This window comes from Streptomyces sp. NPDC008086 (assembly GCF_042957325.1).
Taxonomy (GTDB): domain Bacteria; phylum Actinomycetota; class Actinomycetes; order Streptomycetales; family Streptomycetaceae; genus Streptomyces.
In genome coordinates this window covers 55659-112198 of record NZ_JBIBIA010000002.1, presented here as the reverse complement: position 1 = coordinate 112198, position 56540 = coordinate 55659, and the positions used below count along the sequence as shown (strand labels likewise).

Annotated in this window: 53 protein-coding genes and 1 pseudogene (2 of these 54 cut by a window edge); 28 read left to right on the top strand and 26 right to left on the bottom strand. The window is 71.4% G+C overall.

The window, feature by feature from the left end:
• Positions 1-628, bottom strand: the 5' portion of a protein-coding gene (locus tag ACFZBP_RS06465) for a cupin domain-containing protein (RefSeq protein WP_391410550.1). The gene continues 347 nt to the left of window position 1, outside the view; only the first 628 of its 975 coding nucleotides appear in the window; its start codon is at positions 626-628; its stop codon lies beyond the left edge, outside the window.
• Positions 629-710: 82 nt separating this feature from the next.
• On the opposite strand from ACFZBP_RS06465, the gene ACFZBP_RS06460 reads away from it, so the two are divergent.
• Together ACFZBP_RS06460 and ACFZBP_RS06455 are read left to right on the top strand one after the other, a co-directional pair.
• Positions 711-1547 (top strand): NAD(P)H-binding protein, encoded by an 837-nt coding sequence (locus ACFZBP_RS06460; RefSeq protein ID WP_391410548.1) that lies wholly within the window; start codon positions 711-713, stop codon positions 1545-1547.
• Between the two features lie 615 nt (positions 1548-2162).
• Positions 2163-2471: pseudogene (locus ACFZBP_RS06455) on the top strand (MFS transporter); the annotation flags it as partial.
• Between the two features lie 87 nt (positions 2472-2558).
• Here the strand turns inward: ACFZBP_RS06455 and ACFZBP_RS06450 are convergent.
• Positions 2559-3182 (bottom strand): TetR family transcriptional regulator, encoded by a 624-nt coding sequence (locus tag ACFZBP_RS06450; RefSeq protein ID WP_391410546.1) that lies wholly within the window; start codon positions 3180-3182, stop codon positions 2559-2561.
• A 510-nt stretch (positions 3183-3692) separates the two neighbouring features.
• On the opposite strand from ACFZBP_RS06450, the gene ACFZBP_RS06445 reads away from it, so the two are divergent.
• Entirely contained in the window at positions 3693-5138 is a 1446-nt protein-coding gene (locus ACFZBP_RS06445; protein WP_391411583.1) for a Tat pathway signal sequence domain protein, read from the top strand.
• Between the two features lie 22 nt (positions 5139-5160).
• On the opposite strand, the gene ACFZBP_RS06440 is transcribed toward ACFZBP_RS06445, so the two are convergent.
• The 5 genes from ACFZBP_RS06440 to ACFZBP_RS06420 are packed head-to-tail and all read right to left on the bottom strand — an operon-like array spanning position 5161 to position 11678.
• Positions 5161-5988: a carbohydrate ABC transporter permease gene (locus ACFZBP_RS06440; protein ID WP_383449484.1), complete on the bottom strand. Its 828-nt coding sequence runs from the start codon at positions 5986-5988 to the stop codon at positions 5161-5163.
• A complete protein-coding gene (locus ACFZBP_RS06435) occupies positions 5985-6965 on the bottom strand; it encodes a carbohydrate ABC transporter permease (protein ID WP_383449485.1) in 981 nt (326 codons plus the stop codon). The genes ACFZBP_RS06440 and ACFZBP_RS06435 overlap by 4 nt, the downstream gene beginning before the upstream one ends.
• Complete coding sequence (locus ACFZBP_RS06430) at positions 6962-8203, bottom strand: extracellular solute-binding protein (RefSeq protein ID WP_391410543.1); 1242 nt, start codon at positions 8201-8203, stop codon at positions 6962-6964. Before ACFZBP_RS06430 ends, ACFZBP_RS06435 begins: the two co-directional genes overlap by 4 nt.
• Positions 8204-8253: 50 nt before the next feature.
• Positions 8254-9333, bottom strand: a complete 1080-nt coding sequence (locus ACFZBP_RS06425) for a substrate-binding domain-containing protein (protein ID WP_391410541.1) — start codon at positions 9331-9333, stop codon at positions 8254-8256.
• Between the two features lie 2 nt (positions 9334-9335).
• On the bottom strand, positions 9336-11678 hold the full coding sequence (locus tag ACFZBP_RS06420) for a SpoIIE family protein phosphatase (RefSeq protein WP_391410539.1): 2343 nt from the start codon (positions 11676-11678) through the stop codon (positions 9336-9338).
• Positions 11679-11747: 69 nt separating this feature from the next.
• Between ACFZBP_RS06420 and ACFZBP_RS06415 the strand changes: the two genes are divergently transcribed.
• The 3 genes from ACFZBP_RS06415 to ACFZBP_RS06405 all read left to right on the top strand — a co-directional run bounded on the left by ACFZBP_RS06415 (position 11748) and on the right by ACFZBP_RS06405 (position 17004).
• Positions 11748-12188, top strand: a complete 441-nt coding sequence (locus ACFZBP_RS06415; protein WP_383449489.1) for a DUF3052 domain-containing protein — start codon at positions 11748-11750, stop codon at positions 12186-12188.
• A gap of 72 nt (positions 12189-12260) precedes the next feature.
• The gene (locus ACFZBP_RS06410; RefSeq protein WP_383449490.1) at positions 12261-13157 is read left to right on the top strand and encodes a glycosyltransferase family 2 protein; all 897 of its coding nucleotides are present in this window, start codon (positions 12261-12263) and stop codon (positions 13155-13157) included.
• A 367-nt stretch (positions 13158-13524) separates the two neighbouring features.
• On the top strand, positions 13525-17004 hold the full coding sequence (locus ACFZBP_RS06405; protein ID WP_391410536.1) for a BTAD domain-containing putative transcriptional regulator: 3480 nt from the start codon (positions 13525-13527) through the stop codon (positions 17002-17004).
• Here the strand turns inward: ACFZBP_RS06405 and ACFZBP_RS06400 are convergent, their stop codons facing one another.
• The 3 genes from ACFZBP_RS06400 to ACFZBP_RS06390 are packed head-to-tail and all read right to left on the bottom strand — an operon-like array spanning position 17005 to position 20050.
• Entirely contained in the window at positions 17005-18708 is a 1704-nt protein-coding gene (locus ACFZBP_RS06400) for a bifunctional 3'-5' exonuclease/DNA polymerase (protein ID WP_391410534.1), read from the bottom strand.
• Between the two features lie 34 nt (positions 18709-18742).
• Entirely contained in the window at positions 18743-19522 is a 780-nt protein-coding gene (locus ACFZBP_RS06395) for a Clp protease N-terminal domain-containing protein (protein WP_383449493.1), read from the bottom strand.
• 54 nt (positions 19523-19576) lie between these two features.
• The gene (locus tag ACFZBP_RS06390; RefSeq protein WP_391410531.1) at positions 19577-20050 is read right to left on the bottom strand and encodes a GNAT family N-acetyltransferase; all 474 of its coding nucleotides are present in this window, start codon (positions 20048-20050) and stop codon (positions 19577-19579) included.
• A gap of 107 nt (positions 20051-20157) precedes the next feature.
• Between ACFZBP_RS06390 and ACFZBP_RS06385 the strand changes: the two genes are divergently transcribed.
• Positions 20158-21303, top strand: a complete 1146-nt coding sequence (locus tag ACFZBP_RS06385) for a DUF2786 domain-containing protein (protein WP_391410529.1) — start codon at positions 20158-20160, stop codon at positions 21301-21303.
• A gap of 12 nt (positions 21304-21315) precedes the next feature.
• On the opposite strand, the gene ACFZBP_RS06380 is transcribed toward ACFZBP_RS06385, so the two are convergent.
• The 4 genes from ACFZBP_RS06380 to rpmB form a co-directional block, all read right to left on the bottom strand.
• Positions 21316-21792 (bottom strand): DUF4232 domain-containing protein, encoded by a 477-nt coding sequence (locus ACFZBP_RS06380; RefSeq protein WP_391411581.1) that lies wholly within the window; start codon positions 21790-21792, stop codon positions 21316-21318.
• Positions 21793-21915: 123 nt separating this feature from the next.
• A complete protein-coding gene (locus ACFZBP_RS06375) occupies positions 21916-22446 on the bottom strand; it encodes a hypothetical protein (RefSeq protein ID WP_391410527.1) in 531 nt (176 codons plus the stop codon).
• Positions 22447-22571: 125 nt separating this feature from the next.
• Positions 22572-22877 (bottom strand): 30S ribosomal protein S14, encoded by a 306-nt coding sequence (rpsN, locus tag ACFZBP_RS06370; RefSeq protein WP_391410524.1) that lies wholly within the window; start codon positions 22875-22877, stop codon positions 22572-22574.
• Positions 22877-23113: a 50S ribosomal protein L28 gene (gene rpmB / locus ACFZBP_RS06365; protein ID WP_391410522.1), complete on the bottom strand. Its 237-nt coding sequence runs from the start codon at positions 23111-23113 to the stop codon at positions 22877-22879. The genes rpsN and rpmB overlap by 1 nt, the downstream gene beginning before the upstream one ends.
• A 62-nt stretch (positions 23114-23175) precedes the next feature.
• Here rpmB and rpmG point away from each other — a divergent pair, with 62 nt between their 5' ends.
• The 5 genes from rpmG (at position 23176) to ACFZBP_RS06340 (ending at position 25924) form a co-directional block, all read left to right on the top strand.
• A complete protein-coding gene (gene rpmG, locus ACFZBP_RS06360) occupies positions 23176-23340 on the top strand; it encodes a 50S ribosomal protein L33 (RefSeq protein ID WP_015658813.1) in 165 nt (54 codons plus the stop codon).
• Positions 23341-23342: 2 nt separating this feature from the next.
• Positions 23343-23600: a type B 50S ribosomal protein L31 gene (locus ACFZBP_RS06355; protein WP_391410520.1), complete on the top strand. Its 258-nt coding sequence runs from the start codon at positions 23343-23345 to the stop codon at positions 23598-23600.
• Positions 23600-24763: a CobW family GTP-binding protein gene (locus ACFZBP_RS06350; RefSeq protein WP_383449500.1), complete on the top strand. Its 1164-nt coding sequence runs from the start codon at positions 23600-23602 to the stop codon at positions 24761-24763. Before ACFZBP_RS06355 ends, ACFZBP_RS06350 begins: the two co-directional genes overlap by 1 nt.
• Position 24764: 1 nt before the next feature.
• The gene (gene rpsR / locus ACFZBP_RS06345; protein WP_383449501.1) at positions 24765-24998 is read left to right on the top strand and encodes a 30S ribosomal protein S18; all 234 of its coding nucleotides are present in this window, start codon (positions 24765-24767) and stop codon (positions 24996-24998) included.
• Between the two features lie 707 nt (positions 24999-25705).
• Positions 25706-25924: a DUF397 domain-containing protein gene (locus ACFZBP_RS06340; RefSeq protein ID WP_383449549.1), complete on the top strand. Its 219-nt coding sequence runs from the start codon at positions 25706-25708 to the stop codon at positions 25922-25924.
• Positions 25925-26014: 90 nt separating this feature from the next.
• Here ACFZBP_RS06340 and ACFZBP_RS06335 read toward each other — a convergent pair whose 3' ends face one another.
• Complete coding sequence (locus tag ACFZBP_RS06335) at positions 26015-26539, bottom strand: ATP-binding protein (protein WP_391410516.1); 525 nt, start codon at positions 26537-26539, stop codon at positions 26015-26017.
• A 323-nt stretch (positions 26540-26862) separates the two neighbouring features.
• Here ACFZBP_RS06335 and ACFZBP_RS06330 point away from each other — a divergent pair, with 323 nt between their 5' ends.
• From ACFZBP_RS06330 to ACFZBP_RS06310, 5 genes are all read left to right on the top strand, one after another.
• Complete coding sequence (locus ACFZBP_RS06330; protein WP_391411578.1) at positions 26863-27690, top strand: Scr1 family TA system antitoxin-like transcriptional regulator; 828 nt, start codon at positions 26863-26865, stop codon at positions 27688-27690.
• Between the two features lie 93 nt (positions 27691-27783).
• Positions 27784-29244 (top strand): aldehyde dehydrogenase family protein, encoded by a 1461-nt coding sequence (locus ACFZBP_RS06325; RefSeq protein WP_391410514.1) that lies wholly within the window; start codon positions 27784-27786, stop codon positions 29242-29244.
• A 48-nt stretch (positions 29245-29292) separates the two neighbouring features.
• On the top strand, positions 29293-29934 hold the full coding sequence (locus ACFZBP_RS06320) for a helix-turn-helix transcriptional regulator (protein ID WP_391410512.1): 642 nt from the start codon (positions 29293-29295) through the stop codon (positions 29932-29934).
• A gap of 72 nt (positions 29935-30006) precedes the next feature.
• Positions 30007-30972 (top strand): ATP-binding cassette domain-containing protein, encoded by a 966-nt coding sequence (locus ACFZBP_RS06315; RefSeq protein WP_383449505.1) that lies wholly within the window; start codon positions 30007-30009, stop codon positions 30970-30972.
• Between the two features lie 2 nt (positions 30973-30974).
• Positions 30975-31730, top strand: coding sequence for an ABC transporter permease (locus tag ACFZBP_RS06310; RefSeq protein WP_391411576.1), 756 nt, complete (start codon positions 30975-30977; stop codon positions 31728-31730).
• 15 nt (positions 31731-31745) lie between these two features.
• Here ACFZBP_RS06310 and ACFZBP_RS06305 read toward each other — a convergent pair whose 3' ends face one another.
• The gene (locus ACFZBP_RS06305) at positions 31746-33167 is read right to left on the bottom strand and encodes a glutamate decarboxylase (protein ID WP_391410509.1); all 1422 of its coding nucleotides are present in this window, start codon (positions 33165-33167) and stop codon (positions 31746-31748) included.
• A gap of 89 nt (positions 33168-33256) precedes the next feature.
• Here ACFZBP_RS06305 and ACFZBP_RS06300 point away from each other — a divergent pair, with 89 nt between their 5' ends.
• On the top strand, positions 33257-34018 hold the full coding sequence (locus tag ACFZBP_RS06300; RefSeq protein ID WP_391410507.1) for a TipAS antibiotic-recognition domain-containing protein: 762 nt from the start codon (positions 33257-33259) through the stop codon (positions 34016-34018).
• A 25-nt stretch (positions 34019-34043) separates the two neighbouring features.
• Here the strand turns inward: ACFZBP_RS06300 and ACFZBP_RS06295 are convergent, their stop codons facing one another.
• Positions 34044-34409 (bottom strand): heavy metal-binding domain-containing protein, encoded by a 366-nt coding sequence (locus tag ACFZBP_RS06295; RefSeq protein WP_391410506.1) that lies wholly within the window; start codon positions 34407-34409, stop codon positions 34044-34046.
• Positions 34410-34543: 134 nt separating this feature from the next.
• Between ACFZBP_RS06295 and ACFZBP_RS06290 the strand changes: the two genes are divergently transcribed.
• Complete coding sequence (locus ACFZBP_RS06290; protein ID WP_391410504.1) at positions 34544-35455, top strand: VTT domain-containing protein; 912 nt, start codon at positions 34544-34546, stop codon at positions 35453-35455.
• Between the two features lie 95 nt (positions 35456-35550).
• Here the strand turns inward: ACFZBP_RS06290 and ACFZBP_RS06285 are convergent, their stop codons facing one another.
• Together ACFZBP_RS06285 and ACFZBP_RS06280 are read right to left on the bottom strand one after the other, a co-directional pair.
• Positions 35551-37182 (bottom strand): threonine/serine exporter family protein, encoded by a 1632-nt coding sequence (locus ACFZBP_RS06285; protein WP_391410502.1) that lies wholly within the window; start codon positions 37180-37182, stop codon positions 35551-35553.
• Positions 37183-37311: 129 nt separating this feature from the next.
• Entirely contained in the window at positions 37312-37803 is a 492-nt protein-coding gene (locus tag ACFZBP_RS06280; protein ID WP_217207198.1) for an inorganic diphosphatase, read from the bottom strand.
• Between the two features lie 79 nt (positions 37804-37882).
• On the opposite strand from ACFZBP_RS06280, the gene dacB reads away from it, so the two are divergent.
• The 7 genes from dacB to ACFZBP_RS06245 all read left to right on the top strand — a co-directional run bounded on the left by dacB (position 37883) and on the right by ACFZBP_RS06245 (position 47309).
• On the top strand, positions 37883-39508 hold the full coding sequence (gene dacB, locus ACFZBP_RS06275) for a D-alanyl-D-alanine carboxypeptidase/D-alanyl-D-alanine-endopeptidase (protein ID WP_391410500.1): 1626 nt from the start codon (positions 37883-37885) through the stop codon (positions 39506-39508).
• A gap of 581 nt (positions 39509-40089) precedes the next feature.
• Entirely contained in the window at positions 40090-41214 is a 1125-nt protein-coding gene (locus tag ACFZBP_RS06270; RefSeq protein ID WP_062723365.1) for a zinc-dependent metalloprotease, read from the top strand.
• Between the two features lie 211 nt (positions 41215-41425).
• Entirely contained in the window at positions 41426-42616 is a 1191-nt protein-coding gene (gene tilS, locus ACFZBP_RS06265) for a tRNA lysidine(34) synthetase TilS (RefSeq protein ID WP_391410497.1), read from the top strand.
• 75 nt (positions 42617-42691) lie between these two features.
• Entirely contained in the window at positions 42692-43252 is a 561-nt protein-coding gene (gene hpt, locus ACFZBP_RS06260; protein WP_062723367.1) for a hypoxanthine phosphoribosyltransferase, read from the top strand.
• A gap of 206 nt (positions 43253-43458) precedes the next feature.
• Positions 43459-45498, top strand: coding sequence for an ATP-dependent zinc metalloprotease FtsH (ftsH, locus tag ACFZBP_RS06255; RefSeq protein WP_383449512.1), 2040 nt, complete (start codon positions 43459-43461; stop codon positions 45496-45498).
• 141 nt (positions 45499-45639) lie between these two features.
• Positions 45640-46245 carry a GTP cyclohydrolase I FolE gene (folE, locus tag ACFZBP_RS06250; RefSeq protein ID WP_391410495.1) on the top strand — a complete coding sequence of 202 codons (606 nt, stop codon included), beginning with the start codon at positions 45640-45642 and terminating at the stop codon, positions 46243-46245.
• A 71-nt stretch (positions 46246-46316) separates the two neighbouring features.
• Complete coding sequence (locus ACFZBP_RS06245) at positions 46317-47309, top strand: hypothetical protein (RefSeq protein ID WP_391410493.1); 993 nt, start codon at positions 46317-46319, stop codon at positions 47307-47309.
• Positions 47310-47320: 11 nt separating this feature from the next.
• Here the strand turns inward: ACFZBP_RS06245 and ACFZBP_RS06240 are convergent, their stop codons facing one another.
• The 6 genes from ACFZBP_RS06240 to ACFZBP_RS06215 form a co-directional block, all read right to left on the bottom strand.
• Positions 47321-47809: a DUF3180 domain-containing protein gene (locus ACFZBP_RS06240; RefSeq protein WP_383449514.1), complete on the bottom strand. Its 489-nt coding sequence runs from the start codon at positions 47807-47809 to the stop codon at positions 47321-47323.
• A 59-nt stretch (positions 47810-47868) separates the two neighbouring features.
• Entirely contained in the window at positions 47869-48480 is a 612-nt protein-coding gene (gene folK / locus ACFZBP_RS06235; protein WP_391410491.1) for a 2-amino-4-hydroxy-6-hydroxymethyldihydropteridine diphosphokinase, read from the bottom strand.
• Positions 48477-48836: a dihydroneopterin aldolase gene (folB, locus tag ACFZBP_RS06230; RefSeq protein WP_383449516.1), complete on the bottom strand. Its 360-nt coding sequence runs from the start codon at positions 48834-48836 to the stop codon at positions 48477-48479. The genes folK and folB overlap by 4 nt, the downstream gene beginning before the upstream one ends.
• 306 nt (positions 48837-49142) lie before the next feature.
• Complete coding sequence (locus tag ACFZBP_RS06225; RefSeq protein ID WP_383449517.1) at positions 49143-49646, bottom strand: nuclear transport factor 2 family protein; 504 nt, start codon at positions 49644-49646, stop codon at positions 49143-49145.
• Positions 49643-50548: a dihydropteroate synthase gene (gene folP, locus ACFZBP_RS06220; protein ID WP_391410488.1), complete on the bottom strand. Its 906-nt coding sequence runs from the start codon at positions 50546-50548 to the stop codon at positions 49643-49645. Before folP ends, ACFZBP_RS06225 begins: the two co-directional genes overlap by 4 nt.
• A 166-nt stretch (positions 50549-50714) precedes the next feature.
• Positions 50715-52595, bottom strand: coding sequence for a phosphatidylglycerol lysyltransferase domain-containing protein (locus tag ACFZBP_RS06215; RefSeq protein ID WP_383449519.1), 1881 nt, complete (start codon positions 52593-52595; stop codon positions 50715-50717).
• Positions 52596-52843: 248 nt separating this feature from the next.
• Between ACFZBP_RS06215 and ACFZBP_RS06210 the strand changes: the two genes are divergently transcribed.
• Together ACFZBP_RS06210 and ACFZBP_RS06205 are read left to right on the top strand one after the other, a co-directional pair.
• Complete coding sequence (locus ACFZBP_RS06210; RefSeq protein WP_383449520.1) at positions 52844-53962, top strand: alpha/beta hydrolase; 1119 nt, start codon at positions 52844-52846, stop codon at positions 53960-53962.
• 144 nt (positions 53963-54106) lie between these two features.
• A complete protein-coding gene (locus tag ACFZBP_RS06205; RefSeq protein ID WP_391410485.1) occupies positions 54107-55513 on the top strand; it encodes a hypothetical protein in 1407 nt (468 codons plus the stop codon).
• Positions 55514-55540: 27 nt separating this feature from the next.
• Here the strand turns inward: ACFZBP_RS06205 and ACFZBP_RS06200 are convergent, their stop codons facing one another.
• On the bottom strand, positions 55541-56540 hold the 3' portion of the coding sequence (locus tag ACFZBP_RS06200; RefSeq protein WP_383449522.1) for a PH domain-containing protein. It continues 335 nt past the right edge of the window; the window shows 1000 of its 1335 coding nt (coding positions 336-1335); its start codon lies off the right edge, out of view; the stop codon is at positions 55541-55543.

Here is a 56540-nt window from a genome sequence, read left to right as displayed (position 1 = left end):
AGGTGGGGGCCTGAGCGCCGGGGCGGGTGAACCAGGCGCGCAGGGCGGTGATGAGCATCAGGTCCAGCGTCCGGTCCAGGAGGATCTGCTGCCCGGGCTCCTCGCGGGTGATCTCCTCGAAGGTCGTCGGGCTGACGGGGCAGGCGCCCACGTTCGCCTCGATGACGGCCAGGGGCGGCAGGGCGGCGAGCAGCCGGCCCGGAGTGCCGCAGTCCACGGTGTACAGGCCGCTCAGCAGGAGCGTGCTGTCCGCCCCTGCCGTGTCCCAGGTGCCGGCATCCGGAACTTGCGCGTCGACCAGTTCCTCGCCCTGCGCGGGCGTGCAGCGGCCGTCAGGACGGATCATCATGTCGGGTTCGGTGGCCGGGGCATTCGCGATCACATACGGTGCGCCCCCGCACAGCACGGCGACATCACCGGGACCGAGCCGGACCGGGGCGCCGCCCTGTGGGGTGATCCAGGCGGAACCGTGCAGGAGGACCGCGAGGGCCAGCGGTGAGCCGTCCTCGAAGCGCATCGCCCAGGAGCCGCTCAGGGAGGACTGGTTGAAGATCGCGCCACTGGTCCGTACCCCGTTCAGGAGATCCGTCAGCGGATCCGTGCTGGTCAGTCCCAGGGGGCCATCCATGCCGGTCAGCGTAGACGAACGAGTATGGACCTGAGCCTGCACGGCATGGCCGGGGCCAACGGTGACTGGTTCAGTTGAATCCATGAACGACGAGACGATCCTGGTGACCGGCGCTACGGGCAAGACCGGCCGCCGAGTTGTGCGGCTGCTTCAGGAGCGTGGCGTGGCAGTCCGCGCGGCCTCTCGCACCGGTACGCCGCCCCTCGACTGGACGGACCGGAGCACGTGGGAGCCGGTCATGCGGGGTGTGACCGCGATGTACCTGGTCGTCTCCGACCTCGGCAGCCCGCAGGCCGCGGAGACTCTTGGCACGTTCGCCCGGCGGGCCGCGGCGGCCGGGGTCCAGCGCGCGGTGCTGCTGTCCATGCCCGAGGGCGGGGGCCCGGACCGCGAGTCCGTACGTGCCGCAGAGCGGGCGCTGGAACACGCGGGCCTGGAGTGGACTGTGCTGCGGCCGCGGTGGTTCTTCCAGAACTTCAGCGAAGATTTCCTGCGCCACCCCGTGTTGGGTGGTGAGGTACGGCTGCCGGCCGGGGACGGCAAGGAGGCGTTCGTCGATGCCGAGGACATCGCCGAGGTGGCGGTCGCCGCGCTCACCGAGGCCGGGCACGCCGGGTGGTACTACGAGCTCAGCGGCCCTCGGTTGATGTCCTTCCGGGATGCGGTCGAGGAAATCGCTCGGGCCACCGGCCGCGACCTTCGCTACGTGTCGCTGACCCCGGAGGCGTACGCGGACGAGCAGCGCGCTCAGGGAGTGCCCGAGGAGTGGGTGCACCTGTCGGTCGGTCTGTACGAGTACGTCCGTTCCGGCGGCCTCGCCACACTCAGCGATGGTGTGCAGCGTTCGTTGGGCCGGTCTCCGCGGGACTTTTCCGACTACGTCAGGGCCGCCGCCCAGCAGGGCGTCTGGAACCCCTGACCTTCCCGAGCTCGCCACGCAGGTACTGCCGTGCCCGGCCCGTCAGGTGGTCGGCGGTGGCCACAGCCGCAGGCGCCCGATGCCGGCAACTGGTGTCGTTCGAGGGGCGACTGGCCACTTGGCGACGCGAACCCCATCCGTGCTCGGGCGCTGTAGGACCCTTGCCGCCGGGCCAGGCTGTAGCTGAGCGGCATGGTGAGTTCGGGGTCGGCTGCCTGTCCAGCATCAGTCCGCCGTTTTGCCCAACCAGGCGCCACGCCGAACCGCAGTCGACCGGTCCCGGCTGCGGCGGTTGCCGTGGTGGAAGTGAGCTGCGTCGGCACCCTCTCGTGCGGGGGCTGTCTGGACGGCGTACGAAAGCCTGCCACCGAACTGCCGATCCGCCGTGCGTGGATCTCTTCGACAGCGGACATCAAGGGGCGGTGTTTCCGCCCGGCAGCCACTCAGCCCGGCCCTCCACTCCCTCGAACACGGTGCGGTGTGGGTACTTACAACGACACGGCCACCGTCACCGACGTCAAGGCCCGGCCTCGCCGTGACGGTCGGCCTTCCAGGTTTCTTCGTTGTTCGGGTGAAGTCTGTTTTCCGCGCCCCCTTCGCCATCTGGAGTTCCCCTTGTCTGCCGACAGCACGTCCACCGTCCCCGCGCAGCCGGGTACCGATACGTCCGGGGCTTCGCCCCGCGGTCGGCACCTCGGCCTGGCGCTCTTCGTGATCGCCGCGGCCCAGCTCATGGTCGTTCTCGACGACACCATCACCAACATCGCGTTGCCCAGCATCCAGACCGATCTGGAGGTGTCCGACGCGAACCTGGCCTGGATCGTCAACGCCTACGCGCTCGCCTTCGGCGGCCTGCTGCTGTTCGGTGGCAAGGCCGGCGACCTCTTCGGCCGCAGGCGGATGTTCCAGGTCGGCATCATCGTCCGGTCTGAAGACGTCGTCCCGACCTCGCGGCCGTCCGGGCGTTGAGGACCGGTCGCCTCGGCAACGGGGGCCTGTTCCACCCCGCCGTCAGTTCGTCGGCAGGGTCACGAGCTCCATTCGGCCTCCGGCGAGAGCGACGACAGCGGAGACCAGGGCCTGCAGACAGGCGAGCTCGGCCTCCTCGTCGGGCAGGGAGAGGTGCTGCATCGAGAGGCCGTCGAAGCCGGCCAGGAAGAACCGGGCGAGGGTCTCCGCCGGCTGGGCGAGCTGGTGACCGGTGCGCTCGGCCGCCTCGGTCACCAGCCTCGTCGTCACGGCCGTCACCTTGCCGTAGTGGCCCTCGAGGGCCTCCTGCAGCGATGGCGTCCGGAGCGCGAGCATGGACAGTTCGGTGAGCAGCTGGTGGGCGGTCGGCTGCTCGCGCACGGTCTGCCACAGGGCGGCGGCGAGTACCGCGACCGTCTCCTCGAAGCCGGCGTCCGCGGGCGCCGCCCGTTCGACCTGTGCGATCAGATCATGGGTGAGCTGTTCCATGACGGCCCGGTACAGATCTTCCTTGGTGCCGAAGGTGTAGTGCACCGTTGCCTGGGCCACTCCCAGTTCGGCCGCGATGGCACGGGTGCTTCCGGCAGCCACACCCTCCCTCGTCATGAGGTCGATGGCGGCCTTGATCAGCTGAGGACGGCGCTCTGCCGCAGAAACATGAGCCATGAAGGCATCATATCGACTTAGTCCGGCGAATAAGTCGCTCGATCATGTTGCGGTTTCCGGAGATTCCTCCGAGCGGTAGCGGTCTCCAGTCCGGCAGCTGAGGTCCCCTCTGTGGCAGTACAGGTCAGTTTTCCCGCCGAAGGCCGGGTGCATAGGTTCCCAGGCGGCGACCATCGTGCACCGTGGCTCGGTGGGCAAGTGCTCCCCACCGCCCCCGCACCTGACCCGTGATCACGCTCGGGCAGCGGGACATCGCAACGGTCTCCCGCTGCCCGACCGGCAGCAGTTCCTCCACATGCCTCGGCTCGACGACGCTGCCCTTGCCGACCGGCTGTGGATCGCCGTCGGCGGGCGGGGCGCCTTCCGGAGCTTCAAGGACGTCCTCGCACCTCCATGACCGTCAACTGCCCGACATCGCACGGACATTGACCCACCCCGCCCCGCCCAGCAGAATGACTCCGCATTTGTGAGAGCGCTCTCAAGGCCCGGCGAGGGAGACCCATGAACGGCATGACCGGCGTGAACCGTGTGACCGGCGTGAACCATGCGACCGACGGACCGGGACGAGGACGAGGCCCGGCGGTCAGTCGCCGTGGCTTGCTGGGGGCCGGGCTCGGTGCCGCCGTGCTCACCGTGGCCGGGGTGGGGTCGGCGCACGCCGGGTCGGCTGGATCCGGCGCCGGACATTCGCGCGCGGCCTCCGCACAGCGCCGCGGCCACGCCTTCCTCGCCGCCGCCATGGACGCCTACCCCGACCACGGCCCCGTCCGCCTCGCCCAGAGCTACGCCGACCAGGCCGGCCTGTTCAGCACCGCCTTCACGTACGACAACGCCCTCGCGATCCTCGCCCACCTCGCCGCCCGCACCGCCGACGGTCGGGCCCGGGCCGTGGCGCTCGGGGACGCGCTGCTGTACGCGCAGGAGCACGACCCGGCGCACGACGACGGCCGGCTGCGGCAGGCGTACAACGTCGGGCCGTACACCTTCTACGACGGCTCGCTCCAGCCGGACGGGTTCGTGCGGGCGGACGGCAGCGCCAACGTGGGGACGCAGTTCGGGTTCACGGGCACGGCCGTGGGGGACATGGCCTGGGCCGGGATCGCCCTCAGCGCGCTGGCGGGGCGGACCGGGGAGCGGCGGTTCCTCGCCGGGGCGGTGCGGATCGGGGAGTGGATCGAGCGGAACGGGCGTACCGAAGAACCGCTCGGCGGGTACAAGTTCGGGGTCGACGGGGCCAACCAGAAGCTGCCCTTCACCTCCACCGAGCACAACACCGACCTCGTCTGCCTGTTCGGGCGGCTGGCCCGGCTGACGGGGGACCAGGTCTGGCTGGAGCGGCGGGCTCGTGCCCGGGCCTTCCTCAGCCGCATGTGGGACGCGGACGGCGGGTTCTTCTACACCGGGACCAATGACGGGGTGACCGTCAACAAGTCGCCGATTCCCGCGGACACCCAGACCTGGACCTATCTGGCTCTCGACGCTCGCGCCCATGCCCGTTCGCTGGACTGGGCCGCGCGCGAGCTGGCCGTCCTCGACCACGCCGAGCGGCGCAACAGCACGGTGCCGGCGGGGCAGTCGTACGAAGGTGTCACGTTCAGCTCGGCCGGTCTCGTCGCGAACGAGGACGCCCCGATCGCCGACTCGCAGCCCAAGCCCGACCGCAACGGCGTGTGGTTCGAGGGGACGGCTCATCTCGCGCTCGCCCTGCGGGAGCGGCACGGGCGCGGGGACGAGGCGCGGGCGCGGCGGCTGCTCGACTCCATCGAGCGGGCCCAGGATCTGCTCGGGGGCGGTCAGACCGTCGGCGGACGGGCGCTGCCCGAGCGGGCCGGGGTCGTGTCGGCCAGCAGCCCGCTCGACACCGGGTTCGGGTTCGGCTACTACCCCTACCGGCACCTCGGGGCGACCGCCTGGTATCTGATGGCGGCCGTGCGCGCGAACCCGCTGCGGGTCTGAGGCACCGGCCGGCCACGGCGCCTCACCCGCGTCCGCTGCCCGCCGTCAACCCGCCCACGATGAAACGCTGGAAGAGGGCGAACACACAGACCACCGGGACGCTGATGAGCGTGGCGGTGGCCATCAGGGCGCCCCACGCCGTGCCGTGCTGCCCGACGAACGCGTTCAGCAGGACGGTGACGGGCTGGACGTCCGGGCCCGCGGCCAGCGTGAGACCGAACAGGAACTCGCCCCAGCCGATCAGGAAGCACAGCCCGGCCGTCGCGACCAGGCTCGGCGCCATGACCGGCAGGACGACCCGCAGCAGCACGCCGGGCAGCCCGCAGCCGTCGACCAGCGCGGCCTCCTCCAGCTCCGGCGGGAAGGACCGCAGCACCGGGCGCAGCACGATCACGGCGAAGGGCAGGGTGAGGGTCGTGTCGGCGGCGATCAGACCGAGGTAGCTGTCGTCGAGACCGGCCCGGCGCTCCAGGATGAACAGGGGTGCCGCCAGCACGATGGCGGGCGGCAGTTGGGCGACCAGCAGGGCCAGCACCATCGCGCCCGAGCCGCGCGGCCGGACGCGGGCGAGCGCGTAGGCGAGCGGGACGCCGAGGACGAGGGTGAGGGCCACCACGCCGCTGGAGATCACCAAGCTGTTGAGGAGGGCCCGGGTCAGGCCCGCGTAGTCCAGGGCCGTCCGGTAGTTCTCGGCGGTGAGCGGGGTGGGCAGCCACTGCGGGGTCGGGGCGAGGATGCGGTCCGGGAGGGTCAGGCTGGTCTTGGCCATCCAGTACACCGGCAGGAGGAAGGCCGCAGTGATCAGCGTGGCGAGCGCGGTGAGCAGCCACGGGTGGCGGGGAGGTTTCACGTGGAACCTCCCACCGCGTCCTCGCGCCGCAGCCGTCGTACGTACAGGACGCCCGTGAGCAGCGGCACGACGAGCAGCAGCAGTCCGGCGGCCGCGCCCTCGCCGAACCGGAAGAAGCGGAAGAAGACCTCGTAGACGTAGAGGGACAGCACGCGTGTGGCGTCGACCGGGCCGCCGCCCGTCATCACGAAGATCAGGTCGAAGACCTTGAAGGTGTAGAGCAGTCCGAGCAGGAGGACGGTCACGGAGACCGGGCGCATCAGGGGCAGGGTGATACGGCGCAAGCGCTGCCAGGCGTTCGCTCCGTCGAGGGCCGCGGCCTCGTGGAGCTCGGGGTCGATGGTGTGCAGGCCGACCAGGAGCAGCAGCATGTTGAAGGGCACGCCGACCCAGATGTTGGCGAGGATCACGCCGGCCAGCGAGGTGGACGGGTCGGTCAGCCAGTCGTGGGCGAGGGCGTCCAGTCCGACGGCCCTGAGCAGCGCGTTGTACGCGCCGGACTCCGCGTCCAGCAGCCAGCGGAAGAGGGTGCCGCTGACGATGGGCGGCAGCAGCCAGGCCATCAGGAGCAGGGCGCGCAGCAGGCCGTTCAGCGGGAACGGGCGGGCGAAGAGCAGGGCCAGGGCGAAGCCGAGGGTGAACTGGCAGGCCAGCGAGCCCAGCGTGAACAGCAGCGACAGGCGTACGGAGTGCCAGAACCCCGGGTCGTCGAGGACCACCCGGTAGTTGTCGAGGCCGTTGAAGCGCTCGGCCCCGCCGAGCAGGCCGCTCAGCCGGACGTCGTGCACGGACGTCCAGAGGTTGTAGAAGAGCGGGTAGGCCAGGAACAGGGCGAGGAAGGCCAGGCCCGGGAGACAGAAGAGGTATCCGGTGCGGCGTCGGCGGGCGGAGGGGCCGCGTACCGGACCGGGGCCGGCCGGCGGGAGCCCGGTCCTTCTTCGGCGGAGCTCCAGCGCGAGGGCCTGACGCCCTCTCACCGCTCGCCCAGCGCCTTGTCGATCTTCCCGGCCGCCGTCCGTGCCGCGGCCGAGGGGGCCGCCGACCCGGTCAGTACGGCCTGCTCCGCCTCCGCGACGGCCTGCGAGGCGTCGGCGTAGTGCGGGCCGTACTGGCGTGGCCGGGCCAGCGGCAGCTGGCTCAGGAAGAGCCGCAGCGCCGGGTCGGAGGCCCAGGTGCCCCGGTCGGCGAGGTCCTTGCGGGCGGGCAGGTTGCCGAAGGAGACGAGGTACGGCGTCAGCACCGACGGGCGCTGGGTGTACTCCAGCACCTCCCACGCCTTGTCCAGATGGTCGCTGCTCTTCGTCAGCACCCAGTTCTCCCCGCCCAGACAGGTGGCCGCCTCCTTGTCGCGGGGCAGGGCGACCACGGCCCAGTCGAAGTCGGCCTCCTTCAGCATGGGGATCTGCCAGGGGCCGTTGATCTGCAGCGCCGCCCGCTGGTTGAGGAACCGGGTGTTGACGTCCTGCTGGGTCCAGCCCACGCACTGCTCGGACAGGGAGCCCTTGGCGACCAGGTCGTCCAGGAACGACAGGGCGGTGGCGCCGTACGTGGCGAAGGTGTCCAGGTCGCCGCCCGCCTGCCACAGGAACGGCAGGAACTGGAAGACGCCCTCCTCGGTGCGGATCGCGCTCAGCGCCAGGCCATACCGGTCCCCCCGGGTCAGCCGCTCGGCGGCGGAGGCCAGCTCGGCCCAGGTGGTGGGCGGTTGGACGCCGGCGTCCTGGAGCATCCCGGTGTTGTAGTACAGGGCCAGGCAGTTGCTCTGGTTGGGGATGCCGAGCGTCCTGCCGCCGACCTGGCAGCCGTCCCAGGGCCCCTTGTAGTACTGCCCGGCCTGGCCCCACTCCTCGACCCGGCCGGTGAGGTCGGCGAGCAGACCGCTGCCGCCGAGGGTGTTCATGGAGACGTTGTCGACGATCGCGATGTCGGGCAGGTCACCGGAGATCGCGCTCAGGGTGATCTGCCGCTCCAGCTCCGCGAACGGGAACGTCCGCCGCTCGATCCGTACGTCCGGCACCGCGGCCTCGATGTCCTTGATCAGCCGGGTCATGCCGGGCTGGAAGTTGTCCAGCGTGAAGTAGTCCCACCAGGTGAGGGTGGTGGTGCTGGGCTCGTCGGAGCCGCCGCACGAGGCCAGCGCCGCGCCGCCGGAGAGGGCGGCGGCGCCCGCGCCGACGGTGCGCAGGAACCGGCGGCGGTCGACCGGGTACGACATGCTCCCCTCCCGGGGGTGTTCGAGGTGGTGACTCGGCATACCCCGACGTATCAGAAATCCAGGTCGAAATCGGGGAATTCCGGCTCGGGTTCCGAACCGGGCACCGGAAGGCACCGTCCCGTGCTCGCCCGCAGGGTGATCAGCGGCTTCAGCAGGACGTGCCGGGGCGTGGAGTCGGGGGAGCGCAGTCGTTCCACCATCAGCTCGACGGCGACCCGGCTCATCTCCTTGGCCGGGATCTCGGCGGCGGTCAGCTGCGGGGACACCTGCTCGGCCCAGGGGCTCGCCGCCACCCCGACGACCGAGAAGTCGCGCGGCACGCTGCGGCCGTGCCGGGTCAGCCCGCGGTAGACGCCCTCCAGCGCCGCCTCGTTCATGGTGACCAGCGAGGTGGTCGCCGGATCGTCCGCGAGGATCCGCGCCACGACCTCCTCGCCCGAGGCGAGGTCGTCGCCGCACAGATAGGCGCGCGGCTCGTGGCCCAGGTCCGTCATCGCGGTGGTGTAGCCCTCGTGGCCGAGCCGGGCGAAGCCGTAGCCGACGTTGAACAGCTGCTCGGAGCGGTTGACGAAGGCGATCCGGCTGTGCCCCAGATCGGTGAGGTGCCGTACACAGCCGCTCGCCAGCCCGGCGAAGTCCAGATCGACCCAGCCCGCCCCGTCGCAGCGGTGGTTGCGGCCGATGGCCACGAACGGGAAGCCCGCCTCGGCCAGCCGCTCGACCCGGCTGTCCTCGCGGCGGATCTCCATCACGATCACACCGTCCACCCGCGGGGCATCGTCGGCCCGTGGCGCATCGCCGCCCCGGGGCGCACTCTCGGCCCGCAGGGCATCGCCACCCCGTGTCGCACTGTCCCGCCGCGGCGCACCTCCGCCCCAGTGCCGCTCGACGTGCTCCGGCGGCGCCCCGACCATCCGTCGGAACGAGCCGTCGTCGGCCGTCTCGGCTGGGGAGAGCAGCATGTCGTAGCCGTGCGCCGCGGCTGCCTCGGCGACGCCGCCGATGAAGGCGAGCTGCATGGTGGTGTAGTCGCCCATGCGGCCGGACGGCGGGTAGAGCAGCCCGAGGGTGTGCGTGGCGTGCTCGCCCCCGGCCGATGGCCTGGTGGGGGCGCGCGCGTGCTCGGGCATGGTCAGCCGACCGGGAGAGGCTGCTCGGCCCAGATCGTCTTGCCGGTGGGTGTCTGCCGGGTGCCCCAGCCCTGGGTGAGCTGCGCGACCATGTGCAGCCCGCGACCGCCCTCGTCGTAGGTGCGGGCCCGGCGCAGATGCGGGGCGGTGCTGCTGGCGTCGGACACCTCGCAGATCAGGGTGCGGTCCCGGATCAGCCGCAGGCCGATGGGTACGTCGCCGTAGCGGATGGCGTTGGTGACCAGCTCGCTCACCACCAGCTCGGTCACGAACGCCGCCTCCTGAAGGCCCCATGCCGCGAGCTGCCGGGTGGCCTGCGCGCGGGCGTCGGCCACGATCGCCGGGTCGGACGGCAGGGCCCAGGCGGCGACCTGGTCGGCGTGCAGGGCGCGGGTGCGGGCCAGCAGGAGGGCCACGTCGTCGGCGGGGCTCTCCGGGAGCATGGCCCGCAGCACGGCGTCGCAGGTGATCTCCAGCGAGGGCACCGGGGAGGACATGGCCTCACAGAGCCGTTCGAGGCCGAGGCCCATGTCGCGGTCGCGGGCGATCAGGCCGTCCGTGTAGAAGGCGAGCAGACTGCCCTCCGGCAGCTCCAGCTCGGTCGCCTCGAAGGGCAGCCCGCCGACGCCGAGCAGCGGCCCTGGCGTGAGCCGGATGACGCTGACCGTGCCGTCGGGCAGCAGCAGCACCGGCGGGACATGGCCGGCGCTGGCGAGGGTGCAGACCCGGGAGACCGGGTCGTAGACGGCGTACAGACACGTCGCACCGATCCCGCCGGTGTACGGCAGGTCGCGGACGGTGCTGTCGTCGTCCGAGGTGAGATGGGTGACCAGGTCGTCGAGGTGGGTGAGCAACTCGTCCGGGGGCAGGTCCACGTCCGCGAGGGTGCGTACGGCGGTCCGCAGCCGCCCCATGGTCGCCGAGGCGTGGATGCCATGCCCGACGACGTCACCGACCACCAGGGCGACCCGGGTGCCGGACAGGGGCACGACGTCGAACCAGTCACCGCCGACGCCGGCCCCCGTACCGGCCGGCAGATAGCGGTACGCCACCTCGACGGCCGCCTGTTTCGGCAGGTCACGGGGGAGCAGGCTGCGTTGCAGGGTGAGGGCGTTGGTGCGCTCACGGGTGTAGCGGCGGGCGTTGTCCACACCGACGGCGGCCCGGCCCGCGAGTTCCTCGGCGAGGATCAGGTCGTCCTGCTGGAAGGGCGGGGAGCCCTTGCCGCGGACGAAGACAGCGACGCCGAGGGTGATGCCCCGGGCCCGCAGCGGGGTCGCCATGACCGAGTGGAAGCCGTGCTCGCGGACCACGGCCGCCCGCGCCTCGTGCTCGCCGACCCAGCGGGCGAAGTCGGGGTCGTCCACGCCGCTGAGCACCGGCCGCCCGCTGGTCAGGGAACGGGCCGGCGGCGAGAACGACGGATAGGTGTCGATCCCGCCCAGGGCGATGGCCGCCTCCGGCACGCCCCCGCCCTCGGCCGAAGACTGGTGGGCGACCCGGCGCAGCATCACGGCGGCGTCGACCGTCCCCGGCACCGGTTCCTCCCCGCGCACCACCGAGTCGAGCAGGTCCACGCTGACGAAGTCGGCCAGCCGGGGTACGGCCAGATCGGCGAGTTCCTGGGCGGTGCGGGCGACGTCCAGGGTGGTGCCGATCCGCGAGCCCGCCTCGTTCAGCAGGGCCAGCCGCTGCCGGGCGGCGTACTGCTCGCTGCTGTCGAAGGCGGCGGTGCCGACCCCGGCCACCTCGCCCGACACGGGGTCCCGGACGGGCCACAGTTCGACGATCCAGGAGCGCTGCCGGGTCGCGGCGGCGGGCGGCGCCGGGGCGAACCCCTCGTACCGCATCGGCATGGCCTCCTCGGCGACCCGCCGCACACACCTGAGGAACCCCTCGTCCGAACGTGCCTCACCCAGCGGGTCGGTCTCCGCGCCCGCGTTCAGCCGCCACGAGCCCGACGCGGCGCTGTAGGTGGACAGCGCGATCGAGGACTGGGCGAAGGCCCACTCCACCATCCGCCGGTCGCGGTCGGAGGCGGCCGTTCCCGTGGTGGCGGTGACCACGAAGGCCTGGGTCGCGCCGCCGCCGTCCAGCGAGGGATGCGCGTGCAGGGTCAGCTCGACGCGGTGTCCGTCGCGGTGCCTGAGGACCGCCGTACCGCTCCACTCCTCGGAGCCGACCGGGGAGAAGCCGGTCGCCTCCCGGTCCACGAGCAGATCGGCCGCCGCCCGCCCCACGACCTCGGCCGCGACGTATCCCAGCAGCCGCCGGGCACCCTCGCTCCACCCCGTGACGATGCCCTGAAGGCTGATGGTGGCGGTAGCGGCATCTGGTGACCACACGGTTCCAGCGTGCGCGTCACGGGAGAATCGGACAAGTCGGATTCCTGTGCATGAAATGAGGAGGTCACCGTGTCCGATTCCGGTACGAGTGCCGCCGGCCCGGGTGCCACCGGCACCCCGCTCGCGCGGAAGATCGGCGTGCGGCCGGGCCACCGGATCCGGCTCCGCCACGCGCCCGCGGGCTGGGACATCCCCGGACTGCCGGAGGGCTGTGACGTGGCCGAGGGAGGCCCGAACGGGGCGGACGTCGCCGTCGCGTTCCACCGGTCGTACATCGAACTCGTGGCCGAGGCCCCCGGCCTGGTCGACGACCTGGCTGATGACGCCATGCTCTGGATCGCCTGGCCCAGGCGGGCCGCCGGCCACGTCAGCGACATCACCGAGAACGCGCTGCGGGACCTCTTCCTCCCGCTCGGGGTCGTCGACGTGAAGGTCGCGGCACTGGGCACGGACTGGTCGGGCCTGAAGTTCGTCAGGCGCCGGGAGAACCGCGGCAACCGGCGAACTTGAGAAGTCCTTACCGTGAACCACTAGCATCGCGCCGGTAATCGCGGCCGGCACGAGACGAGGGCAGGGCAGGGTATGACGGAACCGAGGATCGCTGTCGCCGTGGTGACCATGGGGAACCGCCCCGCCGAGGTCGACGCGCTGCTCGAGTCCGTGGCCAAGCAGGACCTCGCCCCGGTCCGGATCGTCGTCGTCGGCAACGGCTGCCCGCTCCCCGAGTTCGCCGAGCGGCTGGGGCTGCCCGGCGAGGTCACGCCGATCGAGCTCGACGAGAACCTGGGCTGCCCGGGCGGCCGAAACGTGGCCCTCGCGCGGCTGCGCGCCTTCGGCGACGTCGACGTCGTGGTCGAGCTGGACGACGACGGCCTCCTCGTCGACGCCGACGTGCTGCGCCGCGTACGGGACCTGTACGCGGCCGACGACCGGCTCGGCATCGTCGGCTTCCGCATCGCCGACGAGCAGGGCGAGACCCAGCAGCGGCACGTGCCGAGGATCGGCGGGTCGGACCCGATGCGGGGCGGCTACGTCACCGGCTTCCTCGGCGGCGGACACGCGCTGCGCATGACGATGCTGGCGGAGACCGGGGACTGGCCCGCCGAGTTCTTCTTCGCCCACGAGGAGACCGACCTGGCCTGGCGGGCCGCCGACGCCGGCTGGCGCATCCTCTACGCGCCCGAACTGCTCCTCCAGCACCCGAAGACCTCGCCCGCCCGGCACGCCATCTACTTCCGGGTGAACGCCCGCAACCGCGTCTGGCTGACTCGCCGCCGACTGCCGCTCCCGCTGATCCCGGTGCACCTCGGCGTGTGGGTGCTCCTCACCCTCGTCCGCAACCGGAACTCGCCGGCCGGTCTGCGCGCCTGGTTCGGCGGCTTCCTGGAGGGCCTGCGGGAACCGGCGGGCGAGCGGCGTGCCATGCGCTGGCGCACGGTGTGGGGGCTGTGCCGCCTCGGCCGGCCGCCGGTCATCTGAGAGGGGGCCCGGGGGAGGGGACGCGGGCCCCGGTCGTTCACCTCCGACGACCGGGACCCACATGCGTCCCGGGATCCGGCGCGGCGGCGACACTCCCCCGAGTTGCGCGTCGTACGCGCGCGCCGTCGGGCCGGATCCGATGAAGTGATCACATCAGGTCGCGCCAACGGATCGCTAACATGTGGCCAACGGTGGTCCGTTCCGACGTACTTCCGCTGGCGTGAAGTCGATGAACGACCGAGGGAAACGGCCTGCATGGAACGCCTTCCGGTCGAGAACCGTCGATAAGAGGGTGGCGGAAAACCGCCGTACAAGAGGCGGATCGCGGGCACGGGTACGGCCCGCCGCGCGGGAAGGCAGTGGCGGCGTGAAGCGGTACGAGCTGCGGTTCGGACTGCTGGGACCACCGGTGGTCTTCGAGGACGCCCCCGAGGGGGCCTCCTCTTACGACGCCCAGGACCTCCCTGTCCGGATGATCAGCAGTCCCAAGGTGCGGGCCCTGTTCGCGGCGCTGCTGCTGGAGGGCGGCCGGATCGTCTCCGTGGAGTCGCTGAAGGATGTGCTGTGGGGCGGCGCGCCCCCCGCCTCCGCGAAGGCCTCGCTGCACAACCACGTGGCCCGGCTGCGCCGCCTGCTCGACGACCCCGAACGGCTGCGCGCGGTGCCACCCGGCTACGTCCTGCGCGTCGACGAGGGCGAACTGGACGTCGACGTCTTCGTCAGCCGCGTCGCCGCGGCCCGCGTCGCCCACGTCGGACGGGACTGGGAGCGTACGGTGCGCGAATGCACCCGGGCGCTCGCGCTGTGGCGGGGCGCGCCGCTGGCCGGCCTGCCCGCCGAGGTCGGCGGCTACGCCCTCGTCCAGCGTCTGGCGGAGGCACGGCTGCTGCTCATGGAGTGGCGCTACGACGCCGAGCTGAACATCGCGGGACCGCGCCTGGACGCCCTGGTACCCGAGCTGACCGCCCTGGCCGCCGAACACCCCCTGCGCGAGTCCTTCCACCGTCACCTGATGCTCGCCCTCCACCACACCGGCCGCCGAGCCGAGGCCCTGACCGTCCACCGCGCCCTGCGCACCCGTCTGATCGAGGAGCTCGGCGTGGAGCCGGGGGCGGGGGTGCGGGAGGCACATGTGGAGGTGCTGCGCGGGGGAGGGGGCGCCGGTCGTGAGGGCGGCGAGGGCGCGGAGGGATCGGCCGACGGTGCCGCGCGGGCCGGGGGCGACCATGCCCTGAGGGCGGCGACGCAGGACCCGGCCGGACACGACGGTGGCCTGGCGCCCGGCGCCTTCGACACCGCCGTCGCCCCCGAGGGCGACCTGCCCGAGGCCCCCGCGAACCTCGACGCTACGCGCGATGACGCCCCCCTCCGTCACCCGCACCCCGCCCCCGCCCGCCACGAGGCGCCCACCCCGGCTGCCCCCGCCCCCAGGGACCCGGCGCTCCCGCCGGGAGAAGCCTCCACCTCCCCGCCCGCTCCACCCCGAGCCACCCCCACCGACCCGCCCCGGCCGGCCCAACTCCCGCCACCCCCGGCCCACTTCACCGGCCGCGCCGCCGTACTCCACGACCTGCGCCGCACCCTCACACCGGCGTCGACCTCAACCCCGTCCCCGGCATCGACCCGCACCCCGTCCCCGACCTCGGCGCCGACCCCCGCCCCCGCGCGGCAGCGCCCCCACACGGCCGTGGCCGTCATCAGCGGCATGGCGGGTGTCGGCAAGAGCGCCCTCGCGCTGGAGGCCGCCCACGGGCTGGCGAATCGTTTCCCCGATGGTCAGCTCCACGTCAACCTGCACGGCGCCACCCCCGGCATGCCCCCGCTCACCTCCGGCCAGGCCCTCACCGCACTGCTCCGTGACCTCGGCACCGACCCCCGCGCCATCCCCGAACACCCCGACGCGGCCGCCGCGCTGCTGCGCTCCCTGCTCGCGCCGACCCGCACGCTCCTCGTCCTGGACGACGCCGCGCACGCCGCCCAGGTACGCCCGCTCCTCCCGGCCGCCCCCGGCTGCGCGGTGATCGTCACCAGCCGCTCCCCGCTGACGGCCCTCGACGGCGCCCACCGCTTCCCGCTCACGCCCCTGCCGGCCGAGGACAGCGCGGCGCTGCTGCGGGCGGCCTCGGGCCGAGGCGTCCGCGAAGGCCACGACACCGCCGACCGAGCCACCGACGGCACGACCGCCACGACCGACACGACCGCCACCATCGACGCCGTCCACCCCCTCGTCGCCCTCACCGGCGGCCTCCCGCTCGCCCTGCGTATCGTCGCCGCCCGACTCGCCGCCCGCAGCGCCCTCACCCCCGACGTGCTGGCCCGCCAACTCGCCGCCACCGAGAGCAGGTTGCACCACCTGGAGTACGACGACCTGAGCGTCCGCCGCTCCCTCGCCGTCGCCCACGACGCCCTCGCCGCCTCCGACCGCGAGGCCGACCGGGACGCCGCCCGCGCCCTGCGTCGCATCGGCGCCCTGGACCTGCCCGCGTACGGCGCCCCCCTGCTGGCCCGCCTCACCGGCACCGACGAGCGCCGCGCCGAGGCCGCCCTCGACCGCCTCGTCGACGTGGCCCTCCTGGAGGAGACGGCGTACGGCCGCTACACCCCGCACGACCTGGTGCGCGACTTCGCCCGCGAACTCGCCGAGGCCGACGGCGACTTCACCGGGACCGCCGAGACCGCCCTGCGCTGGTACGCCGCCGTGGCCGAACGCACCCTCACCGCCATCGTCGAACCGGGCCTCGACCGCGACGACCGCCGCCGCCCGACCCCGACCCAACCGCAGGACCACCCGGCGAGCGTCGACACCGTGCCGCCCTTCGACAGCCCCGAAGCCGCCTTCGCCTGGGGCGACCTGGAACTGGAGAACATCGTCGCGCTCGCGGAACGCCATGGCGGCACCGACCACGACGAACAGGACGGCCCCACCACCCCCGGCGGCCCGACCGCCCCCCTCCTCTCCACCCTCGTCCGCCTCCTCTTCCCCTGCCTCCAACGCAGCGGCCGAGTCGCCGAGATGGAGCTGCTGGGCGCGGTCGCCCTCCGCGTCGCACGGCGGCTCGGGGACGAGGCCGCCGAGGCCTACGCGCTGGGCGACCTCGCCGGTCTGCACTTCCTGACCGGCCGCCAGTCCGAGGCGCTCCACCTCAACGACCGGGCCCTGACGATCTGGCGGCGCCTCGAAGTGGTCTCCTGGACGCGCCGCTGCCTCAACAACCGGGGTCTGCTGCTCGAAGGTCTCGGCCGCTATGCCGAGTCGGGCGAGGCGCTGCGTCAGAGCCTCGCGTACTCACGGCAGTTGAACGACCCGCACGGCGAGGCCGTGACCTACAGCCACCTCGGCAACCTGTACGAGCACACCGACCCGCGCGCCGCCATAGAGCAGCACCGCCGCTCACTGGCGATCGGCGACGAGATCGGCAACGTCATCGTGCAGCACTCCGCCCACTGCAACATCGGCTACGCCCACCTCACCCTCGGCGAACCGGCCGCAGCCGCCGAGCACTTCGGGGAGAGCCTGCGCATCCTCGGCGGCCACGGCGACTGGCACGGCGAGTCCCAGACCCGCCTCGGCCTGGTCCGCGCCCTGCGCCTGTTGGGCCGCACCGAGCCCGCCACCCACGCCTGCGCCGAACTCCTGGCCCGCGCCGACGCCCGGGCCGACCGCTACACGGGCGGTCTGGCCCGCCACCAGAAGGGGCTTCTGCTGCACGAGCGCGGCCGTGTCCAGGAGGCGTACGCCGAATGGCGCACGGCTCTCGATCTCCTGGACGGCACCGACGAGAAGGCGGTGGTCGAGGAGCTGAGGCAGCTGCTGGCCGACCCGGCCACGGACGCCGCCCGGCGCTGATCACTTCGCGTCGGCATAGCTCTCCACGACCGCCGTGGTGAACGGAAACCGCACCGGCGTCTCCCCGAACGTCAGCCGCCCCGCCAGCTCAGCCGCCTCCCGGATCGCTCTCACGACCGCTTCGGCCTCCTCCTCGGGACAGTGCACGATCACCTCGTCGTGCTGGAAGAAGACCAGTTCCGCCGCCATGTCCGCACAGGTGCGCCGCAGCGCGGCGAGCAGCAGCAGCGCCCAGTCGGCCGCGCTGCCCTGCACGACGAAGTTCCGGGCGAAGCGGCCCCGGGCGCGGGCGTTGGTCGAGGCGTAGCCCGGCACCCACTCCTGCGGACCGGAGCCGCCGCCCGGTTCGTCCTCGGTGTCCGGCAAGGGAATGCCCGCCTCCTCGGCGGCGTCGTCCGTCGCCCCGGCCGCCGGCGGACAGGTTCGCCCCAGCCAGGTCCGCACGAGCCGCCCCTCCTCACCGGCCCGCGCCGCCTCGTCGACGTACGCGACCGCCCGGGGGAACCGGCGTCTGAGCGCGGCGAGGTTCTTGAGTCCGTCGCCGGACGTCTGGCCGTACACGGCGCCCAGCACGGCGAGCTTGGCCTGGGCGCGGTCGCCGGAGAAGGCGCGGTCGGAGACGGACTGGTAGAGGTCGGTCTCCCGGCCGGCCACCTCCATCAGCCCGGGGTCACGGGAGATCGCCGCCAGCACCCGGGGTTCCATCTGGTCGGCGTCGGCCACGACGAGCCGCCAGCCGGGGTCGGCGACCACGGCACGCCGGATGACCTTCGGGATCTGCAGCCCGCCCCCGCCGTTGGTCACCCACCGCCCGGTGACCGTGCCACCCGCGAGGAACTCCGGCCGGAACCGCCCGTCCCGCACCCAGTCCTGCAGCCAGGACCAGCCGTGGGCCACCCAGATCCGGTACAGCTTCTTGTACTCGACCAGCGGCTTCACCGCCGGATGGTCGAGGGACTCGATCTCCCAGCGGCGGGTCGATCTGACCTTGATCCCGGCCTGTGCGAAGGCCTTGATCACATCGGCCGGCAGATCGGGCCGCACCCGGCGTCCGAACGCGGCCGACACCTCGTCCGCCAGCTCGGCCAGCCGCCGCGGCTCCCCGCCTCCGGCATACCGCTCGCCGAGCAGATCGTGCAGGACCCGGCGGTGCGCCTCGGCGCTCCACGGCAACCCGGCCCGGTTCATCTCGGCGGCGACCAGCATCCCCGCCGACTCGGCCGCGGTGAGCAGCCGCATCCGCTCCGGGTGGGCGGTGGCGTCGTGCCGGCGCTGCTGGTCGGCGTAGACCTCGACGAGGTCGGCCAGCGGCACATGGACCGCCTGCGGTTCGAACAGCGGGGACTGCGAGCCCGGTTCGGCGGCCCGCTGGGGCGGGTCGGGGGGCACCGGGAGGCGGCGCAGCCGGGCGAGGGCGGCGGCGGCCGACCTCGGTTCGCCGTGCCGCCCCTCGTGGCCGAGCAGCAGGGTCTCGGCGTCCTCGACGTCGTAGCACCGCTCCACTCGCACCCCCGTGGCGAGCAGGCGCGGATAGACCTCGGCGGTGGACCGCCACACCCACCGCGTGACCTCGGGCCGCCCCCGCACGGCCGCAGCCAGGTCCGCCTCCCGGCGCACCGGTCCCGCGGGCAGCCCGTCCGGGCCGAGGGGGGCGGTCTCCACGCCACCGTCCTCGGCCGGAGCGAGTGCCCACCGGTCGGTCATGCAGCGAGTGTGGCACCTGGGTCTGACAACGCCCTCAGTCCTGCGCCGCACCCTCCTCTCCGGCCCCCTCGTCGGCCTCCTTGACCGTCTGCACCCCGCTGTTCAGGAACTGGGAGAGCATCTCGACGAGGTACGCCTCCACCGCGTCCTTGGTGAGCCCGAGCCCGTACAGCACGCCGGTGCCGTTCTCGAACTCCAGCAGGGCGAGCAGGATGTGCTCGGTGCCGATGTAGTTGTGCCCGAGGCGCAGGGCCTCGCGGAAGGTCAGCTCCAGCACCTTCTTGGCGTCGGAGCCGTAGGGGACGAGCTCGGGGACGCTGTCCGCGGCCGGCGGCAGGGCGGCGGTGGCGGCCTGGCGCACCGAGTCCAGCGGGACGCCCTGCGCCGTGATCGCCTTCGCGGCCAGCCCGTCCGGCTCGGCCAGCAGACCGAGGACGAGGTGCTCCGGGCGGCCCTCGGCGTTGCGCGCGGCGACGGCCTCGTTGTGGGCGGCCATCACCGTGTTGCGGGCACGCGGCGTGTAGCGGCCGAAGCCCTGCTGCGGGTCGAGGTCGGTCGACTCCTTGGGCACGAACCGCTTCTGCGCGGCCTGCCGGGTGACGCCCATGCTCTTGCCGATGTCGGTCCAGGAGGCACCTGAGCGCCGGGCCTGGTCCACGAAGTGACCGATCAGGTGGTCGGCCACCTCACCGAGGTGATCGGCGGCGATCACCGCGTCCTGCAGCTGATCGAGGGGCTCGTCGTGGACCTTCTTGATGGCCGCGATGAGCTCGTCGAGACGTACGGATGACGTGATGCTGGGGTTCGTCGACATGTGTCAACCGTAAGTTGACACCCTGCCTCTGTCAACCTTCGGTTGACACCTGCCTCACAGTGCCTTGGCGAAGCAGCGACTGTCGGAATACCCCCGATAAGGACCGAAGTTGGCCGTGGGCACATACCCGCAGGCCGCGTACAGTCCCATCGCCTCGTGCAACGGCGTCCCCGTCTCCAGCACCATCCGCAGCCGGCCGGCAGCTCGCGCACTCTCCTCCAGTGCCCCCAGAATCCGCCGGGCGACCCCACGCCCCCGAGCCTCGGGCACCACGAACATCCGCTTCACCTCGGCATCTCCGACCGCATACCCCTCGGCCCCCGCCTCCTGCACCCGCCAGCCCCCACACCCCACGGCCTCGCCCGCGAGATACGCGACCAGGAACAGCCCACCCGGCGGATCGAAATGCCCCGGACGCAGCGGAGTCATGTCGTCATAGCCGTACCGCCGCACATACTCGGCCTGCACCAGCCCGGAGAGCCTCACGGCATCGGGATGATCAAACCGCACGACCCGAATCCCATCCATGCCCCCGCAAACTAGGCACACCCGACCCCCCACACAACGGGATTTCCCCACCCACCCACGCCACAGGCGCCCAGTCACCCCCTCCCACCCCATGGCACCATCACCGAGTGAGCAGCAAGCACAGTCAGAGCGACACCCCGAGCCCCGTCGACCGAGCCTTCCAGCACGCCCTCTACGCCGACTCCGACGACGCCCTCGACACCGGCGCCTCCCTCCTCGCCGCCGCCCCCGAGGCGGACGCGGAGCTCGATCGGCGTGGGCGGGAGTTCGTGGCGGGGGCCTGGCGGCGGGGCTGGCAGCCCGCCGATGTCGTACGGCTGGTGCGGCGGGAGCTGGACGAGGTGCACGTACGGCTGCTGGCGGCGCTGATCCGGGCGCAGCGGCCGGACGACCGGCCCCGCGGCCCCCGCTGGACCGCGCAGCTCGACGACCTGCCCACCGAGGCGCCGCCCCGCACGGACCGCTTCTCGCACGCGACCGCCGTCCTGGAGCTGTACCGCCTGCTGCTGCGCCTGCCCGCGCTGGAGCCCTTGGACGAGCCGGTCACGTCGGCCGCGGGGCGGCCCCGGCCCGAGTCCCGCATGCTCGGCCGTATCCGGGCGCTGCTGGCGAAGGCGGAGGCGACGGGCTTTCCGGAGGAGGCGGAGGCGCTCAGCGCCAAGGCACAGGAACTGATGGCCCGGCACAGCATCGACGAGGCTCTCCTCGCGAGCCGCACGCACGCCCCGGACGCCACGAGGGACGTGCCCTGCGCCTGCCGGATCGGTGTCGAACCACCGTACGAACAGGCGAAGGCCGTCCTGCTGGACGCGGTGGCGACCGCCAACCACTGCCGTGCCGTGTGGAACGAGCCGTTCGCCTTCTCCACGGTCGTCGGCTTCGAGGCCGACCTGGAGGTGGTCGAGCTCCTGCACACCTCGCTCCTCGTGCAGGCGCAGACCGCGATGACCAGGGCGGAGGCGGCCCAGCGGGCGGGCGGCCGCAAACGTACGAAGACCTTCCGGCAGTCGTTCCTCGCTGCCTACGCGCACCGCATAGGCACCCGCCTGGCCGAGGCGGCGCGGACCCAGGTCACCCAGGACCTGCTCCCCGTCCTGGCCTCCCGCGAGGTGGCCGTCACCGACCGGCTGGACCGCATGTTCCCCGAGACGACCACGACCCGCCTGCGTGGCGTCAGCGACGAGGCGGGCTGGGTCGAGGGCTCGGAGGCGGCCGACCGGGCACAAGTGGCCCCGCGCCGCCCCCTGCGCTGACCCGCGGGGGACTCAGTCCCCGGACTGCTGGAACCCGCTCACCGTGGCGTCCGGCGTCTGCCCGTCGCTCTTCAGCGCGACATCGCCGTACGACCACTTGAAGTCGCGCGTCCCGTCGACCCCGGGCAGATGGATCTTCACCCGCCGCACACCGAGGCTTTTCGTGCCACCGCCCTCCCCCCGGACATAGGTGAGGGTGAAGGAGGTGGAGGCCTCCTTCACGAGGGTCGTCTTCTTCTTCGCCCCGGCGGACTCGGCAGCCTCGTCGGCCGCGACGGCGGTCATGGCGTCACCCGAGTCCAGTTCGACACCGGGCAGACCTTCCAGGACGCACTCGGCGTCGCCGCCATTGGTGATCGTGACGGGCACGTTGCCGGTGTCCCCGGCGGCGGGCGCGGCGTTGCCGGGCCCGAACCGCACGCTCAACTCGGCGCAGGCGGAGTCGGCCTTGCTGTCCTGGCCCTTGTCCCCGTCGTCGCAGGCGGTCAGGAGGAGGGCCGCGGCGAGGGCGGCGACGGTGAGGGAAGTGGCGCGCATGGGTCCTCTGGAGGAGACGTCGGCGACCGGGTGGCGGTCACCGCACCGATGGAGCGGACAGTCACCGATCAAACATCACTGACCCAGCCCGCCCGTGGGCAGCCCCGTAGGCAGCTTCCCGCCCTCCGCCTTGGTGTACGTCTCCGCGCCGAGACCGCCCTCCCAGGTGACCTTCAGCCGCTCCGCGCCGACGGAGTCGACCATCCCGACGGCCCGGTCCTTGCGGGCGTCCGGGCACTTGAGACGGATCATCCGCATCCCGTCCTGCTCACCGGCGGTCCCGCTGCACACGGTCCCGCCGGTCGTGAAGAGCGCGGCCTTGGCGCCGGTGACGACCAGCACGACCGCCTTGCCGTCGGTCGTGGCCAGCCAACTGCCCTCCAGCTCGTCGGAGGCCGCGGCCGACCCGCCCGTACCGCTGCCCGTGTCGGCACTGGCGGTCGCGGAGGAACCGGCCGAGGGGCCGTCCGTGGGCTTGGCGTCGGAGTCGCCGTCGCCGCTGCACGCGGTCAGGGCGAGCGCGCCGACCAGGGACGCGGCCACCGCCACGACCCGCATCCGCCGGCCCGACATCGTGCGCGTACGCGAGAAAGTCGCCGAGGTCACTGGAAGCTCCCAAGCTGTAGCGGTCGGCATACGGCCGAGTCGGCCACGGTGGCCGAAACGACCGCAGCAAGTTACCAGGCAGTCCCTTCGTCGGCAGGACTCACCGGCACACCCGCCCGCCACCTCTACCAGGACGCCTTGCGCACCCCCGGCAGATACCCGGCGTGCGCCTGCTCCCGCAACGACACCCGGGACAGCCCGAAGGCCCGGAGATAGCCGCGCGGCCGCCCGTCCACCTGGTCGCGGTTGCGCACCCGCGTGGCACTCGCGTCCCGCGGCTGCCGGCTCAGCTCCCGCCGGGCGTCGAGCCGTTCGGCATCGGTCGACGAAGGCCGGCGGATGATCTCCTTCAGCTCGGCCCGCCGGGCGGCGTACCGCGCGACGGTCTCCTGCCGCCGCTCGTTCTTCGCGATCTTGCTCTTCTTGGCCATCAGATCTTCACCCCCCGGGCGCGGATCCGGGCCACGGCCGCCTCGACGCCGATGACGTCCACGGTCTTGATCCCCCTGGCGCTCAGCCGCAGCCGCACATACCGGCCCTCGCCGGGCAGCCAGTAGCGCTTGGTCTGGATGTTCGGGTCGAAGCGGCGGGAGGTCCGCCGATGCGAGTGGGAAATGGAGTTGCCGAACCCGGGCTGGGCGCCGGTCAGCATGCAGTGGGCGGACACAGGTGACGAACCTCTCCTCGCTGGCTTCAGCTAATGGAATTCATTTTCAGTAAGGTAGCAGCATGGCACGCAACGAACTCCGCCCGGTCATCAAGCTCCGGTCCACCGCCGGCACCGGCTTCACCTATGTGACCCGAAAGAACCGCCGCAACGACCCGGACCGCATGACCCTGCGCAAGTACGACCCGGTCGCGGGCCGCCACGTCGACTTCCGAGAGGAGCGCTGATCATGCGCGACGGAATCCACCCCGCCTATGGCCCGGTCGTCTTCCGCGACCGAGCCGCGGGCCACGCCTTCCTCACCCGCTCGACGCTCGCCGCCGTGCCCACCGACAGGACGATCGAGTGGGCGGACGGCAACACCTACCCGGTCGTGGACGTGGAGATCTCGAACGTGAGCCACCCCTTCTACACCGGCACGGCCCGCGTCCTGGACACGGCCGGTCGCGTGGAGCGCTTCGAACGCCGCTACGGAAAGAAGGGCTGATGCTCTCCGTCGTGATCGTCGCCGGCCTGCACGCGGACGCCCGCAGGGCGACCGTCGCCCAGCTGCTCGCCGACGTCCCCGACAGTCTCGTGCTCCACCACGACCTCGCGACGGCCGCAGCCGGCACGGTCGTCCGCACGATCCGCGACGCCACCGGCCTCGTCAGCACCGGCGAGGCCCCCCTCGTCAACGACTGCGCCTGCTGCGCCCTGCGCGAGGACCTGGTGCCCGAACTGCTGAGGATCCAGGAGGCCGGCGGCACGCGCATGGCGGTCGTCGAACTCTGGGACTCGGTCGAGCCGAAGGCGATGGCCGAGGTGGTCACGGCCGGGGGACTGACCCTCACCGGCGTGATCACCGCGGTCGACCCGGCACTGGTCCTGCCGTACCTGGGCAACGGCGACGACCTCGCCGAACGGGGCCTCGCCGCCGCGGCGACCGACCAGCGCACGGTCGCCGACACCTTCGCCCGCCAACTGGAGTACGCCCCCGTCCTCGCCGTCACCGACTCCCCGGAGGCCGACGACGAGGACCGCGAACTCCTCGCCCAACTCCACCCGACGGCCCACCAGGTCCCCGTCACCCCCGACGACCTGACCGTTCCGCCACCGCGCACCCGCCACCCGTCCCCCCTCGCCCGCGCGGCCCTGTCCGGCTTCGACGTCGAGTCGGCCGACGCGGCCCAGCACCCCGCCTGCGCCCTGCTCCCCGCCGAGGCCGACGCGCACGGCGTCACCACCGTCGTCTGGCACCGCCGCCGCCCCTTCCACCCCGAGCGCCTCTACGCGGCCCTGGAGGACCTGACCTGCGCGGCGGCCCGCAGCCGGGGCCGCTTCTGGCTCGCCGACAAACCGGACGTCCTGCTCCACTGGGACGCCGCGGGCGGTGCCCTGTGCGTGGAGAGCGCGGGCCCCTGGCTCGCCTCCCTCCCCGACGCGGCCTGGGACATGGTCCCCCCGATCCGCCGCGCCGCGGCCGCCCTGGACTGGCACCCCGAGCACGGGGACTGCTGCCAGCACCTGGTCTTCACGTCCCCCGCCCTGGACCGCGACGGCCTGGAGCAACTCCTCGAATCGTGCCTCCTCACCGACGCCGAGTACGCGGCCGGCCGCGACGCCTGGAAACAACTCCCACCCGCCTTCGACACCCTCCTGGAGGTCTGACATGCCCCGCCACCCCACCCACAAGCCCACCAAGCCCCGCCCCAACCCCCTCGACCAGGCCGGCATCACCTACATCGACTACAAGGACACCGACCTCCTCCGCCGCTTCCTCTCCGACCGAGGCAAGATCCGCAGCCGCCGCGTCACCCGCGTGACGTCCCAACAACAACGCCACCTGGCCAGGGCCATCAAGAACGCCAGGGAAATGGCCCTCCTCCCCTACGCCTCCCGCTGACACTGCGCCTGGCGCGGTGCCGCGCTGTGTCGTCTGCGGGTGCGTTGTGGCTGGTCGCGCAGTTCCCCGCGCCCCTAGGGGGTTGCAGTGGACGCACCCTGAGCCGACCGCGGCGCGAGGGGGAATGTCGGGGGCGTCCGAGACGCACCCGCAGTCGCCCATGGCGCGAAAGGCCTGGCGGGGGCGAGACGCACCCGCAGCCGTCCACGGCGCGAAAGGGATGGCGGGGACGAGACGCACCCGCAGTCGCCCATGGCGCGAAAGGGATGGCGGGGGCGGGACGGACCCGCAGCCGTCCACGGGGCGAAAGGCCTGGCGGGGGCGGGACGCACCCGCGGTCGCCGACGGCGCGAAGGGGACGTGTCGGGGGGTGTCCGCCCGCAGCGGCGGGCGTCAACGCAGAGCACATCTCAAGGCAACCGAGCCGCCCGACCGAGGACGGACACCCCCCGGCACGGCCCCGACCCCCAACCCACCGAACCGCGCTACGCGAACCCCCACCAAACCCCAAGGGGCCGCCGCAGGCATCTCCCCAGCACCCCCGGAACCCAGACCCGCCCCCATACGTCACAGGAGTAACCACAGGAACACCCCCCGTGCACGTGCATCCGCTCATGCACGTGCACGTGAAACAGGGCTATGATCCGGAATCAGTTGACCGCCGCACCACCGGGGAGCGATCTGTGGACCACGACGTGTACAACGGCATGGCAGCCACGGATCTGAACGGCGTGGCCTGGCAGAAGAGCAGGCACAGCAACTCGCAGGGCTCCTGCGTCGAATTCGCCCGCCTGCCCGGCGGAGACGTGGCCGTACGCAACTCCCGCTTCCCGGAGGGCCCCGCGCTCGTCTATACCCGAGCCGAGATCGAGGCCATGCTCCTGGGTATCAAGGACGGCGAGTTCGACCACTTGGTCGCAGGCTGACCCACGGCTCCGCGCACCCGGCCTCACCCACCTGCACGGATCCACCGAGCAACGCGCGTAGACCCAAGCGCCGAGAGCCGCCCCGCGGGCTCATTCCCCCGACGCCCCCGCCGCGGCCCCCCGAGCCGGAAGCCGGAACAACGCCCAGACCACCTTCCCGCTGAGCGCCCCGGCCAACGGCTGCCACCCCCAGCTGTCGCTGAAGGAATCCACAAGGAACAACCCCCGCCCGGACTCCGCGGAGAAGTCGTCGGAATCGCGCGCGACAGGACTGTCATGACTGGGATCGCGAACCGCACACACCAGCCGCTCGGTCCACCGCATCAAATGCAGTCGCACAGGCGGCGGTGCCTGATCGCACTCCCGCTGCGCCCCCGCCGGCAACGCATGGCGCAAGGCATTGGTCACCAACTCGGAGACGACAAGACACACATCGTCGAACCGATCGCCCAGTTCCCACTGTTCCAGCGTCCGGCGCGTGAACTTCCGCGCCTCACGCACCGCTTCATAGCGGGCGGGCAGCGCACAGGAGGCGGCATTGGAGACAGCTGCGGGATCCAGCGGCGGAAGGCCCTGCCGTAACGGCTCGAGCATGGTCGATCCATTCGTCCCCATGCGAGGCACTCCCGGGAGTTCGCGGTCGTTGCGATGCAGCGGTTGCGCGGGACCATGGTTTCCGATGCGCAGGGCAGATGCAAGGGCAGATGCACGTGCACGTGACCGAATTGGACGCTCCCGTACCGCTTGTTGGCCATTTTTTCCGCCAACTTCAACCGCTTTCCAGGTCTCCCGCCTGTCAGTAACTCTTGTCTTCTTTCCATATCTGTAATCGGACGAGTACTGCTCGAAGTGATTTAGTGGCAGACTGCGGGCCCTGAAGACGGTTGGGGAGGCTGGCGAACGTGAGCGCGGGAGAGCCCGGATCGGTGGTGCGGCGCATGCTGCTCGGCTCGCAACTGAGGCGACTGCGGGAAGCGCGCGGGATCACGCGCGAGGCGGCGGGTTACTCCATCCGCGCCTCCGAGTCGAAGATCAGCCGGATGGAGCTGGGCCGGGTGAGCTTCAAGACGCGAGACGTCGAGGACCTGCTGACGCTCTACGGCATCACGGACGAGCAGGAGCGCGCCTCGCTCCTCTCCCTCGCCCGCGAGGCCAACGTGGCGGGCTGGTGGCACAGTTACTCCGACGTCCTGCCCAGCTGGTTCCCCACCTACGTCGGCCTGGAGGGCGCCGCCAGCCTCATCCGGGCGTACGAAGTGCAGTTCGTGCACGGCCTGTTGCAGACGCAGGCGTACGCCCGCGCGGTCGTCAAGCGCGGCATGAAGGGCGCGAGCGCGGCCGACATCGAAAAGCGCGTGGCGCTTCGCCTGGAGCGGCAGAAGTACCTGCTCGACGACAGCGGCGCCCCCGAGTTCCACATCGTCCTGGACGAGGCCGCGCTGCGCCGCCCGTACGGAGACCGCGAGGTGATGCGCGGCCAGCTCCAGCACCTGATCGAGATCTCCCAGCGCCCCAACGTACGGCTCCAGATCATGCCGTTCAGCTTCGGCGGCCACTCCGGCGAGTCCGGCGCCTTCACGATCCTCAGCTTCCCCGAGTCCGACCTCTCCGACGTCGTCTACCTGGAGCAGCTCACCAGCGCGCTCTACCTCGACAAGCACGAGGACGTCACCCAGTACGAGACGGCGCTGAAGGAGCTCCAGCAGGACAGCCCCGGGCCGGACGAGAGCCGGGATCTTCTCAGGGGACTCCTTCAACTCTCTTGAATCACAAGTACGATGACGTGTGATCAGACCGTGAAGACGATCAAGGCGTTCGTGATCGGTCGAGCGGGTGTCCGCTAGGGATTGAGGGATCACATGTCGTCCTACTTCACCGACCTGGCTCAGCAGTACATCGACGGTGAGTGGCGCCCGGGCTCAGGTTCCTGGGACATCATCGACTTCAACCCGTACGACGGCGAGAAGCTGGCGTCGATCACCATAGCCACGGTCGACGAGGTCGACGACGCCTACCAGGCCGCCGCCCGCGCGCAGAAGCAGTGGGGCGCCACCAACCCGTACGCCCGCCGTGCCGTCTTCGAGAAGGCGCTGCGCCTGATAGAGGACCGCGAGCAGGAGATCACCGAGGCGATCATCGCCGAGCTCGGCGGTACCCGGCTGAAGGCGGCCTTCGAGCTCCACCTCGCCAAGGAGTTCCTGCGCGAGGCGGTCCACCTGGCACTGCGCCCCGAGGGTAGGATCATCCCGTCCCCGACGGACGGCAAGGAGAACCGCGTCTACCGCGTCCCGGTCGGCGTCGTGGGCGTGATCAGCCCCTTCAACTTCCCCTTCCTCCTCTCGATCAAGTCGGTCGCCCCGGCCCTCGCGCTCGGCAACGGCGTGGTCCTCAAGCCGCACCAGAACACCCCGATCTGCGGCGGCACCCTGGTCGCGAAGATCTTCGAGGACGCGGGCCTCCCGGCCGGCCTGCTGAACGTCGTCGTCACGGACATCGCGGAGATCGGCGACGCCTTCATCGAGCACCCGGTCCCGAAGGTCATCTCCTTCACCGGCTCCGACAAGGTCGGCCGCCATGTCGCCACCGTCTGCGCCTCCCTCTTCAAGCGCTCGGTCCTCGAACTCGGCGGCAACAGCGCCATCGTGGTGCTCGACGACGCCGACATCGACTACGCGGTCGACGCGGCGGTCTTCAGCCGCTACGTCCACCAGGGCCAGGTCTGCATGGCCGCGAACCGGGTCCTCGTGGACCGCTCGGTGGCGGACGAGTTCACCGAGAAGTTCGTCGCCAAGGTGCGGACCCTCAAGGCGGGCGACCCGCGCGACCCCGAGACCGTCATCGGCCCGGTGATCAACTCCTCGCAGGCGGACGCCCTTTCGGCCACCGTGCAGCAGGCCATCGCCGAGGGCGCGACGGCCCTGGTGCACGGCACGACGACGGACAACCTCGTCGAGCCCTCGGTCCTCACCGGCGTCCCCGCCGGCTCCCCCCTGCTCCAGCAGGAGGTCTTCGGCCCGGTCGCCTTCCTCATCCCGTTCGACGGCGAGGAGGAGGCCGTACGCCTCGTCAACGACACCCCGTACGGCCTGAGCGGCGCCGTCCACACCGGGAACGTCGAGCGGGGCGTGAACTTCGCCAAGCAGATCGACACCGGCATGTTCCATGTGAACGACGGCACGGTCCACGACGAGCCGATCGTGCCCTTCGGCGGCGAGAAGCACTCCGGCCTCGGCCGCCTGAACGGCGAGACGATGCTGGACGCGTTCACCACGATCAAGTGGATCTCCGTGCAGCACGGCCGCAGCGGATTCCCGTTCTGAGGCTTCCTGGCCGCTGCCGCCCCGACCCCAGGTCATAACCTGGACCGCATGTCAGCGATCCGTCTCCTCGTGCTCGGCGCGGTCCGTATGCACGGCCGCGCCCACGGCTACCAGGTGCGCAACGACCTGGAGTACTGGGGTGCGCACGAGTGGTCCAACGCCAAGCCCGGCTCGATCTACCACGCGCTCAAGCAGATGGCGAAGCAGGGCCTGCTGCACGCGCACGAGATCGCGCCGTCCACGGCCGGCGGCCCCCCGCGCACGGAGTACGAACTCACGGACGCGGGGACCGAGGAGTACTTCACGCTGCTGCGCGACGCGCTGGTCACCTACGACCAGCGCGGAGACGTGAAGACGGCCGCCCTCGGCTTCATGGTCGACCTGCCGAGGGCCGAGGCTGTGACGCTGTTGAAGGAGCGGACCCGGCGGATCGAGGAGTGGCGGGCCTCCGTCGTGGCCCACTACGTGCCCGAGGACGGGCCCGGGCAGCTCGGTCACATCGGCGAGATCATGAACATGTGGGTCCACACGGCGGACTCCGAGCGGGGCTGGACCAGCGGGCTGATCGAGCGGCTCGAAGACGGCGCCTACACCTTCGCCGACGAGGGGGACCCGTTCGTCGGCGTGCTGGCCGAGGGCGAGGAGAACCCGTACGCGACGGGGGAGAGCCATCCAGGGGACGTCCTCTAATCAAGTTTGACCAATCCCGGGCGTTGCTCTACTTTGAGCTTGTAGTCAAGTTTGACTAGCGAGGGGGTCTCAGTGGCCGACGCGGCGATCACCGTCGAAAGGGCACGCAAGAAGTACGGCGGCAAAGCCGGCAAGAACGCACTGGACGGGCTCGACCTCACGGTCGCGCGCGGCACCGTGCACGGAGTGCTCGGCCCGAACGGCGCGGGCAAGACCACCCTGGTCCGCATCCTGTCCACCCTGCTGCGGCCGGACAGCGGCCGGGTCGAGGTGGCCGGACAGGACGTGGTGCGCCAGGCGTACGAGGTGCGCCTGCGGATCGGACTGCTCGGCCAGCACGCGGCCGTGGACGAGGAGTTGGGCGGTCGGCAGAACCTGGAGATGTTCGGCCGCCTCCACCACCTGGGCGCCCGCCACGCGCGCGTGCGCGCCGACGAACTGCTGGAGCGCTTCGGACTCGCCGACACCGGCCGCAAGCCGGTCGGGCGGTACAGCGGCGGCATGCGCCGGCGGCTGGACCTGGCGGCGTCCCTCATCACCGACCCGGAGGTGCTCTTCCTGGACGAACCCACCACCGGCCTCGACCCGCGCGGCCGCACCGAGGTCTGGTCCGCGGTCCGCTCCCTGGTCGGCGGCGGCACCACGGTCCTGCTCACCACCCAGTATCTGGAGGAGGCCGACCAGCTCGCCGACCGCATCTCGGTCGTCGACGCCGGCCGCGTCATCGCCGACGGCACGGCGGACCAGCTCAAGGCGCTGACCGGAGGCTCCCGCATCGACGTCGTCCTGCGCGACGCCGGACAGCTCGGCGCGGCCGTCGCCCTGCTGCCCGTACCGAAGGACGACGTCTCCGTCGACCCCGACCGGCGCCTGCTCAGCGCCCCGGTCACCGACCGGATGGCGGCGCTCTCCGGTGTCGTACGGGCCCTGGAGGCCGCAGGCATCGAGGCGGAGGACGTCGCACTGCGCCGGCCGACGCTCGACGAGGTGTTCCTGCACCTCACAGGGGACGAGCACCGAGTGAAGGAGCCCGCATGAGCATGAGCGCCCACGCCCTGACCGACTCCTGGACCATGACCCGCCGCGAACTCGCCCACTGGGCACGGCAGCCCGTGCAGGTCGTGGTCAACCTGGTCTTCCCCGTGATGCTGCTGCTGATGTTCGGCTACCTCGTCGGCGGCGGCCGGGGCGTCCAGGGCTCCTACATCGACTACCTCCTGCCCGGCATGCTCGCGCTCACCATGGCCTTCGGGCTGGAGGGCACGATGATCGCGGTCACCCAGGACCTCAACAAGGGCGTCATCGACCGCTTCCGGTCCCTGCCGATGGCCAACGGGGCGGTCCTGGTGGGCCGTTCGGCCGCCGACATGCTCCAGTCGGCGCTCGCCCTCTTCGTCCTCATGGGCGTCGGACACGCACTGGGCTGGCGTGCCGACGGCGGCCCCGGGGCCTTCCTGGGCGCCGTGGGCCTGCTCCTGCTCTTCCGCTTCGCCATGCTGTGGATCGGCATCCACCTGGCGCTGGTGGCCGGCAAGCCGGAGATGGTCCAGGCGGTGCAGATCCTGGTCTGGCCGGTCGGCTTCCTCTCCAACGCCCTCGCCCTGCCCGGCTCGATGCCCGGCTGGCTGGGCACGGTCGTCGAGTGGAACCCGATGTCCCAGACGGCGACGGCCGTACGGGACCTGTTCGGCGGCACGGACGCGGACACCGTCGGGGCGGCGATCATCTGGCCGCTGGCACTGCTCGCGGTGTTCTTCCCGCTGGCGGTACGCCGTTTCGCCCGCCTCAGCCGCTAGCCACCGCCCCGCCGCCTAGTGATGGAAGCCGGTGGCCGCCCCCCTGTCCTGGGTGAAGGGGTGCGGCTGCCGGCGCAGCTCCGGCAGGACCCGGCCCAGGTCCTCCAGGAACAGCTCGCCCAGGTCCTCCGAGAAGCCGTTGCGGCAGACGACCCGCAGCACCGACAGATCCTCCCGGTTCGGCGGGAAGGTGTACGCCGGAACCAGCCAGCCCTTCTCCCGCAGCCGCCGCGAGACGTCGAAGACGTCGTACGCCCGCACGTCCGGGGCCGTCGTGAAGGCGAACACCGGCAGCTCGTCGCCCCTGGTCAGCAGCCGGAAGTCGCCCAGCTTCGCCACGGCGTCCGCGACCCTGCGCGCCACGTCCCGCGAGGCCTGCTGCACCGCCCGGTACCCCTCCCTGCCCAGCCGCAGGAACGAGTAGTACTGCGCCACGACCTGGGCGCCCGGCCGGGAGAAGTTCAGCGCGAAGGTCGGCATGTCGCCGCCCAGGTAGTTGACGCGGAAGACGAGCTCCTCCGGCAGCGCCGCCCCGTCCCGCCACAGCGCCCAGCCGACCCCCGGGTAGACCAGCCCGTACTTGTGCCCCGAGGTGTTGATCGAGGCGACCCTCGGCAGCCGGAAGTCCCACACCAGGTCCTCGTCGAGGAAGGGCGCCACCATGGCCCCTGACGCGCCGTCGACATGCACCGGGACGTCCAGCCCCGTGCGCTCCTGGAGGGCGTCCAGAGCGGCGCACAGGTCCGCGATCGGCTCGTACGAACCGTCGAAGGTCGAGCCCAGGATCCCGACGACCCCGATGGTGTTCTCGTCGCACAGCTCGGCCGCCGCCCCCGGATCGAGATGGAACCGCTCGCCCTCCATCGGGACCAGGCGGGGCTCGACCTCCCAGAAGTTGCAGAACTTCTCCCAGCAGACCTGGACGTTGACCCCCATCACCAGGTTCGGGCGGGCGCCTGGGTAGCGGTCGGCGTTGCGCGTGGCCCAGCGCCGCTTCAGCGCCATCCCGGCGAGCATGCACGCCTCGCTCGACCCGGTCGTCGAACAGCCCACGGCCGCCGCCGGGTCCGGCGCGTTCCACAGGTCGGCGAGCATCGCCACACAGCGCCGTTCCAGCTCGGCGGTGCGCGGGTACTCGTCCTTGTCGATCATGTTCTTGTCCCGGCACTCCGCCATCAGCACCCCGGCCTGCGGCTCCATCCAGGTGGTGACGAAGGTGGCCAGATTGAGCCGGGAGTTGCCGTCCAGCATCAGCTCGTCGTGCACCAGCTGGTACGCCGTCGACGGTGACAGGGGCGCGTCGGGCAGCCGATGCGTGGGCGGGGCCTCGGTCATGCCGCTGACCGGGTTCGTCTCGCCGTAGAAGGGGTTGACGGCGAGCCTGCGTCCGCCGCCCTTGTCGTCCGGTGCTTCGCTGTTCCCAGGATGCAGTGGCATGCATACGACGGTAGGTCCGGGCCGCCGGGCTTGCACCTCACGCGACGTGAGGACCCACCGTGGAGTGCGGAACACAGAAGGGAGCGGAAGTGAGCTACTCCGTGGGACAGGTCGCCGGTTTCGCCGCGGTGACGGTGCGCACCCTGCACCACTACGACGACATCGGCCTGCTCGTACCCAGCGAGCGCAGCCACGCGGGCCACCGGCGCTACAGCGACGCCGACCTCGACCGGCTGCAGCAGATCCTGTTCTACCGCGAGCTCGGCTTCCCGCTCGAGGAGGTCGCCGCCCTGCTCGACGACCCGGACGCGGACCCGCGCGCACACCTGCGCCGCCAGCACGAACTGCTGACCGCCCGGATCGACAGGCTCCAGAAGATGGCGGCGGCCGTGGAGCACGCCTTGGAGGCACGCAAGATGGGGATCAATCTGACGCCGGAGGAGAAGTTCGAGGTGTTCGGCGACTTCGACCCGGACCAGTACGAGGACGAGGTGCGGGAGCGCTGGGGCGACACCGACGCCTACCGGCAGTCGCAGCGGCGCACCGCGTCCTTCACCAAGGAGGACTGGAAGCGCGCCAACGACGAGATGGGCGCGATCCACCAGCGCATGGCCGACCTGATGGCCGCCGGCACACCGGCCGACTCCGAGCCCGCCATGGACACGGCGGAGGAACACCGCCGCTTCATCGCCGGCACCTACTACGACTGCTCGCACGAGATGCACACCTCGCTGGGCGACATGTACGTCGCCGACCCGCGGTTCACCGCGACGTACGACAGGATCCGCCCCGGTCTCGCCGAGTACCTGCGTGACGCGATCCTGGCGAACGCCGTCCGCCACACCCCGTGATCCCCGGCCCGGGACCCCGTACGGGTCACTCCCGGGCCAGGACCACCGCAGTCCCGTAGGCACACACCTCGGTGCCCACGTCGGCCGCCTGGGTCACGTCGAAGCGGAAGGCCAGCACACCGTTCGCGCCACGCGCGCGTGCCTGCTCCACGAGGCGGTCCATGGCCTGGTTGCGGGTCTCCACGAGGGTCTTGGTCAGCCCCTTGATCTCACCGCCGACCAGCGACTTCAGCCCGGCGCCGAGCTGGCTGCCGACGTGCCGGGAGCGCACGGTCAGCCCGAAGACCTCGCCGACGACCTCGGTCACGCGGTGGCCGGGGACGTCGTTCGTGGTCACGACCAGAACGTCGGATCGCGGTCCCTGACCGCCGCCGAACTCTTCGATGCCCATGAACCACAGCTTTGTCCCAGCCGGGGCACAGTGCATCCTGAGGGGGTCCATGGAACCTGGGCGGCCGGTGCAGCGTTGATAATTGAGCAGCCAGCTTCAACCCCCCGCCCCCTCCCCGCAGGAGCCACGATCCCGTGACCACGCTTGCGCTCGGCCCCGAGTGGCTCAGCCCGGACTATCTGATCGAGACGTTCAGCCTCCCTGGCATCCTGCTGATCGTCTTCGCCGAGTCCGGCCTCTTCGCCTTCCTGCCCGGGGACTCCCTGCTGTTCACGGCGGGTCTGTTCGTGGCCGAGGGGAACTACATCAGCCAGCCGCTGTGGCTGGTGTGCACCCTGATCGTGCTGGCCGCCGTCATCGGCGACCAGGTGGGCTACATGATCGGCAAGTTCTTGGGCCCCAAGCTCTTCAACCGCCCGAACTCCAAGCTCTTCAAACAGGAGAACCTGGACAAGGCGCACGAGTTCATGGAGAAGTACGGCCCGAAGGCCATCGTCCTCGCCCGCTTCGTGCCGATCGTGCGCACCTTCGCCCCCATCGTGGCGGGCGCCGGCCGCATGAGGTACGCCACGTTCCTCACGTACAACGTCATCGGCGGCATCGCCTGGGGCACCGGCGTCACCCTCGCGGGCTACTGGCTCGGCCAGATCGAGTTCATCAACAAGAACGTCGAGGCGATCCTCGTCCTGATCGTCTTCGTCTCCTTGGTCCCGATCATCATCGAGTACCTCCGCGAGCGCGCCAAGAAGAAGCGCACCGCGACCGAGACCCCGGCGGCCCCGACCCCGGCCCACCAGCAGCACCCGATGATGGACGACGCCACGACCCAGCTCCGCGCCATCCCGTCCGACGACCGGCCCCAGCCCCAGCAGCAGTACGGCCACCAGGGCCAGCAGTACGGAGACCAGGGCCAGCAGCAGTACGGCTACGACCAGCAGTACTACGACCAGCAGCCCCAGCAGCAGCCGTACGCCCAGCAGTATCCGCAGGGCTACGGCCAGCAGCAGTACGGCAACCAGCAGTACCCGCCCAACCAGGGTTACTGAAACGCCCTCAAGGGGCGCGGGGAACTGCGCGACAAGCCACGAACCACCTGCGGCCACCGTCCATCCAGCAGGACCGAGCCAGTAGGCACCCGGCGTCAGAAACCTCGCGTCCTCTTGGCGGCCCGCCGCTTCTCCGGCGACCCGATCCGCAGGAACATCCGCGAGATCTCCGCCCCGAGGTTCACCCCGATGGCGATGGCCATGGCCAACGAAGCCGCCGTGGCCAACGACACCAACCCCTTGTTCACGTCGTTCTGCGCGATCGCCAGCAGCCCGAAATACGTCGCCGACCCCGGCAGCAGCGGCCCGATCGCCGCGGTTGTGTACGGCAACGCCGAAGCGAACCGGTACCGGGCCATCAGCTGCCCGAACAACCCCACCAGCCCCGCCGCGACGGCCGTCGAGGCGACCGGCGAGAACTCACCGGCGTAGTGCATCGCGCCGTACACCACCCACGCGACACCCCCGTTGAGGGTCACCGCGGTCACGGTGGATCGATCCTGCTGGAGCAGTACCGCGAAGGTCAGCGACAGCAGCATCGACGCGGCGATCTGCCAGTACGGCCGGTCGGAGGCCCCCAGCGCCTCGTCCGGGGTGAGCTTGGCACCGAGGTTGACGCCGAAGTACAGGATCACCAGCACGCCGACGACGATGCCGACGAAGAAGTACATGACCTCCAGCAGCCGCGCCGAGGCGGTGATGTAGAACCCGGTCAGTCCGTCCTGCACACCCGCCACCAGCGCCCGCCCGGGCAGCAGCGCGAACAGCCCACCGGTGATCACCGCGGACGCCTTCACGTCGACGTGCGCCAGCGTCAGCGCGACCCCGATCGCGGCCGGCGGCATCGCGGCCACCGTGAACTGGTAGAACTCCGGCAGCCCCCGCCCCGCGCACAGCCACGCCAGCCGGTCGCCGAGCATCGCGCCCAGCGCGGCCGCGACGAACACGATCAGATCACCGCCGACCAGCACCGAGGCCGCGCCCGCGAGCAGCCCGCTCGCCGAGGTCAGCACCCAGGTCGGGTACGGGTGCCGGTTGCGTCGGATCTCCGCGAGCCGCCCGTAGGCCTCCTCCAGGGAGATGTGGCTCTCCGGGTCGCTGAGGTCGTCGACGAGCTGGTACACGGCGGCCAGCCGCGTGTAGTCGGTGCCGCGCCGCCGCACCGTGCGGGACGCCGAGACCGGGTCGTCCACCAGCGACGGCTGGTACGAGATCGACAGCAGCGTGAAGGTGACGTTCGGCTCGCAGCGGTCCAGGCCGTAGGACCGGCAGACCGCGAACATCGCCGCCTCGACGTCCTCCGCGCCCTCGCCGCCCGCCAGCAGCAGCTCGCCGATACGCAGGGTCAGGTCTAGCACGCGCGGGACGGCCGGACCCTCCTCCTCCGCCCTGGGCATCCGCTCCGGCGCGGGCCGCTCGGCCACCGGCATCCGCAGCATGGTGCGCATCCGGTCCTGCCAGGGCAGGTCCTTGGTCAGGCTGACCCGCGGTATGCCACCGGCGGGCGTGAAAGCCGGCGAGGCGTCCTCGACGCTGTAGCCGCTCGGCCTGCTGAACGCCGACCCCTCGGGCTCCTGGACCGGCGGCTGAGGCACGCCCAGGCCCTGGGGGAGGGCGAACTCGGACGTGGTCTCCGACTCGCTGTCCCTCACCTCCACACCGGCGGGCGGGGTGAAAGCCATCCTCGCCTCGTCCGACTGCGGCTTGCGGTCCTCCGCGTCCGTCACGTGCGCAGCACTCCCTGTACGACACCTCCTGCCGCACTCAGTATGCGCACACACACGCGAACAGGCTGCACGCGCACGCGTGCAGCCTGTTCACATGGCGAGGAGCCGACGGTGGCTCAGTCGGAGGGCTCAGTGGCCGCCCTGCTCCTTGAAGCGCTTGTAGGACCGCTCGATCTCGATCTCGGCGTCCTGGCGGCCCACCCAGTTGGCGCCCTCGACGGACTTGCCGGGCTCCAGGTCCTTGTAGACCTCGAAGAAGTGCTGGATCTCCAGGCGGTCGAACTCGGAGACGTGGTGGATGTCACGCAGGTGCTCCACCCGCGGGTCCGTCGCCGGGACGCACAGCAGCTTGTCGTCGCCGCCGGCCTCGTCCGTCATCCGGAACATGCCGATCGCGCGGCACTTGATGAGGCAGCCCGGGAAGGTCGGCTCATCCAGGATGACCAGCGCGTCCAGCGGGTCGCCGTCCTCGCCGAGGGTGTTCTCGACGAAGCCGTAGTCGGTCGGGTAGGCGGTCGAGGTGAAGAGTCGACGGTCCAGGCGGATCCGACCGGTCTCGTGGTCCACCTCGTACTTGTTCCGCGAACCCTTCGGGATCTCGATCGTGACGTCGAACTCCACCGGTGGCTCCTCCATGATCAACACATAGTTCTGGTGGTTAAGTGTCCCTCACGCAGGTGTGTGATCGCGAAAGGGGCTGGTGGTCGTGCCAGAGCTGAGGCCGTGGCGAGCCGCGAAACCGCATGTGACGCGGGTCGCGGGCGCCGTACGACCCCGTCTGGCACGGGCCGCGGAGGCCGTACGGCCACGTCTCGCACGCGCCGCGACGGCCGCGAAGCCGCGGGTCGCACGGCTCGCGCGAGCCGTCTCCCCACAGGCCGCGCGGATGACGAGGCCGAAGACCTGGCAGTACACCGCGGGCGCCGCCACCGCCGGGCTGGCGCTGGCCGCCGCAGTGGTGACCGCCGCCGGCCCCTGGGACTCCACCGGTCAGCGTACGGCCGAGCGGGACCGGGCGGCCGTCCAAGAGCGCACGGGTGGCGCAGATCACGGCCGTAATTCCGATACGTCCGATACGGCCGCCGGCACGCCCCGTCCCGCGCCCAGCGCGGCCTCCGTCCTGCCCGGTCTGGGCGGCGGTGTCGGCACCGCGCACGGCGCCCCGAGCGCCAAGGCCCTCGCCGGCCTCCTGGGCCCGCTCCTGGACGACCCGGAGCTCGGTGCCCGCAGGACGGCGGCGGTCGTCGACGTGGCGACCGGCAAGCAGCTCTACGGCGAGGCCGCCGACCAGCCCCTCACCCCCGCCTCCACGACGAAGATCGCCACCGCCGTGGCCGTCCTCACCGCGCTCGGCCCCGACCACCGCCTCACCACCCGCGCGGTCCTGGAACCCGACACCAGGGAACTCGTCCTGGTCGGCGGCGGCGACCCCACGCTGACGGCCCGCAAGGACGCCGACGGCTGGGCCGGCCTGCGCGACCTCGCCGACCGCACGGCCAAGGCCCTGAAGAAGCGGGACGTACGCGAGGTCACCCTCTCGTACGACAAGACGCTCTACGCCGGCCCCGAACTGCACCCCATCGGCGTCAACGGCAACCTCGCCCCGGTCAGCGCCCTCATGGTCGACGAGGCCCGCACGAACGACTCCACCAGCGGGCCGGCGAAGCGGGTGGAGGACCCGGCCCAGGACGCGGCGGCCCAGTTCGCGGAGCTCCTCGCGGACCGCGGGGTCAAGACGACGGCGCCGGGTCCGTCGAAGGCCACGAACCGGGCCGAGCCGCTGGCCGAGGTCACCTCACCGCCGATGTCCGCCCTGGTCGAGCGGATGCTCACCAACAGCGACAACGACATCGCCGAGCACCTCGCCCGCCAGACCGCCGTGGCGAGCGGCGCGCGCGCCGACTTCGACGGCGCGGGCAAGGCGATCGGGGACCGGCTGCGGAAGCTCGGACTGCCCGTGGCGGGCGCCGACTTCAAGGACGGCAGCGGCCTCGACCGCGACGACAGACTCACCGCCGACCTCCTCACCGCCCTCCTGGCCAAGGCCGCCGACCCCGCCCACCCCGAACTCCGCCCCGTCCTGACCGGCCTCCCCGTGGCCGGCTTCACCGGCACCCTCACCACCCGCTACACCGACGGCGCGGCCGGCCTCGTCCGAGCGAAGACCGGCACCCTGAACGGCGTGAACACCCTGGCCGGCACCGTCGTCGACCAGGACGGCCACCTCCTCGCCTTCGCCTTCCTCTCCACCGGCGCCAACACGGAAGCGGCCCGAGCGACCCTCGACAGAACGGCGACAGCCCTGGCGTCCTGCGGCTGCGCCTAACACCCGCGCCACCACCCGCCTGTCCGCGCGTTCACCCCCCCGTCCGGCGTCCGCGCCGCCCGTCCCGCCACCTGCCAGCACCTGCCTGCCGTCCGTCCGCCGCCCGAGCGTCCGCCCCGGCCTGCCGCCGTCCCTATGGCGCCTGCCTGTCCGCCATCCGCAGGCCCGCCCACCGCCTGCTGCCACCGTGGGCAGTCGTTCCGCAGGACGGAACGGGTGGGCACGGCCTGCAGCGCCGGTGGTGGCTCGAACAGGCCCCTGGCCCCTGCCGACCCGAGCGCGCACCAGCCGTGGCGCCGGTGGTGGCTCGAACGGGCCCCTGGCCCCTGCCGACCCGAGCGCGCACCAGCCGTGGCGCCGGTCGCCGCCCGAGCGGCCCCCGGCCTCCGCCGACCCGATCGCGGCGCTCACAACGCCGATCGAGTCACCCCCACCGACCCACACGGCGCCCTGCAACGCCGACCGACGCCCGAACAGCCCCGGCCCCCGCCGACCAACACCCCGAGCCCCGTCAAACACCCCGTGGCCCCACCAACCCCCACGGCCTGCCCCAAGTGGTAACGCTCACGTACGGTTGACACATGACGAGCATCGGTGGTGCCGAGATGGTCGACTGGAATCTCGCGGTGGCGACCGCGACCCGGCTCGTGCGGCCGGGCCCCGAGGTGAGCCGCGACGAGGCCCGGGCCGTCGTCGCCGAGCTGCGCCGACATGCCAAGGCCTCGGAGGAACACGTCCGGGGCTTCACTCGTATGGGCACGGAGGACACCCACGACACCCCCGTCCTCGTCGTCGACCGCCCCGGCTGGGTCCGGGCGAACGTCGCCGGGTTCCGGCAGATCCTCAAGCCGCTGCTCGAGAAGATGCAGGAGCGCCGCAGCACCAGCACCGGCGGCGCGGTCCTCGGCGCCGTCGGCGGCAAGGTCACCGGCGTCGAACTCGGCATGCTGCTGTCCTTCCTGGCCTCCCGCGTCCTCGGCCAGTACGAGACCTTCGCCCCCGCCACCCGCGAACTCCCGGCGGGCGAGAACGGCGGCGGCCGACTCCTGCTCGTCGCCCCGAACATCGTGCACGTCGAACGCGAACTCGATGTACAGCCCCACGACTTCCGCCTCTGGGTGTGCCTCCACGAGGAGACGCACCGCACGCAGTTCAGCGCCGTTCCGTGGCTGCGGGACCACCTGGAGGGCGAAATCCAGTCTTTCTTGGGGGAGACCGACGTCGACCCCATGACCGTCCTCGAACGAATCCGCGAGGCCGCGCAGTCCCTCTCGGGCGGCCGCCCCGAGGCCGAGGAGGACGACGGCGGACGTTCTTTCGTCGAACTGGTGCAGACCCCGGCCCAGCGGGAGATCCTCGGCCGCCTCACCGCCGTGATGTCCCTCCTGGAGGGTCACGCCGACTTCGTGATGGACGGCGTCGGCCCCCAGGTCGTCCCGACCGTCGCCGAGATCCGCGAGAAGTTCCAGCAGCGACGCGCCAAGGGCGCCTCCCGACTGGACATGGCCCTGCGCAAACTGCTCGGCCTCGACGCCAAACTCCGGCAGTACCGCGACGGCGAACGCTTCGTACGCGCCGTCCACGACCAGGTCGGCATGGACGGCTTCAACCGCGTGTGGACCTCCCCCAACACCCTCCCGACCAAGGCGGAGATCGCCAAACCCGCGGACTGGATCGCGCGGGTGCACCGCAAGGCGGAGTCGTGAATCACGCGCCGAGGCGTGCATCTCATACGAACGTCGTGAACCGAATCCGGCCGACGGCAGGCGAACGCCCCTCCAATCACCCGTCCGAGGGACCGTGAGCCATGGGTAGGCGTGCAATGCTCGGGGAACGGCCCGGTTCTGTCACCATCTACACACTCTGAGTGACCGACCTCGGGCTCACCCCCCGACAATTTCATGAAGGGAACCGGACATGGGTCCCCATCCTGCGGTCGCGGCGATACGCCTGGCGGTCCGCCGCGTCCTCCACGACATCCTCACCGAACACAGCAGCACCGCCGACGCCCCCGCGCCCGGCCGCCCGCGTGCGACCTCCCACGAGCTCGCGCACGCGGCGCCGCCCGCCGTGCTGTCCGCGCCCTCGCCCGGTGCCGCACCCGCCGCGCACGACACGGCGCTCGCACTCCCGTACGAGCTCCACGGCGCCACCCCGCAGGAACCCCCGCAGACCACCCCGCACGAGCGACCCCCCTCCCCGCTCGTGCTCGTGGCGTGCTCCGGCGGCGCCGACTCCATGGCCCTCGCCTCCGCCCTCGCCTTCGAGGCCCGCAAACTCGGCATCCGCGCCGGCGGCATCACCGTCGACCACGGTCTGCAGCCCGGCTCCGACCTGCGCGCCGAGGAAGTCGTCCTGCGCATGCGCGAACTCGGCCTCGAACCTGCCGAGTCCGTCGCCGTCACCGTCGGCCGCGCGGGCGGCCCCGAGGCCGCCGCCCGCGACGCCCGCTACGCAGCCCTCGACGCCGCCGCCACTCGCCACGGCGCCACCGCCGTCCTGCTCGGCCACACCCGCGACGACCAGGCCGAGACCGTCCTGCTCGGCCTCGCCCGAGGCTCCGGCATCCGCTCCCTGTCCGGAATGGCCGCGGTCTCGGGGGCCGGCGGCCGTTACCGCCGCCCCTTCCTCGGACTCGACCGGCAGACCGCTCGCAAGGCCTGCATGGTCCAGTCCCTGCCGGTCTGGGACGACCCCCACAACGCCGACCCCGCGTACACCCGCTCGAGGCTGCGCCAGGAGGGCCTGCCCGCCCTGGAGAAGGCACTCGGCAAGGGCGTCGTCGAAGCCCTCGCCCGGACGGCCCAGCTCTCCCGCGACGACGCCGACGCCCTCGACTCCTGGGCCCGCCAGGCCGAGGCCGCCGTACGCGACTCGGCCGGCCTCCTGGAGTGCGCCAAGCTCTACGCGCTCCCGCCCGCCGTACGCCGCCGGATCCTGCGCCGCGCCGCCATCGAGGCCGGGGCACCCGCCGGTGCGCTGTTCGCCCGCCACATCGAGGAAGTCGACCGCCTCATCACCGGCTGGCGCGGCCAGGGGGCCATCAATCTCCCCGGCAAAGTCGTCGCCCAGCGGCAGGGTGGCAGACTGGTGATTCGGCAAGGCTGAAACCGGACCTCCCACCGGCCCCCTCCAGCGGGGTCGCGTGAGCGGCCGGACCGGCCGGTGGGACGACCGAAAGTGATGCGGGTGGACGCGAAAGACATGGGTGCCGACCTCCAAGAGGTACTCATCACCAAGGAAGAGATCGACGCCAAGCTGGTCGAGCTGGCCGCGAAGATCGACGCGGAGTACGCGGGCAAGGACCTGCTCATCGTCGGCGTCCTCAAGGGCGCGGTGATGGTCATGGCGGACCTCGCCCGGGCGCTGTCCACCCCCGTCACCATGGACTGGATGGCGGTGTCGTCGTACGGCGCCGGCACCCAGTCCTCCGGGGTCGTGCGGATCCTCAAGGACCTCGACACCGACATCAAGGGCCGGCACGTCCTGATCGTCGAGGACATCATCGACTCCGGCCTGACCCTGTCCTGGCTGATCAACAACCTCGGCTCCCGCGAGCCCGCCTCCCTGAAGGTGTGCACGCTGCTGCGCAAGCCGGACGCCGCGAAGGTCGCCATCGACGTGGAGTGGGTCGGCTTCGACATCCCCAACGAGTTCGTCGTCGGCTACGGCCTCGACTACGCCGAGAAGTACCGCAACCTCCCGTTCGTCGGTACGCTCGCGCCCCACGTCTACGGAGGCTGAGCCCGCCGGTCCGGGCAACCGGACCCGAAGGGCCCAAGCACGTACGAAGATCGGGAACCCCTGCGGGCCCCGCGCCGTTGGAGCATGCAGACGGGCTTGCCAGCCCTCCCGTGCGGCTACGGTCGACGAAGCTGGGGTACCGTCAGAAGAACTGTCTTATCAAACTCACTATGGCAGGAGGGACGGGGCGGCACCGCTCCGTATGGATGGACGTGAAGCGATACTTCCGTGGGCCGGTCATGTGGATCGTGCTGGCCGTCCTTGCCGTGGTCGTGTTGATGCAGGTCGTCGGCTCGTCCGGCGGCTACAAGACGGTGGACACCGGCCAGGTCGTTCAGGCGATCAATGAGAACAAGGTCGAGTCGGTCAAACTGACCACCGGCGACGAACAGATCGTCAAGGCGCAGCTCAAGGACGGCGAAAAGGTCGAGGGCGCCACCAAGATCCAGGCGAGCTACATCGGCGACCAGGGCGTCGACATCGCCAACACGCTGCAGAACAAGTACCAGCAGAAGCAGATCCCCGACGGCTACACGGTCTCGCCGTCGAAGCAGAACCCGTTCGTCGGCATCCTGCTCTCCCTGCTGCCGTTCGTTCTCATCGTGGTCGTGTTCCTGTTCCTGATGAACCAGATGCAGGGCGGCGGCTCCCGGGTCATGAACTTCGGGAAGTCCAAGGCCAAGCTCATCACCAAGGACACCCCGAAGACGACGTTCTCGGACGTCGCCGGCTCGGACGAGGCCGTCGAGGAGCTCCAGGAGATCAAGGAGTTCCTCCAGGAACCGGCGAAGTTCCAGGCCGTCGGTGCCAAGATCCCCAAGGGCGTACTGCTCTACGGGCCTCCCGGCACCGGCAAGACGCTCCTCGCGCGCGCCGTCGCCGGCGAGGCGGGCGTCCCCTTCTACTCGATCTCCGGTTCCGACTTCGTCGAGATGTTCGTCGGTGTCGGTGCCTCCCGAGTCCGAGACCTGTTCGAGCAGGCCAAGGCGAACGCCCCGGCGATCGTCTTCGTCGACGAGATCGACGCGGTCGGCCGCCACCGCGGCGCCGGCCTCGGCGGCGGCCACGACGAGCGCGAGCAGACCCTGAACCAGCTGCTCGTCGAGATGGACGGCTTCGACGTGAAGGGCGGCGTGATCCTCATCGCCGCCACGAACCGCCCCGACATCCTCGACCCGGCCCTCCTGCGCCCCGGCCGCTTCGACCGCCAGATCGCGGTCGACCGCCCGGACATGCAGGGCCGTCTGGAGATCCTCAAGGTCCACCAGAAGGGCAAGCCGGTCGCCCCGGACGTCGACCTGTCGGCGGTCGCCCGCCGCACGCCGGGCTTCACCGGCGCGGACCTGAGCAACGTCCTCAACGAGGCCGCGCTGCTCACGGCCCGCTCGGACAAGAAGCTCATCGACAACCAGATGCTGGACGAGGCCATCGACCGCGTCGTGGCGGGCCCGCAGAAGCGGACCCGGATCATGTCGGACAAGGAGAAGAAGATCACCGCGTACCACGAGGGCGGACACGCCCTGGTCGCGGCGGCCTCACCGAACTCCGACCCGGTCCACAAGATCACGATCCTCTCCAGAGGCCGTGCTCTCGGCTACACGATGGTCCTGCCGGACGAGGACAAGTACTCCACGACCCGCAACGAGATGCTGGACCAGCTCGCCTACATGCTGGGCGGCCGCGCGGCCGAGGAGCTCGTCTTCCACGACCCGACCACGGGCGCCGCGAACGACATCGAGAAGGCCACGACCACGGCCCGCGCGATGGTCACGCAGTACGGCATGACCGAGCGACTCGGCGCCATCAAGTTCGGCGGCGACAACACCGAGCCGTTCCTCGGCCGTGAGATGGCTCACCAGCGCGACTACTCGGAAGAGGTCGCCGCGCTGGTGGACGAGGAAGTCAAGAAGCTCATCGAGAACGCGCACAACGAGGCCTGGGAGATCCTGGTCGAGAACCGCGACGTCCTCGACAACCTCGTCCTGCAGCTGCTGGAGAAGGAGACGCTGGGCAAGGAGGAGATCGCCGAGATCTTCGCCCCGATCGTCAAGCGTCCGCCGCGTCCCGCCTGGACCGGCTCCTCCCGCCGCACGCCGTCCACCCGTCCGCCGGTGCTCTCCCCGAAGGAGCTCGCACTGACGAACGGCGCCAACGGCGCGACACCGGCGATCTCCACCGCCAAGTCCACGCTCACGGACCCCGCCCCGGCGGCCGAGCCGGCCCCCGAGGACCGACCCGAGAGCTGACGCCAGGCCCTGGTGCCTCCACCAGGCCCGGAATGGATGCCGCGCCCCCCAGGTTTTAGCCTGGGGGGCGCGGTATTTTCGTATGCCCGCAGTTCAGACGCGTGACCCACACGCGCCACCCGCGATGGAACGAGGCACCACATGACCGACCCCGTGACGCTGGACGGCGAGGGCAGCATCGGAGAGTTCGACGAGAAGCGCGCCGAGAACGCCGTGCGTGAGCTGCTGATCGCGGTCGGGGAGGATCCCGATCGGGAGGGGTTGAAGGAGACGCCGGCTCGGGTGGCGCGGGCTTATCGGGAGCTTCTGGCGGGACATACGCAGCAGCCCGAGGATGTCCTGACGACTACGTTCGATATCGGGCATGACGAGATGGTGCTGGTCAAAGATATTGAAATCGTATCTTTGTGCGAGCATCACATGTTGCCATTCCATGGTGTAGCTCACATTGGGTACATTCCGGCTGAAAGTGGCAAGATCACAGGGTTGTCGAAGCTTGCCCGGCTTGTTGAGGTGTTCGCCCGCCGTCTGCAGGTGCAGGAACGGCTCACCACGCAGGTTGCCGACTCCCTCATGAAGATTCTCGAGGCCCGGGGTGTGATCGTCGTCATCGAGGCCGAGCACATGTGCATGTCGGTGCGCGGGATCCGTAAGCCGGGTGCCAAGACCACGACATCCGCGGTGCGTGGGCAGCTTCGGGACGCTACGACCCGGGCCGAGGCAATGAGCCTGATACTGGCGCGCTGACCCGATTGTCAGTGGTGCCCGATACCGTCCTTGATCAGTGGAGTTGATCGCTGATCAAGGGGGGGGACCCCGTGGGGTTTGGGCTGCCCAGCAAGCAGACGGTGAATGCGGTCGGCGGGCGCCTGCCGGCGCGAAGCGTCCAGGTGGGCGCTCGGCTCTGGACGTTGGACGCGGATCGCACGGCTCAGACGACCGTCACCGAGGTGGTGGCGGTCAAGGTCCGCGAGGTCGCGGAGATCGTGACCGATCACGTCACGTTCACTGTGGCTCCGGACCAGCTGTTGGGTACGCCCGATGGGTGGGTACATGCCAGAGACGCTGAGGGAACCGTTCTCGCCTGGACTCACGCCCGCAAGCTGTGCCGCGAGCGGTTGACAGTCAAACCGGGCTATGAATTCGGTTACCTGCTCGGGGCCAATTGCTCGGACGGGACAGTCGGCAGGAACTACGTATCGCTGGTGGTGAACGACCAGGAGTTCGCCTCGCGCTTCGCAGCGTGTCTGACCGCTGCAACCGGGTTGCCCGCCCGCCTGGAAGCAGTCACGCGCCCTTCCGGCTACCTTCAACGAGACGCGCCGGGGTTCCGAGTACGTGTCGTCTCCTCGTACTTGGCTGACCTGATGAGGCAATACGTGGGTGGGGACGCGCATCACATGCGGCAGCGCTTTCCTCGGGTCGTTCTTCGGGACAGAGAGACGTTCGAGGGGTTTCTCGACGGGTACACGGACGGTGACGGATTCCGTCCGAAGAACTACCGCGCCCGCCTGCTGGTCAGCTCCAATCAGACGTTCCTGTCTGAGCTGGCACAGGTGGTGGGGGCCAAGTTCACACCTCGGGGCAAGGGGCTGGCCTCGCACTTGGTCGTGGCCGACAGTTGGCCGTTGCGAGGAACGTTCAAGCCTGAGAAGCATCGGCTGGGACTCGTCGAGTCGACGTGGGTCGAGGTGCGGGAGGTACGACTACGCAGGGCCGGGAGCGCGAAGCCGTTCACCCTGTACAGCTATCGGCTGGAGCCCTACCCGAATTTCCTGGTGAACGGCCACCTTCTCCGCCAGCCCTGGTGAACTCGGCGCCGTCAGACCGTCGGCGCCGTCCCCGCGCCATTGTGCTCGTCGTCCTCCGGGAGCTTGCACACGCGCTCCAGGAACATCGCTGCCGCTATCACGCCGATGCCCGCCAGGACGGAGAAGCCGGCGTAGATGGCCTGATCGCGGCGGGCCGGGATGTCGAGGGACTCCAGGAGGAAGACGCCGGTGCCGCCGTACATGCCGGCGACGAGGGCGGCGACCAGGGCGCTGGCGTGGCCGAAGACGACCGCGCGGGCGGCCATCAGGGGGTCGACGCCCTTGGCCTCGGGGCGGCGTTCGCGCTGGGCCTTGAGGCGGGCGCGGATCGACAGGGCCGTGGCCAGCAGGACCACGGCGATGACCGCCAGGACGATGGGGGCGGCCAGGGGGACGCTGGGCAGGGTCCCGACCGAGTTCCACAGGCGGGCGCCCGCCCAGGACAGGACGCCGGCGACGACGAACACGCCGGCCAGCATCCTGATGCGCAGCTCTCTCACGGTGTCCCTTCAGCTCCCCCGGGTCCCCACGGAGTGTGGGGTCGTCCTGACCTTAACGACTATTCGGGGAGCTGGAGTTCCAGGTCCTTGCGTGGGGTGACGCCGTCCCGGGTGACGACGGCGAGCAGGTCGGCGACCGTGCCGACGCCGGGCAGTTGGGCCTCGGGCTCCAGGTCGTGCCAGGGGGCGAGGACGAAGGCCCGTTCGTGGGCGCGGGGATGGGGGAGCGTCAGGGTGGGGTCGTCGGAGACGACGTCGGCGTAGGAGACGATGTCGACGTCGAGGGTGCGTGCGCCCCAGCGCTCGTCCCGTACGCGGTGGAAGGCCTCCTCGACCGCGTGCGCCCGCTCCAGCAGCGAGGACGGGGGGAGGGTGGTCTTGAGGACCACGATCGCGTTGAAGTAGGAGGGCTGGGTGCCCGGCTCGACGCCCCAGGGCTCCGTCTCGTACACGGGGGAGACGCCCTTGACGCGCACGCCAGGGGTGTCCTCCAGGGCGTCGATGGCGCCCTGCAGGGTCTCCAGGCGGTTGCCGAGGTTGGCGCCGAGGGAGATCACGGCCCGTTTCGGGTTGTGGAGGGTGGTGTCGGCGGCGTCGACCTGCTCGACGACGGAGGCGGGTACCGGCTGTACGGTCGGGTCGCTGGGGCCCTTGATGAAGGGTGCAGTCATACTCGGCTCCGGGTGATGGTGACGGTCACGTCGTCGAAGGGGACCGTGATCGGCGCGTTCGGCTTGTGGACGCGGACCTCGACCTCTTGGACCCCTTCGTGCTTCAGACAGGCCTGGGCGATGCGCTCGGCGAGCGTCTCGATGAGGTTGACCGGTTCGCCCTCGACGACGGCCACGACCTCCTCCGCCACGACGCCGTAGTGCACGGTCTTCGTCAGGTCGTCGTCGGCGGCGGCCGGTCGGGTGTCCAGGCCCAGGACGAGGTCCACGACGAAGGTCTGGCCCTTCTCGCGCTCCTCGGGGAACACGCCGTGGTACCCGCGGGCCTTCAGGCCGCTCAGCGCGACACGATCCACGCGAATCACTCCTGCAATCGTCGGTGAGGCCGGTCGATGCCGTGTGCGGGCGGCACACCGGCCTCGAACGAATCTACCTGCGGGCACTGACAGGGCCGGGCCACGGGGGCGTGGGTCCGGGCCGGGGCCGGAGGATTCATCGCGTGTTTCCCCTGGGGAACCCGGCGCCTCATGGGTTGGTAGCCGCGCCTACCCGCGCAGGCGTGATTCCAACCACTCGTTGGTCCCGGCGGGGTCTCGCGGGGACCCTTGCGGGTGGCTCCCGCGCGTCGGCCCTCGCGTCGTCCCTGTGGGTCGCCTACCCACTCAGGACGGGGTGGCGTCGTCCTCGGCCTCGTCGTTTTCGGCCAGAACCGGTGAGGCGTGGTGCGACCAGAGCTTCCAGCCGTCGGGTGTGCGCCGGAACACGTTCGTGGCGACGACGAGCTGGCCCACGAGTGGCCCGAGCTCCCCGTCGCCGTCGGGTGCGGGGCCGCCGCTGAGGATGTTCTCGGTGCAGTTGACCAGGGCGGTGTCGCCGGTGACGGAGACGTGTACGTCGGTGAGGAAGAACTGGATGTAGTCGGTGTTCGCCATGATCAGCGCGTACGAGCGCAGGACCTCGCCGCGTCCGGTGAGCACCGGCCAGCCGGGGTGCACGCAGGAGATCACGCCGGCGTCGGCCGGGTCGTGGTACGTCTCGTCGATGCCGAGGTCGGACGGGGTGAGCCAGAGCGAGGAGAGCTCCTCGAAGTCGCCGCGCTCCAGTGCCTCGTAGAAGGCGGTGTTGGCGGCCTCGACCTGCTCCACGTCGGTGTGGGGGGCGCTCACCGGGCTCCTTCCGCGGTGTCCGCGCCGGGCGTGTTCTCGGGCGTGCGCGCCTCTTCGACGGCGCGGGCGACGCGCACGGCGTCCGCCGTGGCGCGCACCTCGTGCACGCGCACCGCCCACGCGCCGGCGTGCGCGGCGAGCGCCGACACGGCGGCCGTGGCGGCGTCGCGCTCGCGGGCGGGCGGCGGCGCGCCCTGCGGTCCGGCGAGGACACGGCCGAGGAACCGCTTGCGGGAGGCGGCGACGAGCAGGGGGTGGCCGAGGGTGAGGAGGCGGTCGAGGTGGGCGAGGAGGACGAGGTCGTGCTCGGCGTCCTTGGAGAAGCCGAGTCCGGGGTCGACGACGACGCGGTCGGGGGCGACGCCGCCGGCCAGGACGGCCTCCACGCGTGCGTGCAGTTCGTCGACGACCTCGGCGACGACGTCGGCGTAGGCGCCCTTGACGTTGCCGCCCTCCAGGAAGCCGCGCCAGTGCATGACGACGAAGGGGGCGCCGGCGTCCGCGACGACCGGGATCATCGCGGGGTCGGCGAGGCCGCCGCTGACGTCGTTGACGAGGGCGGCGCCGGCGGCGAGGGCCTGCTCGGCGACGGAGGCGCGCATGGTGTCGACGGAGATGGTGACGCCCTCGGCGGCGAGGCCGCGGACGACGGGGACGACCCGGCGCAGTTCCTCGTCCTCGTCGACCCGGGTGGCGCCGGGGCGGGTGGACTCGCCGCCGACGTCGACCAGGTCGGCACCCTCCTCGACCAGGGCGAGGCCGTGCTTGACGGCGGAGGTCGTGTCGAACCAGCGGCCGCCGTCGGAGAAGGAGTCGGGGGTCACGTTGACGACTCCCATGACCGCGCACCGGTCCCACTGCGGAAGGCCCGTGACGCGCCCGCGTCCGCTCTGCTTGCTCATAGGTTCAGCGTAGGCGCTCCGCCGGGAGGGCCGGGCGCTCCCCTGCAGGTGCCGGAACAGGTCGGCGGGCGGCTGCGGGCCCGTTGTGGCTGGCCGCGCCCACGCGGTGGAGCCGCGCATCGGACCCCGTCCCGCGCCCCTTGGGGCACTGCCGAACCGTCTGCCGCTATGCCGCCTGGACGTCCCGCTCTGCCGCCCGGTGCGCGCACGGCCGCGGGGCGGTCGTACGGCGGCGCAGGAAGCGCGGCAGGGCCAGGTTCACGAAGCCTTCCGCCTGCATGGCGGCGAAGCCGAGGCGGGGCAGGTCGGCGGAGGCCCGGTAGACCACGAAGCGGGGCTCCCAGCGGGGCCGGAACTTGGCGTTGAACTTGTACAGGGACTCGATCTGGAACCAGCGGGACAGGAAGACCAGCAGGCCTCGCCAGGCGCGCAGCACCGGCCCGGCACCGATCTTCTCGCCGCGGGCCAGGGCCGAGCGGAACATGGCGAAGTTGAGGGACACGCGCGCGATGCCGAACTTCGGGGCGGCCTGGAGAGCGGCCACGATGAGCAGTTCGTTCATGCCGGGGTCGGCGGAGCGGTCGCGGCGCATCAGGTCCAGGGAGACCCCGTCGGTGCCCCAGGGCACGAAGTGGAGGATCGCCTTGAGGTCGCCGTACGGCCCCGGCTCCTCGTCGGCCCACCCGTCGCCCACCACCGCCCTACCTGAGGCGCTTCGCGCCGCCCCTTCAATTCTGTGGGCGGTGGCGATCAGGCAGTCGCCGTCGGTGGGGTCGCCGATGCGGCCGAGCGCCATGGAGAAGCCGCGCTCGGTGTCGGTGCCGCGCCAGTCGTCGGCGGCCTGCCGGATGCGCTCCAGCTCGGTCTCGCCGAGGTCACGGACGCGCCGTACCCGGGTCTCGTAACCGGCGCGCTCGATGCGCTTGACCATCTGACGTACGTTGCGCATCGCGCGGCCGGTGAGCGAGAAATCCGGGACGTCCACCACCGCCTCGTCGCCCAGTTCGAGGGCGTCGAGCCCGGTCTCGCGGGTCCACACCTCGGCGCCGGTCTCGGAGCAGCCCATGACGGCCGGGGTCCAGGAGTGGGCGCGGGCCTCGTCCATGAAGCGCTCGATGGCGCCGGGCCAGGCCTCGACGTCGCCGATCGGGTCGCCGCTGGCGAGCATCACGCCGGAGACGACGCGGTAGGTCACGGCCGCCTTGCCGCTGGGGGAGAAGACGACGGCCTTGTCGCGGCGGAGCGCGAAGTGGCCGAGGGAGTCGCGGGCGCCGTGCTTCTCCAGCAGGGCGCGCAGGCGTGCCTCGTCGTCCTCGGTGAGGCGTGCGGCGGGGTGTTCGGGGCGGAAGGCGAGGTAGATCGTGGTGACCGCGGTGATCCAGCCGAGGGCGCCGAGGGAGAAGGCGACCGTCCAGGAGGTGTTGCCCTGGTAGTCGACGGGGCCCTCGAAGCCGAACAGGCCGTACAGGACGTGCGTGATGCGGTCGGCCAGGCTCGGGTCGCCGACCAGGGTGTTCGGGTGGGCGCTGACGATGATCAGGCCGAGGGCGAGCGAACCGGCGCCCATGAGGATGAAGTTGGCGAGCGCCCGCCACCTGCTGCGCGGGTCGGGCAGGGCCCTGAACTGGTCGCGGTGGATCAGCAGGGGGGCCAGCAGCGCCAGCGAGATGAGGACGCCCACCACGGAGTGGCGGTACGTGAACTGCGCCACGGCGCCGGCCGGGAGCAGGACGACGGCGGCCCGCCAGGCCCGCCGCTTGCCCCGCTTGAGGCCGTGGGCGAGCAGGAGCAGCAGCACACCGGCGCTCAGCGACAGCGCGGCCGCGAACGGGCCCGTCGAGCCCGGCAGCACCTCGGCGATGGCGTGCATACGGCTGTGCCGGAACCGCGGGAAGACGCCCGCGGCGATGTCCAGCAGCCCCACCAGGGCGCAGGCCCTGCCGACGAGGACCGGAACGGCCTCCGGGCGCGGGCCGCGGAGCAGATGCCGTACTCGGCCCGGCAGGTGCCCTGCCTGGCTTGATCGTTGGGGAACCCCACCCGACATTTCCACATCTGTCCTGACAGACATCGCATCCCATTAGTTCTGCGAGAGACCTTGGATCCGGTGCCCGATTGGGGCATCCGGCGACATTGCGCCCTCTAGGACGGTGTCTCGAGGGGAGAGGTTCACTCGGCTCCCCAAAACCGTTTCAAAGGCCAAGGAAAGTCCGGGGCAAGCCCTTGCGAAGGAGCGGGGGAGGCAGCGCGGGGGAAGCGTGGGACCGGGCGGAAAGCGCGAACAGGTAACCATCGATGGGTCTCACGAGCGACAAGGTGCTGGTGCTGGCGGTACTGGCCGCCCTAGGGCTGTTCGTCGGCACGGTCTGGCTGTGGCCACGGCTGGCCCGGCGCGGCTGGCGGGCCGTGAGCGGCCGCGTAGGCCTGCTCCTGTCCACACAGTTGATGCTTTTCACGGCGGTCGGTCTCGCCGCCAACCAGGCCTTCGGCTTCTACGCCACCTGGGCCGACCTGTTCGGGCAGGAGAAGGGCCAGGGCGTGGTGGTGGACCACACGCCGGCCGGCGGGCCGCTGAAGGTCGTGGACACCCGGCGGGTTCCGGGGGCGGCCAGTGAACGGCCGCAGTTGGGCGGACAGATCCAGAAGATCGCCGTCGTGGGCCGTACGACACACATCGCCACGCCCGCGTTCGTCTATCTGCCGCCCGAGTACTTCCAGCCGAGGTACCGCACCCGTACGTTCCCGGCGGCGGTCGTGCTGACCGGGTATCCCGGGACGGCCCAGGCGCTGGTGGACAAACTCGACTATCCGCGTACGGCCGCGCGGCTCGCCGAGGACGGCCGTATGCAGCCGATGATCCTCGTGATGCTGCGGCCGACCGTGGCGCCGCCCAGGGACACGGAGTGCGTGGACATTCCGGGCGGCCCGCAGACCGAGACGTTCTTCGCCAAGGACCTGCCCGATGCCGTGAGCGGCCAGTACAGGGTGACCCGCGGGCAGGGCGGTTGGGGCATCATCGGCGACTCCACGGGCGGCTACTGCGCGCTGAAGCTCGCCATGCACCACCCGCGCGTGTACGCCGCCGGGGCGGGCCTTTCCGCCTACTACAACGCGCCGAGCGACCCCACCACCGGCGATCTCTTCCACGGCGACAAGGAACTGCGCAATCGCGCGAACCTGTGGTGGTACCTCAAGCACATGCCGGCTCCGGACACTTCACTGCTTGTCAGCAGCAGCAAGGTTGGAGAATCCAACTACAAGGCCACGTTGAAGTTCATTGAACGCGTGAAGGCCACGAAGCTGACGCGGATCTCGTCGATCATCCTCGAAAGCGGAGGGCACAACTTCAACACCTGGCGGCGCGAGATTCCGGGGACGCTGGAGTGGATGAGCGGGCGGCTGGGCGGCAGGTGACCCGGCCCGCGAGGCTTTTTGATCTTGGTTCTTGGTCAATTCGGTGACAGATCTGATTCCTGATGCCGGATGAACGACTCGGGATGGCTGTGTTTTTACGGGGCGGGGCGCCAAGATTCGCCTACGCGCGGTAAGTTTCTGGCCATGCCACGTGGACGTCACCGTCATTCACCGCCCTTGCACAGGCTGCTGCCCCCGTCGGCGATAGCAGGCGTATCCATCGTCTGTGCCCTTGCGCCGTGGGTGTTCACCGAGCCCCTGGTGCTGCGCGGCCTGGCCGCGGCCGCCGCGGCGACGGCGGTCGTCGGCGCGGTCGTCATGCGTCGCTGGGACACGCAGGCGGGCAAGCAGGTCGCCGACCTCACGCGCGCGCGTGCGAGCGACGAGTGGCGGCACGAGGAGCGGGTCGCGGAGCTGGAGAGCGACCTCGACGAGTCGCGCGAGCTGCGTGTGAAGCTGGAGCAGCGGCTGCGGGCCAAGCGGACGGAACTCGCCGGGCTGCGCAACGAGCACGCGTCGCTGCTGCGCCGGTACGCCACCGCGGAGACCGAGCGGGCGAGCGTCCTGGAGGAGCGCCGGGTCCTGGAGATAGAGGCGGCCACACCCGCGCGCGCGTTGCCGCCGGTTCCGGTCGCCGCGAAGGCTTCCGCCGAGCCGGTGGAGGAGAAGGCGGACGCCGCCGAGACGACCGAGGTCACCGAGAACGCGGAGGCCGCCGCAGAGGTCCCCGAGAACGCCGAGGACAAGGCGGTGGCTCCCGCGGTCTTCTCCCCGGAGGGGTCCCGGCTGTTCCTGCGGGCCAAGGAGGCGCTGGCGCGGTTCGACGACGAGGCTCCGGTGGCCCCGGAGGGGGACGGCGCCGAGCAGGAGGGCGCAGAGCAGGCCGCCGAGTCCTCGAAGGAGCCGGAGGGCTCGAACGCCCCCAAGGACGCGAACGCCCCCGAGGACGCGAAGAGCGCGAAGGACGAGTTCCCGAAGGACGACCCGCCGAAGAACGACCCCCCGAAGGGCGACGCCCGCTCCGACGGCGAGTCCGTGAAGGCCGGTTCGGGCGCCGCCGAGGCCCGCGCCACCGAGTCCGCCGATTCCGGCGAGTCCGCGAAGGAACCCGCACTGGAGGACGACGCCCAGGGGAAGCCCGAGGCGGTCGACGGGCACGAGCGCGCGGCCGCCGTCACCCCGGCAGGAGCCCTCACCCCGGCCGCCCAGCCCGCCCTGCCCGCGGCCCAGCAGCCGTCGGGGCACTTCATCGCGCCGACCGCCGTGGCCGTCGTACCGGCGACGCCCGCACGGCGTCCGGCGGTCGAGGGCGACTTCGACTTCTTCGGTACGAAGAAGGGGGCCGCGCCCTCCGCGCTGGAGTCCGTCCAGAACGAGGACCTCGCCGACGTCGTCGGCCAGGAGGCCCTCGCGGTCCACAAGGCCGAGTCCGAGGCGGAGTTCAAGCCGGCCGACGAGGAGGCCCGGGGCATCGGCCAGGTCATCGACCTGACGGCGCACGACGAGACGGAACAGATCGACGTGCAGGGGCTGCGCAGCGCGGTCTCCTGACGCGACCGGGCCCGCGCCGGACAGGCCCTACGCCATCCACCGGTCCGGCCGTGCGTCCCTGCGGCCCGTGCGGGACCTCTCCGCCTGTGCCCGCAGCAGCTCCGCGGCCTCCTGGGCGTCCCTCAGACGGGCGGTCACGGTCTTGTCGGCCCCCGTGTCCAGGTGGACGTCGGCGACGCCCCACAGCCGCTGCCACGGCCCCTGGGACAGCCGTACGCTCTGGACCTTCGCGTGCGGCACGAGCGCCAGGCTGCGGCGCAGCAGGCCGGTCCGGGCGGCGAAGACCGCGTCCGTGACGGCGAGGCCGTACCCGCGCCACCACACCGGCACGCACCGGCCCGCCCGCCGCGGCGGACGCGACAGGGCGGCGCGCGGCGGGACGGTCGCGCCGGGCAGCACGCGCGCGACGACCGACGCGGCGATCTCGCGCGGGGCCACCGGCAGCAGGACCGAGTTGGACGAGCCCGCCACGTCGAGCTCCACCCGCACCCAGCCGCGCCGCCGCCACAGCAGCGGCTCGACGACGCGTACGGTCTGCACCCGGCCCGGCGGCACCGTTTCGTGCGCGCGATCGAGCAGACCGTGGTCGAGGCGCAGCCCGTCCGGGGACTCGCCGACCGTCCAGTCGTACTCCGCGACGAACCGTCCCACGCTGCTCGCACCCGCCGCGCCCAACAGCGGCACCGCGGTCGCGAGGACCGACCAGGCGCTCTCCGTGACCAGCCAGAGGACCGTCGGTACGACGATCGCGGCGGCCAGCGTGGCCCAGGTGGCGCCGGTCAGGACGAGGGAGACGGCCAGGACGCCCGGCGGCACCCGCAGCAGCTCCTGCGACGGCGCCTCGCCCACCTCGTGCGCCGTCTCGGGCGCGAAACCGGCGGCGCGCGCGAGCAGTTCCGCGCGCAGCGCACGCGCCTCGTCGGCGCCCAGGAAGGCGAGTTCGTCCTTCTTGTCCGTGCCTATGACATCGAGTTTGAGCTTCGAGACGCCCGCCACGCGCGCGAGCAGCGGCTGGGTGATGTCGATG

Bases quoted from the DNA above. Each gene is read 5' to 3' on its own strand.
- ACFZBP_RS06460 (WP_391410548.1), top strand. From the start codon at position 711: ATGAACGACGAGACGATCCTGGTGACCGGCGCTACGGGCAAGACCGGC.
- ACFZBP_RS06450 (WP_391410546.1), bottom strand. From the start codon at position 3,182: ATGGCTCATGTTTCTGCGGCAGAGCGCCGTCCTCAGCTGATCAAGGCC.
- ACFZBP_RS06445 (WP_391411583.1), top strand. From the start codon at position 3,693: ATGACCGGCGTGAACCGTGTGACCGGCGTGAACCATGCGACCGACGGA.
- ACFZBP_RS06430 (WP_391410543.1), bottom strand. From the start codon at position 8,203: ATGTCGTACCCGGTCGACCGCCGCCGGTTCCTGCGCACCGTCGGCGCG.
- ACFZBP_RS06425 (WP_391410541.1), bottom strand. From the start codon at position 9,333: ATGCCCGAGCACGCGCGCGCCCCCACCAGGCCATCGGCCGGGGGCGAG.
- ACFZBP_RS06410 (WP_383449490.1), top strand. From the start codon at position 12,261: ATGACGGAACCGAGGATCGCTGTCGCCGTGGTGACCATGGGGAACCGC.
- ACFZBP_RS06400 (WP_391410534.1), bottom strand. From the start codon at position 18,708: ATGACCGACCGGTGGGCACTCGCTCCGGCCGAGGACGGTGGCGTGGAG.
- ACFZBP_RS06395 (WP_383449493.1), bottom strand. From the start codon at position 19,522: ATGTCGACGAACCCCAGCATCACGTCATCCGTACGTCTCGACGAGCTC.
- ACFZBP_RS06390 (WP_391410531.1), bottom strand. From the start codon at position 20,050: ATGGATGGGATTCGGGTCGTGCGGTTTGATCATCCCGATGCCGTGAGG.
- rpsN (WP_391410524.1), bottom strand. From the start codon at position 22,877: ATGGCCAAGAAGAGCAAGATCGCGAAGAACGAGCGGCGGCAGGAGACC.
- rpmG (WP_015658813.1), top strand. From the start codon at position 23,176: ATGGCACGCAACGAACTCCGCCCGGTCATCAAGCTCCGGTCCACCGCC.
- ACFZBP_RS06355 (WP_391410520.1), top strand. From the start codon at position 23,343: ATGCGCGACGGAATCCACCCCGCCTATGGCCCGGTCGTCTTCCGCGAC.
- ACFZBP_RS06350 (WP_383449500.1), top strand. From the start codon at position 23,600: ATGCTCTCCGTCGTGATCGTCGCCGGCCTGCACGCGGACGCCCGCAGG.
- rpsR (WP_383449501.1), top strand. From the start codon at position 24,765: ATGCCCCGCCACCCCACCCACAAGCCCACCAAGCCCCGCCCCAACCCC.
- ACFZBP_RS06340 (WP_383449549.1), top strand. From the start codon at position 25,706: ATGGCAGCCACGGATCTGAACGGCGTGGCCTGGCAGAAGAGCAGGCAC.
- ACFZBP_RS06335 (WP_391410516.1), bottom strand. From the start codon at position 26,539: ATGGGGACGAATGGATCGACCATGCTCGAGCCGTTACGGCAGGGCCTT.
- ACFZBP_RS06330 (WP_391411578.1), top strand. From the start codon at position 26,863: ATGCTGCTCGGCTCGCAACTGAGGCGACTGCGGGAAGCGCGCGGGATC.
- ACFZBP_RS06325 (WP_391410514.1), top strand. From the start codon at position 27,784: ATGTCGTCCTACTTCACCGACCTGGCTCAGCAGTACATCGACGGTGAG.
- ACFZBP_RS06320 (WP_391410512.1), top strand. From the start codon at position 29,293: ATGTCAGCGATCCGTCTCCTCGTGCTCGGCGCGGTCCGTATGCACGGC.
- ACFZBP_RS06310 (WP_391411576.1), top strand. From the start codon at position 30,975: ATGAGCGCCCACGCCCTGACCGACTCCTGGACCATGACCCGCCGCGAA.
- ACFZBP_RS06305 (WP_391410509.1), bottom strand. From the start codon at position 33,167: ATGCCACTGCATCCTGGGAACAGCGAAGCACCGGACGACAAGGGCGGC.
- ACFZBP_RS06295 (WP_391410506.1), bottom strand. From the start codon at position 34,409: ATGGGCATCGAAGAGTTCGGCGGCGGTCAGGGACCGCGATCCGACGTT.
- ACFZBP_RS06270 (WP_062723365.1), top strand. From the start codon at position 40,090: ATGACGAGCATCGGTGGTGCCGAGATGGTCGACTGGAATCTCGCGGTG.
- tilS (WP_391410497.1), top strand. From the start codon at position 41,426: ATGGGTCCCCATCCTGCGGTCGCGGCGATACGCCTGGCGGTCCGCCGC.
- hpt (WP_062723367.1), top strand. From the start codon at position 42,692: ATGCGGGTGGACGCGAAAGACATGGGTGCCGACCTCCAAGAGGTACTC.
- ftsH (WP_383449512.1), top strand. From the start codon at position 43,459: ATGGACGTGAAGCGATACTTCCGTGGGCCGGTCATGTGGATCGTGCTG.
- folE (WP_391410495.1), top strand. From the start codon at position 45,640: ATGACCGACCCCGTGACGCTGGACGGCGAGGGCAGCATCGGAGAGTTC.
- folK (WP_391410491.1), bottom strand. From the start codon at position 48,480: ATGACTGCACCCTTCATCAAGGGCCCCAGCGACCCGACCGTACAGCCG.
- folP (WP_391410488.1), bottom strand. From the start codon at position 50,548: ATGAGCAAGCAGAGCGGACGCGGGCGCGTCACGGGCCTTCCGCAGTGG.
- ACFZBP_RS06215 (WP_383449519.1), bottom strand. From the start codon at position 52,595: ATGTCGGGTGGGGTTCCCCAACGATCAAGCCAGGCAGGGCACCTGCCG.
- ACFZBP_RS06210 (WP_383449520.1), top strand. From the start codon at position 52,844: ATGGGTCTCACGAGCGACAAGGTGCTGGTGCTGGCGGTACTGGCCGCC.
- ACFZBP_RS06205 (WP_391410485.1), top strand. From the start codon at position 54,107: ATGCCACGTGGACGTCACCGTCATTCACCGCCCTTGCACAGGCTGCTG.